Origin of the sequence: Pseudomonas sp. GL-RE-26 (assembly GCF_019956275.1) — a bacterium.
GTDB classification, from domain to species: domain Bacteria; phylum Pseudomonadota; class Gammaproteobacteria; order Pseudomonadales; family Pseudomonadaceae; genus Aquipseudomonas; species Aquipseudomonas grandcourensis.
In genome coordinates this window covers 1-50,394 of record NZ_JAHBDI010000032.1, presented here as the reverse complement: position 1 = coordinate 50,394, position 50,394 = coordinate 1, and the positions used below count along the sequence as shown (strand labels likewise).

Genomic DNA, 50,394 nt, shown 5'->3' with positions numbered 1-50,394 from the left:
CCACCACCACCATCCTTGGCATAGGCACTGGAGTCATGGGAAATGGAATCTGGTACCAGAACGATGGAAGCCGAAAGGACACCGCCAATTGCCAGCGCCAGCAATCCTCTCTTGAAAAGCAGGTAATTGTTCATCGTGCATTCTCCTGGTGATTTACCGCGAGCAGTGTCAACGCCATACGCGTTGCGATCCGGGAGCGGCATGGGAGCAAACCGTCAAACCTACATCTTCTTTTGAATTCTTGCGCGTGGGATTTTTTCCCACACACAGAAGTTAGCCCTTTCTGGCGCTGGGTCAACCCGCGCAGCAGAAAGCCGACCGACGGCCTGGGGACACAGATGGGGATGAGGGGGGATTGCCCATGCGGGAGTGGCATGGGCGGCGGTACTTTACGTTTTAAACCAGAGGTTTACAGGTACGAAACACGGTCTGTCGATCGCTAACCCGGTACCGAGTTTTTTTGCTCACCGACACTGCCCGCCCTGCCGGCGACTGCCAGTGCCACGCAACAGGCCAGTAACGAGAATCCGGCGAATGCGCCCATCACATGCAGGTAAGGCAACACGTGATTCCATGCTCGAGCCACCCCCAGGAAAGCGGCGAATAGCCAACCGCTCATGGAAAGCGCCCCCAACAAGGCGAGCCGCGTGCGGCCTGCACTGCGCAGTGCGACGAATGGAGCCTTTTGCAGCAGCGGGAAGCCGATTCGATGCAATAGTGCACCGTTGAGGCTCAGCAGCGCGACGACCGTCACCTTGGCCCAGAGTTTCTGATTGAGCAGATACACGTCGCCTTCATTGAGATAACCCTGAAGCACCAGCAACAGTCCGCTTGCCCAAAGGGCCAGCAGCGCAAGGCTGACAATCTTCTGGGTTTCATCGAGGTATTCAAGCCTCGCCTGGTCCAGTATTTCCTTGCGCCAACTCCAAAGCTTGTGATCCGCCTGCAACACCCTCCCCAAGGCAATACACGTAGCGAGCAGATGACCGTACACGAGAAGCATTTTGAGCATTGCCTTGACCTTATTATTGTTTTGGCGCTGCGTTCCCTGCTTCGCTGAATTGAAAGCAAATGATACAAATTAGCAATTGCGTTTTCAAGACAAAAACTACCTACCATTTGTCAGAACCAGCCGCCATACGACTTTCATCGAACATGAAGTCGGTCATTCCTGTGGTGGATAACGCTTAAACCAGGATCAATCAGGAGATCAGCATGCGCACATTGACCGTTGCTGCATTCGTGAGTCTGGATGGTGTCATGCAAGCGCCCGGCGGGCCTGAGGAGGATTCCAGTGGCGGATTCCGCTTCGGTGGCTGGATAGTGCCCTACGCCGACAAAACCACCGGCCAGGCCGTACAGGACCTGTTCTCACAGCCATTCGAGCTGCTGCTGGGGCGTCGTACCTACGACATCTTCGCCGCCTATTGGCCGCACATTCAGGCCGACGCAACCCATCACACCATCGCTGACCTGTTCAACGCCGCCCCCAAGCACGTGGCCACCCATCGCGCCGACTCGCTAGCCTGGCACAACAGTCATGCGCTGGAGGGCAACCTGGTCGATGCGATCGGCGCGCTCAAACGCCAGGACGGTCCTCAGCTACTGACCCAAGGCAGCGGTGACCTGGTGCGCCAACTGCTTGCCGCCGGCCTGGTGGACGAGTTGCGGCTGATGATTCATCCCATCCTGCTGGGGCGCGGCAAGCGCCTGTTCGACGACAACGCACAAGCATCGGCCTTCACCCTGGTGAATTCGATCAGCTCACCCGGAGGGGTACTGATCGCCCGCTACACCCGCAGCGGCGAGGTGCGCACAGGTTCGTTCGAGGACGTCAGGCAGCGATAGCCAGCGCCACCGCCCCGCGCCTCACGCCACCGGCATCAACTTCGCGTAATCCTGCAAGTGGTGATCGTCATCGCCGAACTGGCGCGCCACCATCAGCAGATGCTTGGCATGGTGCGACAGCATGTATTCCCAGGTCAGGCCGATACCGCCGTGCAACTGGATGCTTTGGTCCGCGACAAAACGGCTGGCGCGGCTGACGATGAACTTGGCAGCTGCCAGGACGCGGCTGCGCTCGTCACTGTCGGCCTGATCCGCCACGCAGGCGGCGAGCAGGGTCATCGAAGTGGCCTGGTCCAGCTCGATGCGCATATCCACCATGCGGTGTTGCAGCACCTGGAACTTGCCGATGGGCTGACCGAACTGCTGGCGCGTTTTCAGGTAATCGAGGGTCAACGCGCACGCCGTTTCCATGCTGCCGACAGCCTCAGCGCATTGCGCGGCGATGCAGCGGCCTTGCTGATAACGCAGCGCTGGCAAGGCCTGCCCCACTTCACCGAGTACCGCAGTGCTTTTGACGAACACGTCCTCAAGGTACAGCTCGCAGGCCATTCGCCCGTCCTGGGTATCGAAGGAGCGTCGACTGACGCCGTTGTCTTGCGGGTCGACCAGGAACAGCGTGATGCCCTTCTCGTCCCGAACACCGCCGCTGGTGCGCGCCGACACCAGAATCAGCCCGGCGCTCTGGCCACCGATAATCACCGACTTGCGGCCACTAAGTTTCCAGCCGCCGCTGACTGGCTCGGCGATGGTCTGAACGTCGTGCAACTGGTAGTGACTCTGCGGCTCATCGAGGGCCACGGCCAGTTGCAGGCTGGCGCTGCCGACTTGCGGCAACAGCGTGTCTTTCTGGGCTGCGCAGCCCAACTGCTCGACCAGGCCGCCGGCGAAAATCACCGAGTGCAGGTAAGGCTCCAGGCACAGCCCCCGGCCCAGTTCGGTCATGATCAGCATGTTCTCCACTCCGCTGCCACCATAGCCGCCATAGGCTTCGGCAAAGGGCACGGCGCACAGTCCGAGTTCACCCAGTTGCTGCATGAACGGGCCACTGAAACCCTGCCTGCTCCGGCGGTATTGCTCGCGATGCTCAAAACCGTAAACGTCACGCACCAGGCGCGCGGCGGTTTCCTGCAGCATCAGCTGCTCTTCTGTCAGTTTGAAATCCATGGTCGTGGCGCCTTAGAGTTCGAGGATCATTTTCGCGATGATGTTCTTCTGGATTTCATTGGCGCCGCCATAGATCGAGGCCTTGCGCGCATCCAGGTACTGGTAGGTGGCCGCGCTGCTGTAGTCGGTGTAGAGCAACGGTTCGCTGCCATAACCCAGTTCATCTTCAATGAACGGCAACGCGTACGGCCCCACGGCCTTACTGATCAGGTAGGTGATGGCCTGCCGAATCTCGGTGCCCCTGATCTTCAGGAACGAGCTTTCGGCACCGGGTACATCGCCGTTTTGTGTCGCCGCCAACGTGCGCAGGTTGCTCATTTCGGCCGCCATCAATTGCATGTCGACTTCGGCGATCTGCGCGCGGAACAACGGATCTTCGATCAGCGGCCGACCGTCACGGACTTCCTGGCTGGCAATGCGCTTGAGCCGGGTGAGCAATGCCTTGTTCTGCGCGATCCCGCCGATGCTGGTGCGCTCGTGGGTCAGCAAGTACTTGGCGCAGGTCCAGCCCTCATTCTCCTGCCCCACCAGATTCGCCACCGGCACCCGCACGTTGTCGAAGAACACCTCGTTGACTTCATGCTCGCCGTCGAGGGTGATGATCGGCCGCACCGTGATGCCCGGGGTTTTCATATCGATCAGCAGGAACGAAATGCCCCGTTGCTGACGGGCCTCGGGGTCGGTGCGTACCAGGCAGAACATCCAGTCGGCAAAGTGCGCCAAGGTGGTCCAGGTTTTCTGGCCGTTGACCACGTAGTGATCGCCCTCGCGCACTGCGCGGGTTTTCAACGACGACAAATCAGAACCGGCACCCGGCTCGGAGTAGCCCTGGCACCACCAGTCCTCACAGGAAAGAATCCGGGGAAGGAAATGTGCTTTCTGCTCGGCGGTGCCGAACTTGATGATCACTGGCGCGACCATTTTCAGGCCGAACGACACCACCTTCGGTGCGCCCGCGGCAAAGCATTCCTCGTCGAAAATATGCTTTTGCACGGCACTCCAGCCGGTACCGCCGAACTCGACCGGCCACCCCGGCGCGAGCCAGCCTTGCCGGTCGAGGATCTGCATCCATTGCACCTGATGCGTTTTGCTCAGGCGTTTGCCCAACGAAATCCGCTCGGACAGTTCGCCAGGCAAATTGTCGCGCAAGAAGGCCCGGACTTCCTGGCGAAAGGCCTGTTCCTGTGGGGAAAATTCAATGTCCATCCATCCACTCCAAAAGCATTGGGGCTTACCCGCTCCCACAGGGGAACTGCGGTGTTTATTCGAAAACGATCACCGAGCGCGCCAGCTCACCGCGACGCAGTTCATCGAACGCCTCGTTGATCTGGTCCAGGCGGATGCGCTGGGAAATCATCTCGTCGAGCTTGAGCTTGCCGGACATGTAGAAATCCACCAGGCGCGGCATGTCGACCGGGAAGCGGTTGGAGCCCATCAGCGAACCCTGAATGCGCCGTTCGTGGAGCAATTGCAGCGGGTCGAGTTCGATCTTCAGGCCCGGCTTGAGCATGCCGATCACCGTGGCGGTACCGCCACGGGCCAACATGGCGAACGCCTGCTCGGCGGTTTGCTTGAGGCCGATGCATTCGAACGCGTGGTGCACACCGCCACGGGTCAGCTCCATCACTTGCTTGGCGGCATCGCCATCGCGACCGTTGATCACATCGGTGGCGCCGAACTGCCTGGCCAGCTCCAGCTTCGAGTCGAGCATGTCGATGGCGATGATCCGCCCTGCCCCGGCCAGCGCCGCACCGTTGATCGCGGCCAGGCCGATACCGCCGCAACCGATCACGGCTACGGTTTCGCCCGGCCGCACCTTGGCGGTGTTGAACACCGCGCCGGTGCCGGTGGTGACCGCGCAACCGAGCAAGGCGGCGCGGTCCAGAGGCATGTCGCGGCGGATCGCCACGCAGGCGTTTTCGTGCACCAGCATCTGCTCGGCGAACCCGGACAGGTTGACGAATTGCGGCATCGGTTTGTGCACGTAGGTCAGGCGCGGCTCTTCGTCCTTGCCACGTTTGGTTTCCGGCGACACGCAGCGCGCCAGATGGCCGGTCACGCAGTGATCGCAGTGGCCACAGAACACCGTCAGGCAGGTGACCACATGATCGCCGGGCTTGACCGAACGCACTTCGGAGCCGACCTGCTCGACCACACCGGCAGCTTCATGACCCAACACCATCGGGCCGGGATAGGGAAACGAGCCGTCGATGACGTGCAAGTCGGAGTGGCACACACCCACCGCTTTAGTGCGGATCAACACTTCGCGCGGACCCGGTTTGCTGATGCCCACCTCTTCGATGACCAGCGGGGCTCCAACCTGATGGAATACGGCAGCTTTCATGGCAGTTCTCTCAACAATGATGTGGGGTTCAGACCGGGTTGGCCGCTGTACGCAAGACGGCCTTGGCGTGGCTGAAAGTGCGGAAACCGTCGATGCCGTGGTAGGCACCCATGCCGCTCTGGCCGACGCCGCCGAATGGCAAACCTTCGGTGCTGGCGTGGCTCATAACGCCGTTGAGGGTCACGCCACCGGAACAGGTGCGGCTGAGTACCTGGGCCTCTTCGGCGGCATCGTTACCGAAGTAGTACAAGGCCAGCGGACGCGGCCGCGCGTTGATCTGGGCGATGACCTCGCTGATGGTTTCGTAGGGTTTGATCGGCAGCAGCGGGCCGAAGATTTCGTCCTGCATCACCTGCAAATCGTCACCGGGGTTGCGCAGCAACGTCGGCACGATCTTGTTCAGTGTCGATTGGCTGAAATCTTCAGCACCGGCATTCAGTTCGATCAGCTCGACACCGGCGGCGCGGGCCTCGCTCAGGTAATCCTGCAAGCGCTCGAAATGCCGGGCGTTGATGATCGAGGTGTAGTCGGGGTTGTCCCTGAGCGTCGGGAAGAACTTCGCCACTACGGCTTTCGCCACGCCGATGAAGGCGTCCACCGACTCTTGCGGGACAAACACGTAGTCCGGTGCCACGCACAACTGGCCGGCGTTGAGCAGCTTGCCGATCACGACCTTGGCCACCGCGTCGTTGAAGTCCGCCGAGCGCGAGATAATCGTCGGCGACTTGCCGCCCAGCTCCAGGGTCACCGGCACCAGGTTCTCCGCCGCCGCCCGCAACACATGTTTGCCGATGCTGGTGGCGCCGGTGAACAGCAGATGGTCGAACGGCTGGCCACAGAACGCCTGGCCGACCTGCGCACCGCCCAGAACCACCGCTACCTCATCTTCGGCGTACACAGAGCGGATCAACCGAGCGATCAACTCAGAGGTATGCGGATTGAATTCCGACGGTTTGATCATCACCCGGTTGCCCGCTGCCAACGCGCCGGCAAGCCCGCTGAACACCATGTAGCCAGGCACGTTCCAGGCCGTGACGATGCCCACGACCCCCAGGGGCTGGTATTGCACCCAGGCTTCACCGGCCCGGGCCTGGCGCTGTTCCGGGCGCATCCATTGCGCCAGTTCGGCTTTGGTCTGCTTGAGCGTCGCCAGTGGCGACAGCACTTCACTGCCCTTGGAGAAACCGGGGCTGCGATGGCCGAAATCGGCGCTCAGGGCCTCGATGATTTCCTGCTCATGATTGACCAGCAAACCGATCGCCCGGTCGAGCAACTCGCAGCGCTCTTCAAGGGTATAGGGTTCGCGGGCCTGAAAGGCCGCGCGTTGTTTTTCCAGGATCGTGCGGATGTCACAGCTCGTCGAACTCTCGATGGCGCTCATCACTACCTCTCTTGTTTTTGTCAGGACGCGGCCACGGTCGGGCTGCAATGCACAGGGTCTGGCTGCATGGTTGATCATCGCTGGCGCGACGCCGCCACCCGGATCAGGTGGGTGGCGTCACGTCGATGGATTCAAGCGAGGATGCCCATGGCCTTGGCGCTGTTGATGGCCTGGGTGCGACGGCACGCGCCGAGCTTGACGTTGATGTTCTTGGCGTGGGTTTTCACGGTATTTTCCGAGATGAACAAGCGGCTGCCCACCTCCCGTACCGACATGCCTTCGGCCAGCAACTTGAGCACCGAGACCTCGCGGGGCGTCAGGTCATCCTGGTAATCCGCCACGCCGGTCAGGCGAACCGGCGAAACCTTGTCGTCGTTGGCCGGTTGCTCGCGGGCAGCGATCCGGGCGTTCTGCCGTGCGATCGGCCCTTGGTAACACGCCGCGTGGATCTTGCCCCAATGCATGCGCCGCTCGGCTTCGTGCAAATGCCAGCGGGCCTTTTCCGGGTCATGGCTGCGCGAAGCGATTTCCGACAACAGCAGGTAGGCGTTGAGCACAAAGGGGGCGCAGCAGTCGCGGACCTGCAACAGCCCTGCCTGCACCACCACTTCGGCTTCGTGGGTGTGGCCCTGTTGCAACAGCAACTCGCCTTGCATGAACAGCAGCCGCCCGAGCAACGGGTAAGGTTGCGCGCCCTTCACGGTCAGTCGGTTGAGCTCGCTTCGCACCAGCGATTGCGCCTGCCCCCATTGCCCCTGAAGCATCAGCAGGCGCGCCCGGTCGACGTTGACCAACACTTCCGACTCATGACTGCCCTGGCGCCGGGCCAGTTCCAGTGAGTGATCCAGCAGCGACTGGGCCTCGACAAAGTCGCCGCCCTCCATCGCGATCCGCGCCAGGATGCAATGACACAACAACACCGACAGCCAATCCTCCGCCGTCAGCTCGTCAAGGGCCGCCCGACAATGCAGGCGCGCCGAATCGGCATGGCCGCGCAATGCCTGCAAGGTGCCGTACAGCGCCTGCCAGTTCGCCAGCAGACGCTGATTGCGCCGGGCATCGGGCAACGGCAGAAAATGCCCGAGCCGCGCCAGGCACTCGGCGGCTTCGTCCAGTCGCCCGCTGAACAGCAAGGCCTTGGCGCACAGATAGATCAGGCGCGGGCTGCTGTGCAGCAACTGCGGTTCGATACGCTCACGCCAGTCCATCAGCTTGCTCAGATGACGTTCGCCGAGGATCCAGCTCAGCCACAAGCGCTCCATGTAATTGGCAGCCACCTCCGGCTGATCAGCGCACAACGCCTGCTCCACCGCCTCATCGACATGCCCCAGCACGCTGAGCAACTGACAGGCCCGCAGGCGCAACCGATTCAACGGTGCTGCGCTCAACTGGTTTTGCAGGGCCTGTGCCACGGCGGGCAGCAGGCGATACCAACCGGGCTGTTGCTCGACCGGGAACAGAAATGCCCGGCAGTCCAGCAGGCTGTGAAATACCCGACCACCCTGCTGGCCTTCCCATAACTGCTCGCAGAAGTCCGCGCTGAATCGGGACAAATGCGCGAGCCCACACAGGACCTCGCGCTGTTCCTGGCTCAGCCGCGACAACAGTTCGCGCTCAAGGTATTGGCCGAGCAAGGGTGAGGACCGTGCCTGCTCCAGAGAAAGCGACAGGCGAATACCGGCGCACCACCCGCCTGTCTCATGCCAGAGTTTTTCTCTGGCCGGTGCATCGGTGTGTGGCGCCAGGGCATCGATCAGCGATTCGAACTCATCGGGGCGCAGGGCCAGTTGCCCGGCGCCCAGCTCCTGCAACTGGCCGGTCAGCATCAAGCGCGGCAGATTCCAGTCCGGGCGCTGGCGGCAGGTGACCAACACTTGCAGTCGTGGTGTTTTGAGGGACAGGAGTTGGTCGAACCAGTGGTTCAGGTCTGCGGGCATATCGACGGGAAGATCGTCGAATACCAGGTGGATTGGGGCTACCTCAAGGGCCTCATCGCGAGCAGGCTCGCTCCTACAGTTAACCGCGTTCCCCTGTAGGAGCGAGCCTGCTCGCGATAGCAATAGCTCAGGCACCACAGCTCTTGAATCGAGAAACGCCAATACCGCATCCGGCGCAGTATCAGCCGCCAGCCCCAATTCACCCGCCAGTCCTGAAATGAAGTGCTCCAGCGTCTGCGGCTGTGCGCCCAAAGACATCCAGACCACTTGCCCCGGCGGCGCAATGCCTTGCAAATACTGCTGCAACAATGACGTCTTGCCATATCCGGCAGGCGCGCAAAGCAGTTGCAAGCGGCACTGCTTGCCCTCAAGTGCATCGATCAGATGCGGCCGTGGCACAAACATGGCGGACCTCGCTGATGGGAAGTGGACTCCATCATTGAGCCGGACACCGGTTTGCGCGCCACCCGCATCAGGTGGGTGCAAGGCTCGCCATGCATAACGCCCTGCGAACAGGGCGTTGCTTGCGGCGGGGGCGAACGGTCAGCGAATGCCGTCGTTGCGCAGCGCAGCCGGGGTGAAGTCGGTCATCTTCGCGGTCAAGCCATAGGTGGTGGCATGCCTGGACTGGTTGGTCATGGCCAGCACGTTGTAGCGGCCGGCGATCAGGTCGTAGATGCCAAGCATCGCGAAGTTCGGCGCGCCACGCTCGTAATCGTTGATCGCATAACCTTCCGCCACCCGCCACAGCTGGCCACGACCGTCGTAGTGATCGACCTCGGCCAGTTGCCAGGTGTCCTCGTCGAAGTACATGTCACGCTTGGCATACACGTGACGCTGACCGGGCTTGAGCGTGGCCTGCACGTGCCAGACGCGGTGCAGTTCATAGCGCGTCAGGTCCTGGTTGATATGCCCCGGCTTGATGATGTCGTCGTACTTGACCTTCGGCGACTGCAATTTGTAGTTGTTGTACGGGATGTACAGCTCCTGTTTGCCCACCAGCTTCCAGTCATAACGATCCGGAGCACCGTTCATCATGTCGGTGTTGTCGGCGGTGCGCATGCCGTCGGAACCGTTGCCCGGGCCATCGTAAGCCACTTGCGGTGCTCGCCGTACGCGACGCTGACCGGCGTTGTAGACCCACGCCAGGCGCGGTTCCTTGACCTGGTCGATGGTCTCGTGGATCAGGATCACGCTGCCGGCCATGCGCGACGGCGCGGTGATTTCCTGTTTGTAGTAGTACAGGACGTTATCGGCCTGCCCGGCATCGACACCTTCCATCAATTGCGGGAAGGCCAGCTTGTCTTCGTATTCGACGATGGAGTAAGAGCCGTTGGTTTGCGGAGCCGCCTGGGCCGCTATACGTTCCATGTTGCCACCGCGATAACGGTTGGTGTGGTTCCAATAGATCTCCACGCCGTTCTTCGGGATCGGGAACGGGTAGTAACGGGTCTGGGTGAAGTTCACCAGTCCGTTGCCATCGGGCGTCAGCTCGGTGGTCACCGCGCTCTTTTTCGCGATGTCATAGACGTTCTGCGGTGACGCCGCGGTGCGCTGGGTCTTGTACACCGGGATCTTGTAGCTGTCCGGATAGCGCTTGAACATCGCCAGCTGGCCTGGGGTCAGCTTGTCCTTGTACTGGTCGACGTTGGCTGCCGTGATCACGAACTGCGGTTTTTCACCGGCAAACGGATCGCCGAGAAAACCATTGTCGAGTGCCGCCGCACCGGGCTTGAGGCCCCCGGTCCAGGCCGGAATGCTGCCGTTGGCATTGCCCTCTTTCTGCGCCCCCAACGGCGTCAGCGTAGTCCCCAGTTGCGACGCCTCCTGCGGAGAAACCGCGGCCATCACACCGCTGGCCAGCAACGACAGACTCAGTGCGCCAGCGCGCAGAATTAAACGTGCGTTCATGTTCAGTTTCCTCTGGCAGGGTTGCATCAGAAATTCACGCCGAAGCTCAGCGCGGCGTAGTCGCGGTCGACGTTGGTGTTGAAATCGCCACCGAAGTAGTTGGTGTAACTCAGGCTGGCGGTGTAGGTGTTCTGGTAGTCGGCGTCGACACCGAGGCTCACGGCCTTGGAGCCTTCATCGAAGTTCGGGCCGAAACCCTGCACGTCGTGAGACCAGGCAAGGTTCGGCGACAGGTTGATACCGGCGATCACGTTCGGGTAATCGAGCTTGCCGCGCAGGCGATAACCCCAGCTGCTGCTGGTGTAGAAGCCATCGTTGTTGCACTCCTGCGCCGGGTTGCTGGCGTTGGGCAGGCCCGCTGCGGTCCCACGGCAAGTGGCCGCTCCCGCTGCGCCCGGCAGTTCGCCGGAACCGAAGGCCGGGCTGCGACCGAAGCGCAAGTCCGTACCGTCCGCCTTGCCCAGGCCGTTGATCTTGTTGTAACCCACCTCGCCCACCAGGGTCAGGCGACTGGCGCCGAAGACCTGATCGAAGAACTGCGTGGCAGTCACCTGCGCCTGGGTCACCGGCATGCGCTTGTAGCCGTTGACCTCGGCCCCCAGGGTGCGTCCGGCGAAACCGGTGGTGATCAGCGGTGACGTCGCGCCGAAGGTCGCGGCGGACAACAGGTCAGCGGTGTTCAGCTGCAGCGGCATGTTTGGCCGGTAGCTGAGTTCGCCACCGAGCGATACGCCGGCGACGTTGGTCTGGAAGCTCAAGCCATACAGACGAATGTCTTCCGGATAATCGATGAAGTAACGCGCACTGCGCGCCGAGGTCACGCCACCGGCCGGGTTGCTCATCTGAGTGATGCTCAGGAACGGGTTGCGGCTGTGGTAATTCATCGCGTAGGCACCGAACTCGGTGTCGTTGGCTTCCGGCACATACCAGCGCAGCGCCAGGCCATACTGGCCACCGTCGCGGGCATCGTTGTCCTTCAGGCGCGGGATGAACGCGTCGTCGGTGCCGGCAGCAATGGCAGCCAAACCGCCAGTGTTCTTCGCGACACCCGGTGGCAGGTCGAGACCGGCGATCACCAGGCGGTCATCACAGCCTTGCGGCACGCCGTCATTGCCGAAGAACGTGCCGCAGTTGTCGACCACCGACTTGTCCCATTGCAGCTGGTAAAACCCTTCGGCGGTGATGTTGTCGGCCAGGCCCTGGGACACATAGAGCAGGTTGACCGGGATCAGGCCCTCCTTCACTTCGGCACCGGGACGACGCAGCGCGGCGACGTCAATCGGGTTGATGCTGTTGATCGAGTTGCCGATGAAGGTACTCTCGCCCCAGCTCACCACTTGCTTGCCCAGGCGCACGTTGCCGACCTGATCGCCAATCGAGTAGTTGTGGTAGACGAAGCTGTCGAGGAACATCGCGCCGGACGACTTGGCCGCACGGTCACGCCCCGAGTCGTCGATGTCATAGAACGGACGGCTCTCGTCCATCAGCTCGAAGTCGTACCAGTATTTGCCGCGCACGAAGGCGCCGCTGTCGCCGTACTTGAGCTCCAGGTCATGCACGCCCTTGAAGATCTTCGAGAAGGTTTCACCCTTCTTGAAGTTCAGGCGGTTGTCGTCGGTGGTCCGGGACGCAGACTTGCCGCCGGTGACACCCTGGGAGTTGAAGTTGGAAATGAATTGCTTGTCTGGATCAGCTGCCGACCAGCTCGCGCCAATCGACAGCGACGAATCGAAACTGCCCTGAATTTCCCCGATATTGAAAGCCACAGCGTGAGCCTGATTGCTCGCGCAAGTGGCAACCATCACAGCGACGGCCAGCAGACTCGGCTGGAAGACTCCGCGCATTGTTTTTGTTGTCATGCGGTTTCTCCGGTTAAGGATTAAGTGTTGGAGCGCCCATGCTAGCGGCGCTCCGTTGGGGGTCTCACACCCGAACGGGTGATTTGAAACAGCGTTATTGATGGGGTTTTGTGCCGCGTAACAACCCGGTTTGAACAACTCTCACCGTGCGTTACGCTCGGTGACACTCACCCGGTAAAAGTCGGTGTTCGCTTGTCGATAAACGCCGCCACGGCTTCGCGGTGATCGGCGGTCTGGTGCGACAGCACCTGGAACGTCGCCGACATTTCCAGCAGCGTGTCGAGTCGGGTGTGCAACGCCTCGCGCAACAAACGCTTGGCCAGGCGCACGGCGTGAGGCGGGTTAGCGGCAATCGACGCGGCGATGTCCCGCGCCGCATCCAGCAACTGCTCGGCGGGAACAACCCGGGACACCAGGTTCCATTGCTCGGCCTGGCGAGCGTCGATCATTTGCCCGGTCAGGGTCAGTTCGGTAGCGCGGGACAAACCGATGATGCGTGGCAGCAACCAGGCACCGCCGTCGCCAGGGATGATCCCCAGCTTGACGAAGCTCTCGGCAAACTTCGCGTGCTCCGACGCCACGCGGATGTCGCACATGCACGCCAGATCCAGCCCCGCGCCGATGGCCGCGCCGTTGACTGCGGCAATCACCGGTACTTCCAGATTGAACAATGCCAAGGGCAAGCGCTGAATGCCGGTGCGATATTCCTGACGCAATTGCATGCCCGACATCTGCGCGTAGCGATCCATGTCGCGCACGTTGCCACCGGAGCAGAACGCCGTGCCGGCGCCGGTGATGATCACTGCACGCACACTGCTGTCGCGTTCGATTCGCTCAATGGCTTCGAGGAATTCCGGCACGGCGCTGTTGCCGGTCAGCGCGTTGCGTCGCTCGGGGTCATTCATCGTCAGGGTGACGACATGACCTTCCTGTTCGTATTTCAAAAACGCGCTCATGAATGATCCTCAGGCCGATGGGGACAGGGTGACGTGACGCACGAAATGGCTGGCGCAGGTATCCGGTTGTTCGAGAAAGGCCTGGCCGACGATGCCGTTCCACCAGGTTTCCGAGCCGTCGCTGATGCGCCACTCGTGCAAGCGCCGGGTGAACAGTTGCAAGTCCAGTTCTTCGGTCACGCCGATGGCGCCGAAGAGTGCGTGGGCGATGGCAGTGACTTGAGGCACGGCCATGCTGGTCCGCGCTTTGGCAATGGCCGTCGCCATCAGGTCCGGCACCTGCAAATCGCCGGCAAACGCCAGTTCAGCGGCGATGCGCGCGGCGGCCACTTGCTCGGCCATCACGCTGAGTTGATGCTGCACGGCCTGGAATTTGCCGATGGCCTTGCCGAACTGCACCCGGTCGTTGCAGTACTCCAGCGTCATGGCGAGAACCTGCTCCATGGCCCCGGCGATGGTGGCGGCGTGAATGGCGGCGTTGAACACTCGTACTTCTTCGCCGTTATGGCCGATTGCGCTGCCGAGTGAAGCCTGCGGCCAGTACAAGGTGGCGCATTGACTGCCGTGAACGCCCGTGGACTCGCGCCGGGCGAGGCTGCAATCGAGCAGCAGCAACTCGCCTTCCAGGTTGACCAGGGCGAAATCAGCCAACAAACCAAACGCCACACGCGGCACACACAACAGGCCATCGGGCTGGCGACAGGCTGTGCCGGCCAGGGTCACCATGCCGGTCGGAGGCGTGATCGGACCGTCACGCAGCAGAGCGCGGGCGGCAATGCTTTGCGCCGCCGGGACCGGCAGCGCGCAGCGACCGAAGGCGACAAAAATCGGCAGCAGTGCATTCAGCGCAAGTCCCGCGCCACCGGCGACTTCTGGCGTCAGCAATTCGAGAAAGCCGCTGTCTTCCAGGGCACTCCACAGCGTTGCGGCGCTGTCTCCGCCTTCCACAGCACGGACCAGTGCCGGCGTGCAAAAGTCGCTGAGGATCTTTTCAATGGCTTCAGTGAACATGAAGTTTTTCCTATTCGAAGTGCATCAGCGCAGGCCAAGGCCGCGGGCGATCATGCCGCGCAGGATTTCCCGGGTGCCGCCGCGCAACGAGAAAGTCGGCGCGACCTGGTTCAGGTAGGCGACCGTGCGGTACAGCTCCTCATCGACGGGTACATCCGGATGGGCGCTGATCGCCGAGGCAATCGCTGACGGGATCGCCTGTTCGAATTCAGTGCCGATGTCCTTGACCAACGCGGCTTCGACCACCGGGCTTTCGCCCCGGGCGAGCAACGCCGTCAGCGCCAGCGAGAGATTGCGCAGGCAGGTCAACTGCGTGAGGAAACTGCCGAGCAACGCGGATTCCTGTGCAGTGGCGCCGTGACGGCGCAAGGTGTCGGCCCACAGATCGAGCAACACCACGCTGGAGTAGAAACGTTCCGGCCCGCTGCGCTCGAACGCGAGTTCGGCATTCACCTGCTTCCAGCCGCTGCCCTCCTCGCCCACCAACGCGTCCTCACCAAGCAAGACGTCGTCGAAGGCCACTTCGGAGAAATGCGCGTCGCCCGCCAGGTCGACAATGGGACGCACGCTGATGCCCGGCTGCCTGAGGTCGATGATGAATTGCGACAGCCCGTTGTGACGGTCCTCGGGCGAACCACTGGTGCGCACAAGAGCGATCATGTAGTCGGCGTGATGGGCGTTGGTGGTCCAGATCTTGCGACCGCTCAGGCGCCAGCCTTCAGGGCAGCGGGTGGCGCGGCTGCGCACGCTGGCCAGGTCCGACCCCGAGTTCGGTTCGCTCATACCGATGCAGAAAAACGCCTTGCCGGCGCAGATGCGCGGCAGGAAAAAATCCTTCTGCGCGTCGTTGCCGAATTTCAGGATCAACGGCCCGCTCTGGCGGTCGGCGATCCAGTGTGCCGCCACCGGAGCACCGGCCGACAGCAGCTCCTCGACCAGCACAAAGCGACTGAATGCATCCAGCCCGGCACCGCCATAAGCGGCCGGCAAGGTCAGGCCGACCCAGCCACGTTGCGCCAGTTGGCGACTGAAACCGGCGTCGAAACCGGTCCAGCTGCGGGCCCGCACATCCGCCGGGACGCTCGGCAGATGCTCGGCCAGAAATCCTTTGACCTCGGCACGAAAGGCCTCGGCGTGTGGCGGTAGCGCGGTCAGGCGAAAGGCGTCGAGCAAGCTGCTCACTGGGCACCTCCACTGACTTTGCCGTACAGCGTCACCACGCATGCACCGCCCAGCCCGAGGTTATGGGCCATGGCCAGACGTGCACCGTCGACCTGACGCTGATCGGCGTTGCCGCGCAATTGTCGGGTCAGCTCGTAGCACTGCGCCAGACCGGTCGCGCCCAAGGGATGGCCCTTGGAAAGCAGGCCGCCGGACGGGTTGATGACGATCTGTCCGCCATAGGTGTTGTCGCCGTCCATGACGAACTTCTCGGCTCCGCCCTCGGGGCAGAAACCCAGGGATTCGTAGCAGATCACTTCGTTCTGGGCGAAGCAGTCATGCAGCTCGCAGATATCGATGTCCTGCGGGCCGACACCGGCCTTCTCGTAGACCTGGCTCACGGCGGCGTGGGTCATGTGGGTACCGACCCAGTCGAGCAGCGACGGCTTTTCGAAATTGAAGGACTCCGGGGTGTCGGTGGTCATCGCCTGGGCGACGATTTCCACATCGCGGCGCAGGCCATGCTTTTTCGCAAAACGCTCGGACACCAGGATCGCCGCGGCACCGCCGCAGGTTGGCGGGCAGGCCATCAGGCGCGTCAAGACGCCTGGCAGAATTACCGGGTCGTTCATCACGTCTTCGACGCTGAGCACCTTGCGAAACAATGCGAGCGGGTTGTTGGCGGCATGACGGCTGGCCTTGGCGCGCACGGCGGCGAAGGTTTCCATTTTGGTGCCGTATTTGTGCATGTACTCGCGCCCGGCACCACCGAAGGTACGGATGGCCTGGGGCATGCCATCCATATCGGCGGTGAGACCGCACAGGATCGGCAGGAAGCGCTCGCGGGTTGGTGGGCGGTCGTCCCAGTGGGATTTCAATGCGCCGGCCTGCATCTGCTCGAACCCCACCGCCAATACGCAATCGGCCGAACCGGACTCGATGGCCTTGCGCGCCAGGAACAGCGCGGTGGAACCGGTGGAGCAGTTGTTGTTGACGTTGACCACCGGAATCCCGGTCATGCCCACTTCGTACAGCACGGTCTGGCCGCAGGTGGAGTCGCCGTAGACATAACCGGCATAGGCTTCTTGCACCAGTTTGTAGTCGATGCCCGCATCAGCCAGGGCCAGGCGTATCGCTTCGGAGCCCATCTGCACATAGGTCGGGCTTTCGCTGGGCTTGCGGAACGGGATCATGCCGACGCCGGCAACCAGGACTTTTTCGCTCATGGTGTCACCTGAAAATGAGGGGGAAGGATCACAACTGGCGAGCGATCAGCTCACGCAGCACTTCACTGGTGCCACCAAAGATGCGCGTCACGCGCATGTCGACGAAGGCACGGGCAATCGGGTACTCGAGCATGTAGCCGTAGCCGCCGTGCAGCTGGACCATGTCGTCGATGCACTGCCAAAGCGTCTCGGTGGCGTACAGCTTGGCGATGGCCGACTCCTGCACGGTCAGGCGACGGCGCATGTGTTCGGCGATGTAGTGGTCGATGGTCAGGCGCACGGCGGTGGCCTTGGCCTTGATGTCGGCCAGCTTGAATTTGGTGTTCTGGAAGTCCCACACGGTCTGGTTGAAGGCCTTGCGGTCCTTGACGTACTCGACGGTCTGCTCCAGCAGGCGTTCGAGCTTGGCGGCGCAGTACAGGGCGATCACCAGACGTTCCTGCGGCAACTCTTCCATCAGGTGCATGAAGCCTTTGTTTTCTTCACCGAGCAGGTTGCCCACCGGCACGCGCACGTCGTCGAAGAACAACTCGGCGGTGTCGGCAGCGTGCTGGCCGACCTTCTCCAGCTTGCGGCCACGACGGAAACCCTCGCGATTGCACTCGACCATGATCAGGCTGCAACCCTTGGCGCCCGCACTCGGGTCGGTCTTGCACACCACCACGACCATGTCGCAAGTCAGGCCGTTGCTGATGAAGGTCTTGCTGCCGTTGATCACCCACTCGTCACCGTCACGCACGGCGGTGGTGCGAATGGCCTTGAGGTCGGAGCCGGTGCCCGGTTCGGTCATGGCCACCGCCAGCACGGTTTCGCCGGAGCAGATTTTCGGCAGCCATTGCTGCTTCTGCTCTTCAGTGCCCAGGCGCACGATGTAGGGCGCGACGATGTCGGAATGCACGCCCAGGCTCCAGCCCGAGACACCGGCACGGTACAGCTCTTCGATCAGTACCGCCGAGTGACCGAAGTCGCCACCGCCACCGCCGTATTCGGTGGGCACGGTGAGGCACAACAGGTTATGGCGGCCCGCCTTGAGCCAGGTTTCCCGGTCGACCTGCCCGGCCTCGTCCCACTGCGCCTGCTTGGGCAGGCATTCACGCTCGAAGAAACGCCGCGCGGTTTCACGCAGCATTTCGTGGTCTTCACGGTAGACGGTACGGTTGATGTGCATCGGGATCTCCAGTGGGTTGCCAGGCAGGCACGCGCCTGGTTCGTGGGTCCACTGTATTGGCGGGGGGTGGGTGATGAAGCCACCCGGATCGGGTAGCGGATTGCGGGGGATTTGAACAACGAAAATCAGGCAGGCAACACACCCCCCTGTAGGAGCGAGCCTGCTCGCGATGGCGGCGTCACATTCAACACATCCGTCGTCTGACACTCCGCTATCGCGAGCAGGCTCGCTCCTACAAAGTTTTGTGGTGTGGTTACTTGCGCAGTTCGCGCTTGAGGACTTTGCCCGCCGCCGACAGTGGCAGCTCGTCGCGGAACTCCACGCTCTTGGGGCACTTGTAGCCGGCGATGAATTCACGACAAAACAGCCGCAATTGCTCCTCATCGGCCTGGGCACCGGGCTTGCACACCACCACCGCGTGAACCGCCTCGCCCCACTGCTCATGGGGAACACCGATCACCGCGCACATCGCCACGGCCGGGTGTCGCGACAGTATGTTTTCGACTTCCGCCGAGTAAACGTTTTCCCCACCGCTGACGATCATGTCCTTCAAGCGGTCGACGATGAACAGGTAACCCTGCTCGTCCATCCACGCCGCGTCGCCGGTGTACAGCCACCCGTCGCGCAACGCCCTGGCGGTTTCCTCGGGCTTGTTCCAGTAGCCCTGCATGATGTTCGGTCCGCGCACAATGATCTCGCCCACCGTGCCGCGGGGCACCTCCTGGCCCTGCGGATCGACAATCTTCACGTTAACGCCCAGGCCGCCACGCCCTACCGAGCGTGAAAGGCCGCTGATGCGCGCCTCTGGCGTGTGATTGCACGGCAGATTGCTGGACACCACCGGGCAGGCCTCGGTCAGTCCGTAGGAATGTGAAAGTTCGATGTCCGGCAGTCTGGCCAGCACTTGCCCGACCATATCCCCGGCGCTGGGTGAAGCGCCGTAGGTCAGGCGTTTCAGGCTGCCCAGGTCATACTTGTCAAAGTCAGGATGAGCCAACAGCGCAAGGATCATGGTCGGCACCAGCAACGTCTCGGTGACCCGTTCGTGCTCAATCATCTGCAAGGCCTGCAAGGGGTCGAAACTCGACACCAGCACATGGCTTTCACCGGCCAGAAACTGAATCAGTGCACGGGCCATGCCGGCGACATGGAACAACGGCGCGACATGCATCAACAGGCCGCCGTGGATCGGCGGCATGTCCACCATGCGAGGCATGCACGCCGACCACAGGTTCAGGTGCGACTGCATGACACCCTTGGGAAACCCGGTGGTGCCGCCGGTGTACATGATGCAGGCAAGGTCTTCACCGCCCCGCCCGGCGTCTTGCACTGGCGCAGTCTGGGCAATCAATTGCTCGAAACCCGACATGCCGGCCGGCACGTCACCGTCACCCGCATAAATCAACAGCGGCGCACGACGGGCCCTGGCACAAATGCCTTCGGCCAGCGCTACGAAGTGCTCATCGACGATGAGGATGCCAGTACTGCAATCGTCCAGCGAATAGACGATCTCCGGCACGCTCCAGCGGATGTTCACCGGATTGAGCACCCCGCCGCCCCACCACACGCCCATGATGTATTCCAGGTAGCGGTCGGAGTTCAGCGCCAGCATGCCGACCCGGTCACCGGCCGCCATGCCGAGATTCTGCAAGGCGCCCGCCAGGCGAGCGACCCGTTCGCCAAATTCACGGTAGGTGTGGCGACGCTCGCCATGGATAGTCGCGATGTGGTCCGGGTTCTGTTGCAGCGTGCGTTGCAGGCATTGGGTCATGTACATGCTGTCAGCTCACGCCCCGATCCGTGCCGCGCCAGAACGGTTCACGCAGATCGCGCTTGAGCACCTTGCCCGCACCGGACAACGGCAGTGCAGCACGGAACTCCACGGATTTCGGGGTCTTGTAGCCGGCAATCTGCCGACGGCAGTGTTCAATGATCTGGGCGCTTGCAACCTCGTTGTCCGGCTTGAGCACCACCACCGCGTGCACCGCTTCGCCCCACTGCGCGCAGGGAATGCCGATCACTGCGCAGGCGGCGACGGCCGGGTGACTGGCGATGGCGCTTTCCACTTCGCCGGAATACACATTCTCGCCACCGCTGACGATCATGTCCTTGAAGCGGTCGACGATGTAGATGAAGCCATCGGCGTCCATGTAGGCACCGTCGCCGGTGTGCATCCAGCCGCCGCGCAAGGCCTTGGCGGTTTCCTCGGGGTTGTTCCAGTAGCCGAGCATGATGTTCGGGCCGCGCACCACCACTTCGCCGACGGTGCCGCAGGGCACTTCGTTGTCATTTTCGTCGACGATGCGCACCGTGACCCCCAGTCCCGGCCGCCCGGCCGAGCGCAGGCGACCATTCGCGATGCCTTCGGCGCTGTGGTTTTCCGGGCCGTTGGCAGAGATCGGCGGCGCCGCTTCGGTCATGCCGTAGCCTTGGGTGAACTCGACATTCGGCAAGGCCTTGAGCGCCATTTCCAGCAAGGGCACGGCAATCGGTGAAGCGCCGTAAGTGAGGCTGCGCAGGCAGCTCAGGTCATGCCTGGCGAAATCGGGGTGCATGATCAGCGCCTGAAGCATGGTCGGCACGATCAAAATATCGGTGATGCGCTCGCGCTCGATGGTGCGCATCACGTCCAGGGCATCGAAGGCCGGAACGAAAATGCTCGGCAGCCCCAGCAGCGAAATCAGGATCACCCGCGACAGCGCCGCCAGGTGGAACATCGGCGCGATGTGCAGGGTCAAGGCGTCCGCCGGCACCGGTACGTCGGCGGCGCGGGCCACGGCAGCGGTCCACAGGTTCATGTGCGACTGCATCACGCCTTTCGGTCGGCCGGTGGTGCCGCCGGTGTACATGATGCTCGCCAGGTCATCGCCGCCGCGAAACGCGTCGCCCACGGGCGTGGCTTCACGAATCAGTTGCTCGTAGGACAGCATGCCTTCTGGCAACGGCCCGTCGCCGATGTGGATCAGCAACGGCCGCACCCTGGCGCTGCCGGCAATGCCTTCGGCCAGGGGCAGGAAGGTGTCGTCGATCAGCAGGATGCGGGTGTCGCAGTCGTCCAGCGAATAGACGATTTCCGGCACGCTCCAGCGAATGTTCACCGGGTTGACCACGCCACCGCCCCACCAGGTCGCCAGGAAATACTCAAGGAACCGGTCGGAGTTCAGGCCCAGCAGACCGACGCGATCGCCGGTCTGCATCCCCAGTTGCTGCAAGGCCCCGGCCAGGCGAGCCACCCGGTCGGCCAGTTCGGCATAGGTGCGGCGGCGGTCGCGAAAGACCGTCGCCACGGCATGGGGACGTTGCTGCAGCACGCGGTGCAGGCCTTGGGTCAGATACATGAGGTTCTCCTGTGAATTATTGTTGTCAGGTAACGAACGCGACTCTGGGGATCAGGTACCGGTGTATTTCGGCGAACGCTGCTCGACCTGTGCCATGCGCCCTTCGGCGTGATCTTCGCTGTCGCGCAGCAAGCCCCAGTGCAGATGGGCCTGGGTGACGAAGTCCCGGGGTGCGAGATGGGCGCTCTGCAAGGCCAGGCGCTTGATCGACTGCACCGCGAGCGGGCCGTTGGCGGCAATGCGCTCGGCCAGGTCCAGCGCCGCTGGCAGCAGACGGTCCCTGGGCAACAGCTCGATGATCAAACCGATGTCCAAGGCCTGCCCGGCGTTGATCGATTCCCCGGTCAGCGCCATTTTCATGGCATGGGCCGCTGGAATTGCGCGCAGCAAGTACTGCACGCCACCGGCCGCCGGAATGGTCGCGTCGCACACCTCAGGCAAGCCGAACGTGGCGCTGGCCGAGGCAATGCGCAGATCGCATTGCAGCGCCAGCTCGAGACCGCCACCCAGGCAGGCACCATTGATGGCGGCAATCACCGGTTTCCAGATGTCCAGGTCACTGAGGTCGAACAGCCGGCTGTAGCCGCCCTCCTCGGCTTCGGTTTCGCGGCTTTTGAGGTTGCCGGCAACAAAACCGGATGCCGCCAGCAACGACTCCTTGTGGCTTGCTCCGCTGCAAAACGCGCGCTCGCCGGCACCGGTCAGGACGATCACCCGCACCTGCTCGTCATCCTGGCAGGCACCCAGGGTCTTGCGCAGGTGCATCAGGTCGCTGACGGTCAGCGCGTTGTTCGACTGTTGCGCATCGAGCGTGATGAGTGCCACGTGATCGATGATCTTGAACTGAATGGCCATGGTGTAACTCCTGCGCTGCGCGATTCTTCATGTTGTTTTTCAGGCGCCAAAACCCAGGCCCAGTTCACGCAAGCGCTCGATGGCCGCGGTGTCGAAGCCCCAGTCGCGCAGTGCTGCGCCGCCATGCTCTCCACGCTCGGGCGCCGGTTGCGGTTGCGCCGATGGCGTGCCGAGGAAACGCGGAGCCGGGACCGGTTGCACCACCCCGTCGACCTCGATGAAGCTGCCACGGGCAATGCCGTGTGGGTGCCTGGCCGCTTCGGCGAGCCCGAGCACCGGCGCAACGCAGGCGTCGCTGCCTTCGAAGGCCTCTTCCCACTGCTTGCGGGTACGGCCGAGGAACGCAGCGGTGAATGCCTCACGCAGCTGTGGCCAACCCGCCCGGTCGTGCTGGCTGGGCAGGTCTGCGTTGGAGAGTCCGAGAATGTCCAGCATCTGCCCATAGAAGCGCGATTCAATCGGCCCGATCGCCATGTACTGGCCGTCACCGGTTTCATAGGTGTCGTACCAGGGCGCACCGCCATCGAGCAGGTTGCTGCCGCGCTGTTCTTTCCAGTGACCACCGGCCAGCAGGCCCCAGATCACCGAGCCCAGCTGCGCCGCACCTTCGGTCATCGCCGCATCGACCACCTGCCCGGCGCCGCCGCGCTGCACATTGACCAGCGCCGCGAGCACGCCCAGCGCCAGCAACATGCCGCCACCGCCGTAGTCACCCACCAGGTTTAGCGGCGGCACCGGCCGACCGCCGGCGGCACCAATACTCGACAGCACACCCGACAAGGCGATGTAGTTCAGGTCATGGCCGGCGCGGTCGGCCATCGGGCCGGTCTGGCCCCAGCCGGTCATACGGGCGTAGACCAGGCGCGGATTGCTCTGTAGCGCGACTTCCGGGCCGAGGCCCAGGCGCTCCATCGTGCCGGGGCGAAACCCTTCGATCACCACGTCGGCGCGCTCAATCAATTCCAGCGCGACGGCGACACTGTCGGGGTGCTTCAGGTCGAGGGTGACCGAACGGCGGTTGCGCCCGGTGATGTCCGCGCGCTTGCCCTCAAGCTTCGGCCCCAGGTCACTGGCCTTCTGCGGCCGGTCGATACGCACCACGTCGGCGCCCATGTCGGCCAACAGCATGGTGCCAAACGGCGCCGGCCCGATTGCCTCAAACTCCACCACCCGAATGCCGCTCAGTACGCCCATCGCCAACGCTCCGTGATTCTTCTGGAGCGCCAGCAGCACTCCTATTGTTGTGCCATCCAGTAGATCAATCCCGGCCCCACCGACCACCACCCGCATCGGGTGGTGGCCGCCAAAGACAGGGTCATCCCGCCCATGGTCTGGGTTACACTCGATGAGATTCGGCGCACTCACAAAACAAAAAAGAATCGGACAGCCCCATGGATAAACACCGCAAGTCCAATGCATCGGACACCCATGCCAGCCAGGTCTTCAATCCGGTTCAGTCCCCGATCGTCAGTACCAAACTGACTCCGCCGCGCAGCGCGGGGCGCCTGATTTCCCGCGAGCGCCTGCAGGAGCAAATGCTCAAGGCCCGCCGCCTGCGTTGCATCGTGCTCAAGGGGCCGGCCGGGTGTGGCAAGACTTCGACCCTGATTGCCTGGCGCCAGGCGCTGTTGCCGCTGGGGTTCGATGTGGCGTGGCTGACGCTGTCGGCCGATGACAACGAACTGGCGCGCTTTCTTGACTATCTGTTGGCGAGCCTCGGCCAGATCGACCCGACGCTCGTGCGCGAAGCGACTCAACTGGAAGGTCGCGGCATCGACAGCGAAGCCGTGGAACGCACTGTCATCACTCTGGTGCGCAGCATTGCCAGCCGTGGCCGTGAGCTGGTGCTGGTACTCGACGACCTGCACCACCTGACAGACGTGGGCATTCATCAGGCCCTGCAATGGCTGATCGACTACGCCCCGGCCAACCTGCACCTGGCGCTGGTATCGCGCAGCGTCGTGCCGCTGTCCCTGGCGCGGTTGCGCAGCCAGGAACTGGTGCTGGAGCTGAACCTGCGGGACTTGCGTTTCACCGCCGCCGAATCCGAACAGTTCCTAAAGGCGCAGTTGGGCGAGATCAGCGCCCGGGACGCCCGGATGATGCATGACCTGACCGATGGCTGGGTCGCCGGCCTGCAACTGCTTGCCGTCAGCCGCAAAAAGAATCGCCCGCCTGCCGCCACAGAGGCAACGTCGGTGCAAGCGCAGCTACGGGACGATCAAGCCTTCGCCAGGTTTTTCGAAGTCGAAGTGTTGTCCCACCTGTCACCGACCGACCTGGACCTGTTGCTGCTCATGGCCGTGTGCAACCGTTTCTGCGCCTCGTTGTGCGCGGCCTTGAGCGGTCACCCGCAGGTGGTTGCCGAGGCGAACGCGCTGCTGACGCGGCTGGAGCGGGACAACCTGTTCCTGATTCCGGTGGACAGCACCGAGCGCGAAACCTGGTATCGCCTGCACCCATTGCTGCGCGAAACCCTGCTCAAGTATTTCGACTCGCGAAGCCACGCCGAGCAGCAAGCGGTGCACGTTCGCGCATGGAACTGGTTCCGCGAGCACAATCACCTGGATGAAGCGGTGCACCATGCGGTCATGGGCGGCGACCCGTCGGCCGCCGCCGATCTGGTGGAACAACACTGCGAGGCGCTGTACGCCCATGGCGACCTGCGCATGTTGATCGAGTTGGTGCGGCTGTTGCCGGTCGAACAGGTACAGGCCCGAGTCAAGCTGCGCATTCTCAAGACGCGGATGCAGCTGTATGCCAGGGACTTCGTGGCCTGCACCGCCAGCCTCGAACAACTGTTTCGCGACGTTCCCGAGAGCGAAGTCCATGACCGCTTCATGATCTCGCTGCTGCGCGCCTCTTTGGCCCTGCAGCGGGATGACACCGATGCGGCCATGACGGTCCTGCCGCAATTGCTCAACCCGCCTGCGGGCAGCAACAGCGTGGCCATCGGCTCCTGTGCCAACATCCTGTCCTGGCTGTACATGCACCGCGGTGAATACGAAAAGGCCCGGCAGGTGCAACTCGACCGGCCGAACCTGCTGATCAATGGCCAGCCTCTGTTGGGGACCACGGCGGGCAGCCTTCAGGGTCGTTGCCTGATCGGCTTGAGCCTGGCCCTTGAAGGCCAGATGACCCAGGCGGAACGGGTTTACCGCGATGTGTTGCATGAAGCCGGCCAATGCGGCAAGGGCGGTGCCGACGCGACTTATCTCTCCGCTGCGCTGCTTGGCGAAGTGCTGTACGAAACCAACGACCTCGACGCCGCGTTCAAGATGCTCTCGGGCTGGATCGACATTCTCGAACGGATCTCGATTCCCGATTCCGTGCTGCGTGTGCTGCAAGTGCTGTGGAATGTGCAATGGCTGGCGGGTAACCATCAGGAGGCCCTGGCGTTCGTCGAGCGCCTTGATGAGTACGCGATCAAACTCGGCCTGGAGCGCCTGCAAGCCTACTGCCTGACCTGGCAGGTGCGCTGGTTGCTGACACTCGGGGAAACCGCACAAGCCCAGGCCAAGCTGGCGCGCCTGGATGCCATCGACGCGCGCCACCCGGACGCCGGGCACACGGCACTCAAGGAAATCCACATCCTGGCCGAGAACGCCCGCGCTCGCTGGCAACTGGCGCAGGGCGACCTGGACGGCGCCTTCGCACGCATAGAGCAGCTGATCCAAACCTGTGAAAGGCACCGCCGCCAACTTGGAGCGGTACGCCTGATGGTGCTCAGTGCCGTGATCGAGTCCGAACGGGGTCACCATGAGCAGGCGCGGGACAAGGTCATGGAGGCGCTGCGCCGAGGGCAACGCTTCGGCCTGGTGCGCAGCCTCATCGACGCCCATCCGGACGGGTTGAAACTGATCTGCGATATCACCAGCCGGGAAGTCCTGGACCCGGTGCTGGCGTTTTATGTCGAACGCTTGCAGGCCGCCGGGGCCACAGCGCCTGCGGTCTCGAAAACCAAGCCCGCCACGGCGGCAACCAGCAAACCGCTGGCGGCCGGGATCGAGCCCTTGAGCGAACGGGAGATCGAAGTGGTTCGACTGCTGGCCCAGGCCCTGCCCAACAAGAAAATCGCCCGCGCCCTGGGGCTGTCCCCGGAAACCGTGAAATGGCACCTGAGCCATATCTACAGCAAGCTCGGCGTCAGCAGCCGCGATGAAGCGGTGGCGCGGGTGCGGGATCTGGAATCGCAGGGTGATCCAGGCACTGGTACTCACTAACTGCCAATAGAGAAACCTGTGGGAGCGGGCTTGCCCGCGAAGGCGGTGTGTCAGTCAACACAGATGTTGAATTTGCTGGCCTCTTCGCGGGCAAGCCCGCTCCCACAGGGATTGTGTTGTCTTCAGTGATTTTTTAACCGCCACCCACCTCGGGTGGCGTTCACTCGCGCCCCCCCACCTATCGTAACCCTCAGATCACAGGCGCAGTTCGCGCCTTGCGTAAGCGCTCGGCCTATGGCCGGCCTGGCATTTTTGAGGAGTCTTGCGTGCACATCGCCCGAACCGTTTTCCGCGACGACCATGAGATGTTCCGCACCACCGTGCGCCGTTTTTTCGAGCGTGAATGCCTGCCGCGCCAGGCCGCCTGGGACAAGGCCGGTCAGGTCGACCGGGAAACCTGGCTCAAGGCCGGCCGCGAAGGCCTGCTCGGCATCACCCTGCCCACTGAATACGGTGGTGGCGGCGGCGATTTCGGCCACTGCGCGGTGTTCAACGAAGAGTTCGCCCGGGCTGGCGTGAGCGGCGCCTACTTCGGCATGCACTCCGACGTGATCGCCCCCTACATCAACCGTTGCGGCAACGAAGAACAGAAACAGAAATGGCTGCCGGGCATCTGCGCAGGCGAAATCATCCTCGCCATCGCCATGACCGAACCCGGTACCGGCAGCGACCTCAAGGCCGTGCGCACCACCGCCGTGCGCGATGGCGACGAGTACGTGATCAATGGCAGCAAGACCTTCATCAGCAACGGCCTGACCGCCGACCTGGTGATCGTCGTGTGCAAAACCGACCCGGCCGCTGGCGCCAAGGGCATCAGCCTGATTGCCGTGGAAACCGGCCGCGCCGGTTTCAAGCATGGCCGCAAGCTGGAAAAGGTCGGCCAGCACGCCCAGGACACCGCCGAACTGTTCTTCGACAACGTCCGCGTGCCGGTGGGCAACCGTCTGGGCGAGGAAGGCCTGGGCTTCAGCTACCTGATGGGTGAGCTGCCGCAAGAGCGTTTCTCCATCGCCGTGTCCGCCGCCGCCAAGCTTGAGCGCCTGCTGGAGCAGACCATCGAGTATGTGAAAGACCGCAAGGCCTTCAACCAGACCGTGTGGGACTTCCAGAACAGCAAATTCAAACTCGCCGACATCAAGGCCCAGGCCACCGCCCTGCGGGTGATGGTCGACTACTACCTGGGCGAACACATGCGCCGCCGGCTGACCCTCGAAGAAGCCGCCATCGCCAAGCTCCACACCACCGAAACCCTGTGGAAATGCATCGACGACATGGTCCAGCTGCACGGCGGCTACGGCTACATGATGGAGTACCCGATTGCCCGCGCGTTCGTCGACATGCGCGTCAACCGCATCTACGGCGGTACCAGTGAAGTCATGCGCGAAATGATCGCGCGCAAGCTCTGAACCTCTCAAACAACAAGGAAAACAACGATGAGCAATAAAGTGTTCGTTGCTGGCGTCGGCATGATCCAGTTCAAGAAACCGGGGACCAACGAGCCCTACGACATCATGGGTGAACAGGCGATTCGCCTGGCCCTGGCCGATTGCGGGCTGGACTTCAGTGACATCCAGCAGGCCTACGCCGGCTACGTCTACGGCGACTCCACCTGCGGCCAGAAAGCCCTGTACCGCGTGGGCATGACCGGCATCCCTCTGATCAACGTCAACAACAACTGCGCCACCGGCTCCAGCGCGCTGTTCCTGGCCCGGCAGGCCGTGGCCAGCGGTGCGGTGGACTGCGCCCTGGCATTCGGCTTCGAACAGATGAATCCGGGCGCATTGAAGTCCGCCTGGACCGACCGCGCCCCGGCCACTGAGCGCGCCCTCAAGCTGACCAACGAACTGGTGGGCATGCCCGACCTGCCGACCGCCATCCGCCAGTTCGCCGGTGCCGGTCACGCGCACATGCAGAAGTACGGCACCCGGCTGGAAACCTTCGCCAAAATCCGCGCCAAGGCCAGCCGCCATGCCGCCAACAACCCGCTGGCCGTATTCCGCAACGTAGTCACCCCGCAAGAAGTCCTGGCTGCGCCAATGTTGTGGGAAGGCGTGCTGACCCGCCTGATGGCCTGCCCGCCAACCTGTGGCGCCGCTGCGAGCATCGTGGTGTCGGAGGCTTTCGCGAAAAAGCATGGCCTGCGCACCGACGTGCTGATGGCCGGCCAGGCCCTGACCACCGACCTGCCGAGCACCTACGACGCCAAGGACATGATCCGCGTGGTTGGTTTCGACATGACGCGCATGGCAGCGGACATCGCCTACAACCAGGCGGGCATCGGTCCACAAGACATCGACGTGATCGAGCTGCACGACTGCTTCGCACAGAACGAGCTGCTGACCTACGAAGGCCTCGGCTTGTGCGCTGAAGGCGGCGCCGAGCAACTGGTCAACGACGGCGACAACACCTACGGCGGCAAGTGGGTAACCAACCCCTCCGGCGGCCTGCTCTCCAAGGGTCACCCGCTGGGCGCCACCGGCCTGGCCCAGTGCTACGAGCTGACCCACCAACTGCGCGGCACCGCCGAACAGCGCCAGGTGCCGAACGCGCGCATCGCCGTGCAGCACAACCTCGGTCTTGGCGGTGCCTGCGTCGTCACCGTGTACCAGAAAAACTGAAGCGACCGGGTAATCAAGGAGTCACTCAGATGATCGACAAAAAACACATCGGCAGACAACTGCCCACCTTCCTCGCCACCGCCGAAGCCGGGCAACTGCGCTTCTTCGCCAAGGCCACCGGGGAAACCAACCCGGTCTACTTCGACGAGCAGGCCGCTCGCGATGCGGGGCATCCGAACCTGCCGTTGCCACCGACCTTTCTGTTCTCGCTGGAATTCCAGATCCCGTCCAACGCCTGGCGCTTTGAGCTGGGCATCGTCACCGCACGCATCCTGCACGGTGAGGAGTCGTTCCGTTATCACCGCATGGCCTATGCCGGCGACACCCTGCGCTTCGACGTGCGCATCGCCGACATCTACGACAAAAAAGGCGGCGCACTGGAATTCGTGGTGCGCGAGACCCGAGTCACCAACCAGCACGGTGAGCACGTCGCGGACCTGCGCAGCGTGCTCGTGCAGCGCAACAGCTGAAGCGGAGAATCCTGATGAACGCGATTAGCCTGGAAAAAATCAACATCGGCGACACCCTGCCACCGCTGGCGCTGCCGCCGATAAACCGCACCACCCTGGCGCTGTTTGCCGGTGCGTCGGGCGACCACAACGCCATTCACATCGACACCGATTACGCGCGCAAAGCCGGCATGGCCGACGTGTTCGCCCACGGCATGTTGTCGATGGCCTACCTCGGTCGCCTGCTGACCCAGTGGGTCGATCAGCGTCAGTTGCGCGAGTTCGGCGTGCGCTTTCTCGGCATCACCCACCTGGGTCATCAGATCACCTGCACCGGCACCGTCGTCGAGCGCTTTGAAGTCGACGGCGAGCAACGCATCAAGGTCGAAGTGCGCACCACCAACCAATACGGCGACACCAAAATTGTTGGTGACGCTGTGATCGCTCTGTAAACAAACCCAAGAATTGAGGAGCAACACCCCATGGCAAAACTCGAAGGCAAAGTCGCACTGGTCACCGGTTCCGGTCGTGGCATCGGCCAGCAGATCGCCCTGAAACTGGCAAGCGAAGGCGCGCGCATCGTGATCAACGACCTGGACGCCGATCCGGCCCATGAAACCGCAGAACTGATCCGCAAGATGGGTGGCGAAGCCGCGGTGTGCCACGGCAACGTCAGCGCCCCGGATTTCGCCGAGCGCTACATCAAGACCGCGATGGACAACTTCAACGGCATCGACATCGTCGTCAACAACGCCGGCTACACCTGGGACGACGTGATCCAGAAGATGACCGACGAGCAGTGGTACGCGATTCTCGACTGCCACATGACCGCACCGTTCCGCATCCTGCGTGCCGCCTACCCGATCATCAAGGCGCAGGCCCAGGCGGACGCCGCAGCAGAGCGCGAAGTGTTCCGCAAAGTGGTGAACATCTCGTCAGTGTCGGCGCTCAACGGCAATGCCGGGCAGATGAACTACTCCTCGGCCAAGGCCGGTGTACTGGGCATGACCCGCGCGCTGGCCCGGGAATGGGGCCGCTTCAAGGTCAACGTCAACGCCGTGGCCTTCGGTTTCATCGAAACCCGCATGACCAGCGCCGACGCCCATGCCGGCGCCACGGTGAACATCGAAGGCCGCGACATCCGCGTCGGCATCAGCCCGGAAGCGGCCAAATCGTTTGCCCAGCGCAACCCGCTGGGCCGCCCGGGCACCACGAAGGAAGCGGCCGACGCCGTGTACCTGTTCTGCTCGCCGGAGTCGAACTACATCACGGCCCAGACCATCGCGGTGGCCGGGAATCTGCAGTAACCGACAAGCACCAAGCAAAACCACTGTGGCGAGGGAGCTTGCTCCCGCTGGGCTGCGAAGCGGCCCCCGACAATCTGTCAGTTGCTGCGTATCGGCAGAGATACGACTGCTTCGCAGCCGAACGGGAGCAAGCTCCCTCGCCACAACTGCCCCCTCGCCACATTGGCTCTGCTGACTTTGAGATCGATGACCGCAGGATCACACCATGAACATGACTGAAACCAATATCCGCCAGGCTGCCATCAAACTGATCTCGCGCAATGGCTACGGCTCGATGAGCCTTCGGCAGCTGGCGGCTGAATCGGGGATCAACCCCTCGACGCTGTACCTCTATTACCAAGGCAAAGGCGAGTTGCTGCTGGAGCTGGTTCTGGAATATTTCCAGGGGATTTCCCAGGCATGGGCACGCAGCCGCCCCGCCGTTGCGCGGGCCGATACGAAACTGCGCACGTTCATCGCCTGCCATGTGCGTTATCACCTGGAACATCAGGATCAGGCCATTCTCGGCAACCTGGAATTGCGCAGCCTGGATGAACAATCCCTGACCCAGGTCCGCCAGGCGCGACGGGTTTACCTCAAGGGTCTGCAAGATCTGCTGGAGCAAGGCGTGCGTGAAGGCTCGCTCAGCTGCGCCGAACCAAAACTGATGGCGCGCACCCTGTTCAACATGCTGACGCATGCCTGTGTCTGGTATCAAGCCGATGGCCGCTGGAGCGTCGACGACGTGATCCGCCATTACTCGGAACTGGTGCTGAAAATGCTCGGTGCCGTGCCCATCGCATCACCTCGCCCACCTCTGCGCCGTGCGGCCATTACACGCCGCACTATGCCGATGGAGGCAGTTTCATGAGCGACCTCATGCAGCCCTTTTCCATGGCCGGCAAAACCGTATTGGTAGCCGATGCCACCACCCGGCTCGGCGCCCATTTCGCCCGGCTGATCAGCCTCGCCGGCGCCCGTGTGGCCCTCGGCGCGCAATACCCTGCGCAACTTGAGCAGCTGGTAGCCGACCTGCGCTGGGAGGGTGGTGAAGTGCTGATCGTCAGCCTCGACAGCGCCCGCCGTCCCAGCATCGAAGCGGCGCTTGAGGCCGTCGAGGAACGCTTCGGCAGCATCGATGTACTGATCAACAACAGCGCCGAGCGTGAGCATGTGGTGCTGAACAATCACCTGGTCCATTGCACCAGCCTGCACATGATCAAGGCCGAACGTGGCGGCAGCATCGTCAACATCGAACCGCCGCCCCGACCGATCAGTGAGCCCAACCCTTGTTTGCGCTCCAACAGCAGCCTGATCCGCATGAGCCGGGCCATGGCCCAGTCACTGACGCCGCACCGGATCCGGGTCAATGTGATTGCCGCCGGACGCGGCAACGACGCGGGTCTGCAGGAACTCAACGGTCCCTTGCTGTTGCTGGCCAGTGGCGCGGGTGCCAGCGTCACCGGTGCGGTGTTGCATATCGACAACCACGCCACCTGATATGGGTGGCGTTTAGTTTCTGACGCCCCTTGAACATCGGAACCGGTCGCCCTGCGCGACGCCCGTCAACAAGGAGCCAGTCAGATGACTCGCATAAAAAAGTGGCTGCCGAAACTCGCCTTGGTGGCGACAACGGTCATGGCAATGGCGGCGAATGCCGCTGACAAACCCAACATCCTGGTGATCTTCGGCGATGACATCGGCCAGACCAACATCAGCGCCTATTCCATGGGTGTGGTCGGCTACAAGACACCGAACATTGATCGCATCGCTCACGAAGGCATGCTGTTCACCGACTACTACGCGGAGAACAGCTGCACCGCCGGGCGCTCTTCGTTCATCACCGGCCAGTCACCGCTGCGCACCGGCCTGACCAAGGTCGGCGTGCCAGGGGCGCCGATCGGTATCCAGAAGCGCGACATCACCCTCGCCCAGGCCCTCAAGTCCCAGGGTTACGCCACCGGCCAGTTCGGCAAGAATCACCTCGGCGACCGCGACGAATACCTGCCGACCAACCACGGTTTCGATGAGTTCTTCGGCAACCTGTACCACCTCAACGCCGAAGAAGAACCCGAGCGCCCGTACTGGCCCAAGGACGACCCGGACTTCGTCAAATCCCGGACTCCCCGTGGCGTGATCCACAGCTACGCCGACGGCAAGATCGAAGACACCGGCGCACTGACCACCAAGCGCATGGAAACCATCGACGACGAAACCACCGCCGCCGCGCAGGCGTTCATCGAGAAACAGGCCAAGGCGGACAAACCGTTCTTCGTCTGGATGAACACCACCCGCATGCACGTGTTCACCCACGTGCGCGAGTCGATGAAGGGCCAGAGCGGCATGCCCGGCAACGATTACGCCGATGGCATGATCGAGCACGACGGTGACGTCGGCAAACTGCTGAAAACCCTCGACGACCTGAAAATTACCGACAACACCATCGTCGTCTACACCACCGACAACGGCCCGAACCAGTTCTCCTGGCCGGACGCGGCGACCACGCCGTTCCGTAACGAGAAGAACTCCAACTGGGAGGGTGCCTATCGCGTACCGGCGATTGTGCGTTGGCCGGGCAAGATCAAGGCCGGTGAAGTGTCCAACGAGATGTTTTCGGGCATGGACTGGTTCCCTACCCTGCTCGCGGCGGCTGGCGATACCGAGGTGAAGGACAAGCTGTTGAAAGGCTGGTCACCTATCTCGGGCGGCACCAGTTTCAAGGTGCACCTGGACGGCTACAACCAGTTGCCCTACCTGACTGGCCAACAGCCTAAAGGGCAACGCCGCGAGTTCTACTACTTCAACGACGACGGCGTGCTGGTGTCCATGCGCTTCGACAACTGGAAAGTGGTCTTCGCCGAACAGCGCGAACCGGGTGGTTTTGCGGTATGGAGCAGCCCGTTCGTGCCGCTGCGGGTGCCCAAGCTGTTCAACCTGCGCATGGACCCGTATGAGCGGGCTGACCTGGTCTCGGACCAGTACAACGACTGGCTCGTGAAGAACTCCTACCTGCTGGCCGCAGGTGTGGCCAAGGCTGCGCGCTTCCTGCAGACCTTCATCGAGTACCCGCCGAGCCAGAAACCCGCCAGTTTCAGCGTTGATCAGATTCGCGCGGCGGTCGATGCGAAAATCGAAGAGAGGCAGAAAAACCAGGCCAAACCCTAAGCGCCTCTCCAAGCCGACGCCGACTGAATGCCAACGGCCAACCCGCCCAGGTGAAATTAAGCTTGGGCTAAGGTTGTTCCTTTAATCTTCGACACTTTCGGGTCGTCGAGCATTTCGAAGATGGGTAGTGTCGATACAAACGCCAAACCTCCGTTCAGCATCGTTCTGGTTAATTACAAAACCCCGGAGCTCACCAGGATCTGCCTGGAGCTGTTGCAGGAGCATGTCCAAAAAGCCGGCATTGCGGTCTGGGTGGTCGACAACGGTTCGGCGGACGCCAGCGTCGAATATTTGCGCTCGCTCGACTGGATCAACCTGATCGAGCGCGATGCCCCTACCAAAGAGCCGGGGCACATCGCCCACGGCAAAGCGCTGGACATGGCGCTGGCCAGGGTCAGCACCGACTATCTGTTCCTCATGCACACCGACACGTTCGTCTTCGATGCAAACGTCTTTGCGATGATGATGGAGCACTGCACCAAGGATCAAAACGTCATCGCGGTCGGTTGCACCGAGCAACTCAACCGCGGACTGCCAAGGACCGTTTGGCGCTTCACCTCACGCCTGATCAAGCACCACTACCGACGCTTGAAGCAATCGCTGGGCCTGCGATCAAAGGAGCCGAAACCCTACCGGGAAACCTACGTGAAAAGCTTTTGCACGCTGTGGAATGGCAGACTGATGAAGCAGCAGGGATTGCATTTTCAGATCGATGACCGTGTGCCCGGTTATGAGCTGCAAGACCGCGTGATCGGGCTTGGCTACAAAGTCGTGTTTCTTTCTCCCGGCAAAATCTTCAAGTACCTGGATCACGTCCAGTCCGGCACCGTCGCTGCTGCGGGCGGCTATGGCCAAGATCACCGGCGGACCAAAATGTACCAGGACATTCTCAAGCGCTTCGGCGCGACCAACTCCTCGATGTCTTGAATAAACCCGCACCACAAAAAAGCCCACTGATCGTTGCCGGTTCAGTGGGCTTTTGTGCATCAGGCTAACGCTGATTCACTGCTTCATGATGAACGTCGCCAGGCTTTTCAGGTCGTCCGAGCTCAACTGCGCGAACGGTGGCATGGGCACATCCCCCCACTTTCCGCTACCGCCGTGCTGAATGCTCGACATTACCCGGGCCAGCCCCTGCGGGTCATTGGCATACTTGGCCGCCACATCGTGATAGGCCGGGCCGACGACCTTATGATCGACCGCGTGACAGGACAGGCAGGCGTTGTCCTGGAGCAAGGCCGAGGCAACTTTCGCTACCGACACCGTGGGTGGCTGATCCGCCGGCGGGTTGGAGACCGCCTGAACATCGGCATCGCTCGCCTTCGCACTGCCGTAAGTCACCGCCAGGTAAGCACCGATAACACTCACATCCTGGTCGCTGATCGGAGCGCCGTACACGTGCTGCATCTTGCCCGCTTCGGCGGTCCACTGCGCCAGGCTCATGCCCGGCGGCTGGAAGTTGATGTAATCGGCCGAATGGCAGACAGAACACTTCTGCTGCGCCAAAGCGTAGCCAGGCATCGTGCTGGGCTTGAACACCGCCGTTTCAGGCGGCAGCGTAATGGACAGCGGCGCGGCGCCAGCCAGGGTGGTGAGAAAAACCGGAGCCGCGCAGAGCAAGGCGGTCATGCATTTCACAAGTTTCATGCGGCCCTCCTCAGGCGACGGTCACGTGGGTGGTTTCGACGACGTGGCGGCGGTAGCCAGCGGGGTTCCAGTCGGCTTGCAGCGGCTGCGTCTCGCCGGCACTGTTGCTGGCTCGCACCATCAACAGAGTGGCGCCCTTGCTGGTAAAGGTGATCGGCAGTGTCCACTCACGAAAGGAGAAACGGCCAAGGTCCTGCCCGACTTGGGTCTCGCGCCAGGTTTTTCCACCGTCGATCGACACCTCAACCTTGTTGACCCCAACGCCCCCGTCGAAAGCGATGCCCTTGAGCAGCACGCTTTTGTTCAGCGGCATTACATCGCCGTGTTTAACGCTGGTGATGAAACTGCGCACCGGCAATTTGGAAATCGGCAGGGTTTTCGCCGCCGTGGTGCCGGGGGCAATGCAGAAGCAATCGTTATCTGGAACCCGGTAACCCTTGGCCATGAAGAAACCGTCGAAGGTATGGTCGACGACTTCGATCTCACTCAGGTGCTTGACCCAGTACGTGCCAAAATAGCCTGGCACCACCAGACGAATCGGGTAACCGTTGAGAAATGGCAGGTCGGTGCCATTCATCGACCAGGCGATCATCGGCTCGCCGTCCATGGCATGGCTGATGTCCAGCGCCTTGATGTACTCCGGCGTGCTTGGCAGCACGGGTTTATCGAGCCCACGGAAGGTCACTTGTTTGGCCTCGGCTTTTACCCCCGCCTTTTCCAGCACAGCCTTGAGCGGTACCCCCACCCACCGCGCATTGCCCATTGAGCCATTGCCCAACTGAGCACCGAACACCCGAGGCATCGAGAAGCCACGGCTGTTGCCCGAACACTGATTGACGGCCACCACTTCCACCGGTTCGGCGAGGGCCTTGAGCTCAGCGAGGGACAATGACAGCGGCGTGTCGACCGAGCCCTTGATCGTCAGGCGGTAGCTGTCCGGATCGATGCTGGTCGGGAAATTGGCCAAGTGGTAACGCACGAAAAAGGCGTCATTAGGCGTGATCGGCCCTTCGTTGAAGACGGGGAATGGCGTCTCCAGATGCGGCGGCCGCGTGGTCACCAGGGTCAACGGGCGTTTTTGCGGGTATTGCACCAGCGGTCGTGGGCCGGCGGCAAAGGTCACTTCCTCCGCGGATTCGCTGGCCGCTGCGGATTCGTCGGCTGCCCTGGCCAGGCTTGCCAACGGCGAGGCCGCCAAAGCCAGAGTGAAAGCATCGCGTAAAACCCGCCGACGGGTCGGTTTGCTGTTGTCTACAAAGCTGAACTTCATTCTGCGCTCTCTATGATTTGTTTTATTGAGATGCAACTGACTGTGGGAGCGAGCTTGCTCGCGATGTCGTTAACGATAGCGCGTGCTTACTGACTAACCGTAGCGCACTTGAGTCAATCGTCGGAACGCCGCCCGGAGCAAGCTCGCTCCTACAAATTCCCGCCAGGGCGGAGAGGTATCAGGCTTACGGTTTCGCCTTACCGTGGTCGGTAAACAAATCAGTATCGTCAGGGCCAAACTGTCTGCTTCTCATTGAGCGTCAGTGACTTGACAATTGATGACAGGCCCCCCCGTTATGGACGGCGTAGACACTCCGGGTTCAAAGCGCTGCCTGTGCCATCGCCCACAAAAAAGCCCACTGACCGTCGCCGGTTCAGTGGGCTTTTTTTGATCCAGCAGTCTAATTAGAGAGCCATATCACTCGCAGCATTAGCCTTCGGTGCCTTAACAGCAGTGTCGACAGTCACTGGTGTCACGGCCGGTGCGATCACCGCGGGTGGCGGAGTCAGTTCCAGCACCTTGGCGGTGTAGGCCCACTCTTCAGCGACTTTCTCAGGGCTGGCGTTCAGCTGAGTGCCGTAGCTCGGTACGATCTGGTGCAGTTTTGCCTGCCAGTCAGGGGTCGCGACCTTGTCCTTGAAGACTTTCTGCAGCACGGTCAGCATGATCGGTGCAGCGGTCGATGCGCCTGGGGAGGCGCCCAGCAGGCCGGCGATGCTGCCGTCTTGGGAAGCGACGATTTCGGTGCCCAGTTTCAGCACGCCACCGGCGGCTTCGTCACGCTTGATGATCTGCACGCGCTGGCCGGCTTGCCACAGGCGCCAGTCTTCAGCCTTGGCGTTCGGGAAGTACTCTTTCAGAGCGTTCATGCGGTCTTCGTCAGACAGCATCAGCTGGCCTGCAAGGTACTCGACCAGCGGGTATTCCTTGATGCCGACCTTGGTCATTGGCCACACGTTGTGCGTGGTCGTGGTGGTCAGCAGGTCCAGGTACGAACCTTCTTTCAGGAACTTGGTGCTGAAGGTCGCGAACGGGCCAAACAGGATCACGCGCTTGCCGTCCAGCACGCGGGTGTCCAGGTGCGGAACCGACATCGGCGGAGCGCCAACGGAGGCTTTGCCGTAGGCCTTGGCCAGGTGTTGCTCGGCGATGGTCGGGTTCTCGGTCACCAGGAACGAGCCTCCTACCGGGAAGCCTGCGTATTCCTTGGCTTCAGGAATGCCGGACTTCTGCAGCAGGTGCAGGGCACCGCCGCCGGCGCCGATGAACACGAACTTGGCGTCGGTTTCGGTCTTGCTACCGTCTTTGAGGTTCTTGTAGCTGACGCGCCAGCTGCCGTCTTCGTTCTTGGTGATGTCCTGCACTTCGCTGGACAGCTTCAAGTCGAACTTCGGTGTGGTTTGCAGGTGTGCAACGAACTGGCGGGTGATTTCGCCGAAGTTCACGTCAGTACCCAGCGGACTCCAGGTGGCCGCGATCTTCTGGCTCGGGTCACGCCCTTCCATCATCAGCGGCACCCACTGCTTGATCACAGCCGGGTCTTCGGAGTACTGCATGCCAGCGAACAGCGGGCTCGCTTGCAGGGCTTCGTAGCGTTTTTTCAGGAACTTGATGTTGTCATCACCCCACACGAAGCTCATGTGCGGCGTGGAGTTGATGAACGAACGCGGGTTCTTCAGCACGCCTTGCTGAACCTGCCAGGCCCAGAACTGACGGGAGATCTGGAACGCTTCGTTGATTTCAACGGCCTTCGGGATCGAAACCTTGCCGTTCTCGTCTTCCGGGGTGTAGTTCAGCTCGGCCAGGGCGGAGTGACCGGTACCGGCGTTGTTCCAGCCGTTGGAGCTTTCCTGGGCGACGCCGTCGAGGCGCTCGACCATTTCCATCGACATGCCAGGTTCCAGCTCATTGAGCCACACACCCAGGGTCGCGCTCATGATGCCGCCGCCGATCAGCAGCACATCGACTTTCTTTGCCTCTTCCGCGTGGACGGAAGACATCCCCATGGACAAAGCCAGCCCCAGCAGGGCCGTGTTCACTTTCTTAAACATCTGTAGCACCTATGATAAAACGCCATCCGCCCTTCCATCCTCACGCGCACAGCCCCATGTTTCACGGCAGTCACGGGTGCGGCACTCAAGGATTGCAGGGTGGGCACACAAGGCCGATGAACCGCATCGGCCCCACTTTAATGTCCCTTCTGAACTGACTTTTTATCTTTATTGGCTTCAGCTACTTGAGCGACAGTGATTCCGTCGGCACGTCTCAAGGACATGCAAACTGAACAGGTCAAACCAAGTTGGCGCGAAGAATATCACGACAAGGCTCACCCGCGCGTCTGTTCCAGACCGGTTAGTCCGGGCCCGGGCGCCCGGCCTTCTATACTCATCCTGTTTTTCACCATGAGTGTGTGAGGAACAGCCTTGAGCGAAAGTAACAGCCATGAGCGATAGGAGCAGTCATGAGCGACAAAGACGATCTGCGCAAGTACTCCTCTCAAGTGATCGACGGCGTGGAGGCCGCTCCGGCACGCGCTATGTTGCGGGCCGTGGGCTTTACCGATGCAGACTTCACCAAGCCGCAGATCGGCATCGCCTCCACCTGGGCCATGGTCACGCCCTGCAACATGCACATCGACAAGCTGGCGCTCGAAGCTGAAAAAGGCGCGAATGCCGCCGGTGCCAAGGGCGTGATCTTCAACACCATCACCATTTCCGACGGCATCGCCAACGGCACCGAAGGCATGAAGTATTCGCTGGTGTCCCGCGAGGTGATCGCTGACTCTATCGAAGTGGTCACCGGTTGCGAGGGTTTCGACGGCCTGGTGGCCATCGGCGGCTGCGACAAGAACATGCCGGGCTGCCTGATCGGCATGGCACGGCTGAATCGCCCGTCGATCTTTGTCTATGGCGGCACCATCCAGCCGGGCGCCGGCCACACCGACATCATTTCCGTGTTCGAGGCCGTGGGCCAGCACGCGCGGGGCGATATCAGCGAGATTCAGGTCAAGCAGATCGAGGAAGTGGCGATTCCCGGCCCCGGTTCCTGTGGCGGCATGTACACCGCCAACACCATGGCCTCGGCCATTGAAGCACTGGGCATGAGCCTGCCCGGCTCCAGCTCCCAGGACGCCATTGGCGGCGACAAGGCCTCGGACAGTTTCCGCGCCGGCCAGCAGGTGATGGAGTTGCTCAAGCTCGACCTCAAGCCTCGCGACATCATGACCCGCAAAGCCTTCGAGAACGCCATTCGCGTGGTGATCGCCCTCGCCGGCTCGACCAACGCTGTGCTGCACCTGCTGGCCATGGCCAACGCGGTGGATGTCGAACTGACCCTGGATGACTTCGTCGAGTTGGGCAAGGTTTCCCCGGTGGTCGCCGACCTGCGCCCCAGCGGTAAATACATGATGAGCGAACTGGTGGCCATCGGCGGCATTCAACCGCTGATGAAGCGCATGCTCGAGGCCGGCATGCTGCACGGCGATGTGCTGACCGTCACCGGCCAGACCCTGGCGGACAACCTGGCCAGCGTGCCCGACTACCCGGCCGGCCAGGACGTGATCCGGCCTTTCGACCAGCCAATCAAAAAGGACTCCCACCTGGTCATTCTGCGCGGCAATCTCTCGCCCACCGGCGCCGTGGCCAAGATCACCGGCAAGGAAGGCCTGCGCTTCGAAGGCACGGCCCGGGTCTATCACGGCGAGGAAGGTGCGCTGGCCGGCATTCTCAATGGCGAAGTGCAGCCCGGCGACGTGATCGTGATCCGCTATGAAGGCCCTAAGGGCGGCCCGGGCATGCGCGAAATGCTGTCGCCGACGTCGGCGGTCATGGGCAAAGGCCTCGGCAAGGAGGTGGCACTGATCACCGACGGACGTTTCTCCGGTGGGTCCCACGGTTTCGTGGTCGGTCACATCACGCCGGAAGCCTTTGAAGGCGGGCCGATTGCGCTGGTCGAGAATGGCGACAGGATCATCATCGATGCAGAGACCCGGCAGATCACGGTGGATGTCTCCGATGCGGTGCTGGCCGAGCGCAAGTCGCGCTGGGTGCGGCCGGAATCGAAATACAAGCGCGGGGTGTTGGCCAAATATGCGAAGACGGTGTCCAGTGCATCGGAGGGCGCTGTGACCGATAAATATCTTTAATCCCCGACCTGTAGGAGCTGGCTTGCCAGCGAAGGCGGCCTTGAATTGTGCATCGATCTTTCGGACCTCTTCGCCGGCAAGCCAGCTCCTACAATGCTCTGCAACCTCAAAGCCCGCGACAGCTGCCCCGGCCAAAGCGGTCTGCCCGATCACCTTGCTGTGGTCATCGAGTGTTCTTGCGCCATGCCGCGCAAAGACACCAGCAACAGACTGACAAACGCACCGGCGACCGCGATGGCCATGTCCTTTTGCGAATCCCACGGGTCGTTTTGCGCGCCGACGAAGGCGGTCGCCGTGTCATTGCCCAGGAAGGCCCCGCCGATCCATTCCACCAACTCATACACGGCGGAGGTCGACAGCATGATGTTCAGGGTCACGAAAAACAGCCAGAACCCGCGCAGCGGCGTCAGTCGCCGCAGGACTTCACGCACCGGATAAGCCAGCAGCAGCCCGTAGCTCAGATGCACCAGTCGGTCGTAGTGATTGCGGTGAACACCAGGCGCCCGGTCGAAACTGAAGCCCAACCACGCCGAAGACCAATGATCGTAAGGCACCAGAGAATAGGTGTAGTGGGCGCCCAGTTCATGCACGCACAGAAACGCAAACACCAGCGTGATGGACATCGCCGACAAGCGGAATCGCCGAGAAACCGCGACCAAGGTCCCCACCAGCAACAGCACCAGCAGGTTTTCCAGCGCCCAGTCCACCCGGCTGCGGGGAGAAAACCCCGACACTCCGACAATCAGCACAAACACCATGAGCAACGTCAGGTCGAGCCGTAAACGCGGGTCAAGCTGCATGGCGCAATACCTCAAAGTCAGGACATCGCCCTTTTAACTTCGAGGCAAGGGTGCCAGGCAAGTTCGCTTTTTTCCTTCACCTCATGATAGGTTGTACGATGACTGACGAATGTTCTTCCAATCATCGCGCTATCCCTACAACAACAAGGAAACACCCATGAAAAAAGCAAAAGTGCTGATCGGTTTTCTGTGCCTGTTCAGCGGCTACGTCGCCGCCACCCCGGCTGTCGCAGACAAGGACGTGGCCCAGGCGGTCGACCACCTGACCCAGGCCATGCTGCACAAAGACATCCCGGAGCTGAACGCCTTGACCGCCGAAAACCTGACCTACGGGCACTCCAGCGGCAAGATTCAGGACAAGCAGGCCTTCATCGCCGACATCGAAACCGGCAAAAGCGCCTTCAAGACCCTTGAAATGCAGAACCAGACCATTACCGTCTCCGGCGATGTCGCACTGGTCCGTCATCACTTCTCGGCGCAAGCGCTCAAAGGCACTGAAGTGGTGCCAACGGAAATCGAAAACTTCCAGATCTGGCAAAAGCAGGACGGTAAATGGCTGTTGGTAGGACGTCAGGCGTTCAAGTTCTGATGTACGCGTAAAGAAGCCGCACCGCTAGACCTGTGGGAGCGAGCTTGCTCGCGATGACGGAACGTCAGTCGACAGCATAGGTGTCTGACACACCGCTATCGCGAGCAAGCTCGCTCCCACAGGGGAATATGCAAGGTCAGTTGCCCTTCCACTCCCGCGGGCTCATCCCGGTCTTGCGCCGAAACGCCCGGGCCAGCGCCGAGGGACTTTCGTAGCCGACCTCCTCGGCGATCAACGCAATCGGTCGACCTTCGCGCAGGCGTTTCTGCGCCAGGCTGATGCGCCAGCTCACCAGGTAATCCACCGGCGTCTGCCCGACCACCCGGCGAAAGTGCTCGGCGAAACTGGCCCGCGACATGTTGGCGGCGACCGAGAGCTCGGCCACGCTCCAGGCCTTGGCCGGGTTTTCGTGCATCAGGCTCAGGGGCCGCGCCAGGCGCGCATCGGCGAGGCCGGCCATCATGCCCGGTTGCTGGCCAGTGGTGCTCAAGATGTGCCGCAGTAACAGAATCACCAGCAGCTCGAACAGGCGATCCATCACCGCTTCGCGTCCGCACGTACCGTCAAACGCCTCGTTGAACAGCCATTCCAGGGTCCCGGCCAGGGTCGGGATTTCATCGAGCTTGAGCACCAGATAATCCGGCAGCGCCGCCGCCAGGGCATTGCCCGCTCCGCCGTCGAAATCCAGGGTCGCGCACACCAGTTGCGTGCCGGACGCTTCAGACGCGAACAGGCGATGTCGATAGGGCCGGGGGAAAAAGATCAGGCTCGGTTCGGTCAGTTGCAGGTCCGGCTGGTCGCCCATCTTGAGCAGCAACTCGCCCGCTTGAAGCAGGTGCAAATGACCGCTGGTCTGTTGGCCGTCGTAGGCGGCGGTGCCGCAGAACGTACCGCTATGGAAGGTGCCGGCATTGACGCCGAAGTGTGTGAGCAACGTGGACAAGCGATCCATGACAGGCTCCCGGAAGCAGTTCTGGACGATCTGTCGCATATCCTCGACGATTTGCACCCAATACGCCAGACCTTCTCCCTAACATGAGCTCCGTACCCAGCGCATTCCGCGCCTTACACCACGGAGTATCACCATGACCCGCATTGCCCCGATCAGTCTGGAACACGCCACCGACGCCACCCGCCCGCTGCTGGAAGGCGTGCAGAAGAAAATCGGCTTTCTGCCCAACCTGTTCAAGGTACTGGCCCACGCCCCGGCGGTGCTGGCCTCGTATCTGCAAAACTCGGCCGCACTGGGCAAGACGTCCTTGAGCGCCACGGAAAAAGAAGCGGTGTTCCTTGCCACCTCGCAGGTCAACGGCTGCGACTACTGCCTGGCCGCTCACACGCTGTTCGCCAGTAAGGCCGGGCTGTCGGGCCAGGACATTCTCAGCGCACGTCAGGGTGAGCTCAACGCCTATGCCACCCTCGCCCGCCAAGTCACCGAAAGCCGTGGTCACCTGACGGTCGAACAGATCGCCACAGCCCGTGCTGCCGGCATCGATGACGGCAAGATCATCGAAGTGATCGCCCATGTGGCCTCGCAGACATTGACCAACTACCTGAACAACGCAGCGTTGACCGACATCGACTTCCCGGCTATCGACGCCTGAATGAATCGTTGACTCAGGCAAACGAGTAACCGTGGCGAGGGAGCTTGCTCCCGTTGGACTGCGCAGCAGTCCCAGCTTCTCGTATGAAGAGCCGGGGCCGCTTCGCTGCCCAACGGGAGCAAGCTCCCTCGCCACAGGTGCAGTGTCACATCTGATTGACCGGAATCACCAGTCGGTCAGGTATTGGTTTTCAACTTGGTCCACAGCCGCGTGCTCAACCGTGCGATAGCCGCGGGCAAGTCCTCGACGGTAAACAGCTTGTCCATCACGCTCTTCGGCGGATAGATTGCCAGGTCCTGCTTCACCGCCGGGTCGACGAAGGCATCCGCCGCACTGTTGGGATTGGCGTAATGGATGCTGTTGCTGATGTTGGCAATCACCTTCGGCTCCAGCAGGTAGTTCATGTAGGCGTAACCGTTCTTCTCATGCGGCGCGCTCTTGGGCATGACCACCATGTCCAGCCACAACGTGGAACCTTCGTCCGGGATCGAGTAGGCAATATCGATCCCGTTTTTCGCCTCCCTGGCGCTGGCGGCGGCCTGCACGATGTCACCGTTGAATCCGATCACCGCGCAGACGTTGCCGTTGGCCAGGTCGCTGATGTACTTGGAGGCATGGAAGTACTGGACGTAAGGCCGGATCTTCAGCAGCGCCTGCTCGGCTTTCTTGTAGTCGGCCGGCTCATGGCTATGGGGCGGCAGGCCCAGGTAATTGAGGGTGATCGGCAGGATCTGCGTCGGGTTGTCGATGATCGCCACCCCACACTCGCTGAGCTTCTTGATGTTGTTCTCGTCGAAGAACAGGCTCCAGGAATGGGTGACGTCGGTATTGCCGAAGATCGCCTTGATCTTCTCGACGTTGTAACCGATGCCCGCCGTGCCCCACATATACGGATAGCCGTACTGGTTGCCCGGGTCGTTGACCTCAAGCTTTTTCATCAGCGCCGGGTCGAGGTTTTTCCAGTTGGGCAACTGGCTCCTGTCGAGTTTCTGGATGGCGCCGGCCTTGATCAGGCGCGACAGGAAGTGGTTCGACGGGCTGACCACGTCATACCCGGTGTTGCCGGTCATCAGCTTCGATTCCAGCACTTCGTTGCTGTCGTGGATGTCGTAGGTCGCCTTGATCCCGGTTGCCTGGGTGAAGCTGGGCAAGGTGTCGTCGGCGATGTAGCCGTTCCAGTTGGAAATATTGACGGTTTCGTCGGCATACGTGGCGGCGGAAAAGGTCGAGATCAGGGCCACAAGGGAAAGCGTATTGACGCGCATGTTGAATCACCTTCGATGGGAAGTGCTTTTGTTCTTGTTGTGAAATGGGTGTTTTCAGATTTCGCTTCTGGCCCGGACCGTTTCCACGCGCATACGCAGCATGGCACCGATGTCGAGCAACGGCTTGGGCGGCAGCCAGCCGGGCTGCGCCCGTTGAATGACCGACTGCGTCAGCGGCGAATCACGACCCGAGGCCCACTCCGCCAGCAAGCGGCCCCACAACGTGCCCCGCGCCACGCCGGAACCATTGCACCCGGCCACGGCGAAAACGCCCTCCTCGACTTTGCCGAAATACGGCTGCCCGGAACGCGAAGCGCTGAGATGGCCGGTCCAGGTGTATTCGATGTCCTGCTCGCCAAGCATCGGGAAACGCCGTTGCAACCCCAGCACATGGTGTTGGCGGCGGGTCGACAATTCGCTCAATGACAGATCCCGGGAGCGGTATTCCGCGGTGTTGCGGATCATCACCCGGCGATCCGGGGTCAGGCGCACCGTGGCCCCGAGCGGACGGGTCGACAGCACGCCCCAGGACGCTGGCGCACCGAGGGCTTCAAACTCTTGATCGCTGAGGGGCCGCGTGAGGCTGGCGCTGAGTTCCATCGCGAATGTACCGCTGTCATCGATGCCCGCGCGGGGGATGAAGGCGTTCAGGCAGACCAATACCTGTTTGGCCTCGACACAACCGTTTTGGCCCCGGGCGCGAATTTGGCCGTTGCCCTGGCGCTCAAGGCCTGTGATATCGGTGTTCTCGTAGACCGTCACTTTCGGCGGCAGGGCATCGAGCAAGCCCCGAGCGTACTTCGCCGGTTGCAGCAGCGCATTGCCGTTGCCGCACCAGATCGCGGCGCGGTAGTGCCGGCTGCCGAGTTTTTCGAGCAACGACTCGCCTTGCAGAAACTGCGCGCTGGCGCCCACGGCACGCAAGGTCTGCAGCTTGGCATCGACCTGGGTCAGCTTGCGCGGATCGCTGACGGCAAAGAAATAACCCGACTCCCTGAAATCGCATTCGATGCCATGGCGGGCAATCTGCTTACGGACCTCGTCGGCGGCTGCGCGGCCGATGGACGTATCCACTTGATACCCGGCAAACCCGTCGCTACCCAGTAGCTCCCCAGCGGCAGGATGCTCATGGGCCACCACAAAACCGGAGTTGCGCGCCGAAGCGCCTTGCGCAGCCCGCTGCCGGTCAACGACCACGATGCGTGCCTGGGGGTGCAATTGCGCCAGGGCATGCGCCGCACTGAGGCCGGTGATGCCGGCACCGATCACCAGCCAATCGGCCTGTTGCGTGCCCTTGAGCGGCTCACGCAGGGGTGAACTCCCCGCTTGCGCAATCCAGCCACAGATATTTTCCATGTGTCACCTCAGGTTCTTGTTCTGCGTTCCGTCTCGACCCACTGCATGCAGGATTTGCATAAATGGTTTTCGAAGACGGTGGCGATGACTAGAATCTAAAGGCTCCAAACGCGGGCAACCAACGTTATTAAATCATCGAGGTATTCTGAAAACGCATGGACAAGATTCGCCACGTGCCCTCGCTGCAGGGCTTGCAGGCCCTGGTCGAAGTTGCCGGGTCGGGCAGCTTCACCCAGGCGGCGCAAAAGCTCTGCCTGACCCAAAGCGCCGTGAGCCGACAGATCCAGCAACTGGAGAGCCACTTTGGCGTGGCGCTGTTTGTCAGGAGCAGCCGCAGCCTTCAACTGACTGCCGAGGGCGAACAGGTGCTGACCAGCGCCCGCAGCATCCTCGAACAGCTGCGCACCCTCGAAGACCGGCTCGCGCCGAAAAAGCGCCCGTTCCGCATTCGCATGCACGTGTCACTGGCGGTGCGCTGGTTGCTGCCCAGGCTGAGCGAGTTCTACCGGCATCACCCGGACGTATCCCTGGCAATCGAAACCGTGGCCACCGAAGTGGTCGAGCCGGCCAGTGACAGCGATGCCTATATCCTTTACCTGCCCGAGCCGTCCGGAGCGCCGGATTGCCTGACCTTGTTCGAGGAGGCGTTGGTGCCCGTGTGTGCACCAGGGTTTGGCACCCCGACCCGGCCATTGGCTTCGCTGGAGGACCTGTCGGGGTTCGCGTTGCTGCACCGCTCCTCCGATCAACATGACTGGCAGGTCTGGCTGTCAGCCCATGGCGGCAAGTCGTTGCATGACTATCGGCACATCCCCTTCAACCTCGACGAACTGGCGCTCGATGCCGCCGCCCGGGGCCTGGGCGTGGCGATGACCGACATGACCCTGGCCGGTGAGTCGATTCAACGGGGCGAACTGGTGATCCCGTTTGGTGAGCCGTTGAAGACCGGGGGGATTTACTCGCTGTGCCTGCAACCTTCGGCCGCCGCGCATCCGGCCTGCGCACCGGTCATGCAATGGTTCACCGCGCAAACCACTGCATGACCCTGTGGGATTGCTCAATCATCCTCATGCAACTTGATGCCGCGTTTATGCAACACATGGGGCACAACCAGCACCAGCAGCGTCAGGGCGAGGAAGAACGCCGAGATCGGTTGCGTGAGGAACACCGTCCAGTCGCCCTGGCTGATGGACAAGGCGTTGCGCAGTTGTTTCTCGGCCATCGGCCCCAGCAGCATGCCGACGATCACCGGGGCGACGGGGAAGTCGAAACGGCGCATCAGCACCCCGCCCCAGCCAATGCCCAACATCAGGATCAGGTCGAAGGAGGAATGGCGCATGCCATACACGCCGATGGTGGCGAAGACCAGGATGCCGGCGTTCAGGTACGGCCGGGGGATTTGCAGCAGTTTGACCCACAGCCCCACCAGCGGCAGGTTCAACACCAGCAGGATCACGTTGCCGATGTACAGCGAGGCCACCAGCGTCCAGACCAGCTCCGCGGAGGTTTCGAACAGCATCGGCCCCGGTTGCAGGTTGTAGTTCTGGAACGCCGCCAGCAGGATCGCCGCGGTGGCGGACGTCGGGATGCCCAGGGTCAGCAACGGCACCAAAGACCCGGTCGCGCTGGCGTTGTTGGCCGCTTCCGGGCCGGCCACGCCTTCGATGGCACCCTCACCCTTGTTGGCGGAAAACTCCTTGGGGTACTTGCTGAGTTTGCGTTCGGTGGAATAGGACAGAAAGGTCGGAATCTCCGCGCCACCGGCCGGAATCGAGCCAAACGGAAAACCGATCAGCGTGCCCCGAAGCCACGCGGGCACCGAGCGTTTCCAGTCGGCGCGGGTCATCCACAACGAGGTCAGGCGATGCCGTCCTTCGTTTGATTCGGTTTGATAGAGCAGGCTGTACAAGGCCTCGCCCACCGCGAACAAGCCGACCGCCACCAGCACCACCTCGATGCCGTCCACCAGTTCCGGCACGCCGAGGGTGTAGCGGGCAATGCCCGAGGTCGAGTCCAGACCGATCAAACCGATGGTCAACCCGACACCCAGCGAGGCAAACCCGCGCAGCATCGAAGCGCCGAGCACCGCCGACACGGTGGTGAACGACAGCACCAGGATCGCGAAGTATTCGGTCGGGCCGAAATTCAGGGCCAGCCTGGCCACGATGGGCGCAAACAGCGTCAACAAAATCGTGGCGATGGTGCCGGCGACGAATGAGCCGATCGCCGCCGTCGCCAGCGCAGGTCCGGCCCGGCCGTTGCGTGCCATGAGGTTGCCTTCCAGGGCGGTGACCATGGAAGACGACTCTCCGGGCGTGTTGAGCAGGATCGAAGTGGTGGAGCCACCGAACTGCGCGCCGTAATAAATACCGGCGAACATGATTAGCGCGCCGGTGGGGTCGACCTTGGCGGTGATCGGCAACAGCAAGGCCACCGTCAGCGCCGGCCCGATCCCCGGCAACACGCCGATGGCGGTACCGAGCAGGCAGCCGATGAACCCCCACATCAGATTGATCGGCGTCAGCGCCGAGGAAAACCCCATCGCCAGGCTTGAAAGAATGTCCACGGTGTCGATCTCCTTTCAAAGCCAGATGTTGATCAGCGACGGCAGGGAAACCCCAAGCCCGGCGTTGAACAGCCAGTAGATCGGCAGGGTCAAGGCAATGCCGATGGCCAGGTCCCGCAGGGGATGACGGCTGCCGAACCCCCGCGCCGCACAGGCAAACAGCAACCCGGCGGCCAGCACGAAACCGATCAGGTTGATCAGCACCGCCACCCCGACAAGCCCCGCTGTCACCCATGCAGCACCGGTTTTGCCACCCGGCACCGTGGTGGCGTCGTTATCCAGCTCGCGAAAACCGCCACTGACGGCCTGATACCCCAGCAGCAGGCCCACGGCACCCAGAAAGGCTGCCACGACATAGGGGTAAACGTACGCCGGGAGGATGACGAAACCCATTTCGGGCGGAAACCGGTAGGCGCCCATCGCCAGCACGACACTGATGGCGATCAGGCCGATGCCGACCGCCAATTGCGTCGGCACCACTGCGCGCTGTGTGGCCATCTCAGAGCAGCCCGACCTTGACCAGCATGGCGTGCAACCGTACGTGTTCTTCTTCGACGAATTTGCCGAACTCATCGCCGGTCAGCACGCTGGGCGTCCAGGCGTTGGTCTGGAGATTGTCTTGCCAGACCTTGCTGTTGGTGGCGGCCATGACCGCGTCGATCACCTCTTTACGCTGCTGCGGGGTGAGGCCCGCTGCACCGTAAACGCCACGCCAGTTGCCGATCGTCACGTCATAACCGCTCTCCTTGAGGGTCGGTGCATCAATGCCGGGAACCCGCTCCGGCGCGCCGATGGCCAGGACGCGGAACTGACCGGTCTTGATGTATTGGCCCAGCTCGGCGTAACCGCCGGTGATCACCTTGAGCTGGCCGCCCAGCGCCTGGGCAACCACCTCGCCACCGCCACCAAAGGCCACGTAGTTGACCTTGTTGACCGGCACATCCAGCTTGCCCGCCAGCTCGGCGATGCCGATGTGATCCACCGAGCCCTTGGAGCCGCCGCCCCAGGTGATGCTCGTCGGGTTGGCCTTGAAGGCCTTGATCAGGTCATCGAGGGTCTTGTATTCAGACTCCTTGCGCACGGCGATCACGTTGTACTCGGTGAACAGCCGGGCAATGGGCGTCACATCCTTCAGGCTGATCTGCGGTTTGTTCTGTTCGATGCCCGCGACCATGATCGCGCCGACCACCAGCAATGCATTCGGGTCACCCTTGGTGCTGTTGGCAAATTGCGCCAGCCCCAGGGTCCCGCCC

The 50,394-nt window shown here is 62.1% G+C and carries 42 protein-coding genes; 15 read left to right on the top strand and 27 right to left on the bottom strand.

The window, feature by feature from the left end:
• Positions 1-439 precede the first annotated feature (439 nt).
• A complete protein-coding gene (locus tag KGB07_RS19305; RefSeq protein WP_046040428.1) occupies positions 440-1,012 on the bottom strand; it encodes a DUF2214 family protein in 573 nt (190 codons plus the stop codon).
• Between the two features lie 203 nt (positions 1,013-1,215).
• Between KGB07_RS19305 and KGB07_RS19300 the strand changes: the two genes are divergently transcribed.
• Complete coding sequence (locus tag KGB07_RS19300) at positions 1,216-1,848, top strand: dihydrofolate reductase family protein (RefSeq protein WP_223466282.1); 633 nt, start codon at positions 1,216-1,218, stop codon at positions 1,846-1,848.
• Between the two features lie 21 nt (positions 1,849-1,869).
• Here KGB07_RS19300 and KGB07_RS19295 read toward each other — a convergent pair whose 3' ends face one another.
• The 16 genes from KGB07_RS19295 to KGB07_RS19220 form a co-directional block, all read right to left on the bottom strand.
• Positions 1,870-3,012 (bottom strand): acyl-CoA dehydrogenase family protein, encoded by a 1,143-nt coding sequence (locus tag KGB07_RS19295; RefSeq protein WP_223466281.1) that lies wholly within the window; start codon positions 3,010-3,012, stop codon positions 1,870-1,872.
• A gap of 12 nt (positions 3,013-3,024) precedes the next feature.
• Complete coding sequence (locus tag KGB07_RS19290) at positions 3,025-4,218, bottom strand: acyl-CoA dehydrogenase family protein (protein WP_223466280.1); 1,194 nt, start codon at positions 4,216-4,218, stop codon at positions 3,025-3,027.
• A 55-nt stretch (positions 4,219-4,273) separates the two neighbouring features.
• A complete protein-coding gene (locus KGB07_RS19285) occupies positions 4,274-5,356 on the bottom strand; it encodes a Zn-dependent alcohol dehydrogenase (protein ID WP_046040422.1) in 1,083 nt (360 codons plus the stop codon).
• A gap of 28 nt (positions 5,357-5,384) precedes the next feature.
• Complete coding sequence (locus KGB07_RS19280) at positions 5,385-6,815, bottom strand: coniferyl aldehyde dehydrogenase (protein WP_223466278.1); 1,431 nt, start codon at positions 6,813-6,815, stop codon at positions 5,385-5,387.
• A 53-nt stretch (positions 6,816-6,868) separates the two neighbouring features.
• Positions 6,869-9,079, bottom strand: a complete 2,211-nt coding sequence (locus KGB07_RS19275) for a helix-turn-helix transcriptional regulator (protein WP_223466277.1) — start codon at positions 9,077-9,079, stop codon at positions 6,869-6,871.
• A 138-nt stretch (positions 9,080-9,217) separates the two neighbouring features.
• On the bottom strand, positions 9,218-10,585 hold the full coding sequence (locus KGB07_RS19270) for a DUF1329 domain-containing protein (protein ID WP_046040417.1): 1,368 nt from the start codon (positions 10,583-10,585) through the stop codon (positions 9,218-9,220).
• A 26-nt stretch (positions 10,586-10,611) separates the two neighbouring features.
• Positions 10,612-12,444, bottom strand: coding sequence for a DUF1302 domain-containing protein (locus KGB07_RS19265; RefSeq protein ID WP_046040416.1), 1,833 nt, complete (start codon positions 12,442-12,444; stop codon positions 10,612-10,614).
• A 167-nt stretch (positions 12,445-12,611) separates the two neighbouring features.
• Positions 12,612-13,400: a crotonase/enoyl-CoA hydratase family protein gene (locus tag KGB07_RS19260; protein ID WP_223466276.1), complete on the bottom strand. Its 789-nt coding sequence runs from the start codon at positions 13,398-13,400 to the stop codon at positions 12,612-12,614.
• 9 nt (positions 13,401-13,409) lie between these two features.
• Positions 13,410-14,411, bottom strand: a complete 1,002-nt coding sequence (locus tag KGB07_RS19255; RefSeq protein WP_223466275.1) for an acyl-CoA dehydrogenase family protein — start codon at positions 14,409-14,411, stop codon at positions 13,410-13,412.
• 24 nt (positions 14,412-14,435) lie between these two features.
• Positions 14,436-15,593 carry an acyl-CoA dehydrogenase family protein gene (locus KGB07_RS19250; RefSeq protein ID WP_046040413.1) on the bottom strand — a complete coding sequence of 386 codons (1,158 nt, stop codon included), beginning with the start codon at positions 15,591-15,593 and terminating at the stop codon, positions 14,436-14,438.
• A complete protein-coding gene (locus KGB07_RS19245; protein ID WP_223466274.1) occupies positions 15,590-16,798 on the bottom strand; it encodes a lipid-transfer protein in 1,209 nt (402 codons plus the stop codon). Before KGB07_RS19245 ends, KGB07_RS19250 begins: the two co-directional genes overlap by 4 nt.
• 28 nt (positions 16,799-16,826) lie before the next feature.
• A complete protein-coding gene (locus KGB07_RS19240; protein ID WP_046040411.1) occupies positions 16,827-17,966 on the bottom strand; it encodes an acyl-CoA dehydrogenase family protein in 1,140 nt (379 codons plus the stop codon).
• Between the two features lie 253 nt (positions 17,967-18,219).
• Complete coding sequence (locus tag KGB07_RS19235; RefSeq protein WP_223466273.1) at positions 18,220-19,743, bottom strand: long-chain-fatty-acid--CoA ligase; 1,524 nt, start codon at positions 19,741-19,743, stop codon at positions 18,220-18,222.
• 4 nt (positions 19,744-19,747) lie between these two features.
• Positions 19,748-21,304, bottom strand: coding sequence for an acyl-CoA synthetase (locus KGB07_RS19230; RefSeq protein ID WP_223466272.1), 1,557 nt, complete (start codon positions 21,302-21,304; stop codon positions 19,748-19,750).
• Positions 21,305-21,355: 51 nt separating this feature from the next.
• Positions 21,356-22,159 carry an enoyl-CoA hydratase/isomerase family protein gene (locus tag KGB07_RS19225; protein ID WP_223466271.1) on the bottom strand — a complete coding sequence of 268 codons (804 nt, stop codon included), beginning with the start codon at positions 22,157-22,159 and terminating at the stop codon, positions 21,356-21,358.
• Between the two features lie 39 nt (positions 22,160-22,198).
• Positions 22,199-23,353, bottom strand: coding sequence for a CaiB/BaiF CoA transferase family protein (locus tag KGB07_RS19220; RefSeq protein ID WP_223466269.1), 1,155 nt, complete (start codon positions 23,351-23,353; stop codon positions 22,199-22,201).
• A gap of 197 nt (positions 23,354-23,550) precedes the next feature.
• Here KGB07_RS19220 and KGB07_RS19215 point away from each other — a divergent pair, with 197 nt between their 5' ends.
• From KGB07_RS19215 to KGB07_RS19170, 10 genes are all read left to right on the top strand, one after another.
• Positions 23,551-26,382, top strand: a complete 2,832-nt coding sequence (locus tag KGB07_RS19215; RefSeq protein WP_223466268.1) for a LuxR C-terminal-related transcriptional regulator — start codon at positions 23,551-23,553, stop codon at positions 26,380-26,382.
• Between the two features lie 305 nt (positions 26,383-26,687).
• A complete protein-coding gene (locus KGB07_RS19210; RefSeq protein ID WP_223466283.1) occupies positions 26,688-27,788 on the top strand; it encodes an acyl-CoA dehydrogenase family protein in 1,101 nt (366 codons plus the stop codon).
• 27 nt (positions 27,789-27,815) lie between these two features.
• Positions 27,816-29,000, top strand: a complete 1,185-nt coding sequence (locus KGB07_RS19205; RefSeq protein WP_223466267.1) for a lipid-transfer protein — start codon at positions 27,816-27,818, stop codon at positions 28,998-29,000.
• Positions 29,001-29,029: 29 nt separating this feature from the next.
• Positions 29,030-29,470 (top strand): MaoC family dehydratase N-terminal domain-containing protein, encoded by a 441-nt coding sequence (locus tag KGB07_RS19200; RefSeq protein ID WP_046040403.1) that lies wholly within the window; start codon positions 29,030-29,032, stop codon positions 29,468-29,470.
• A 14-nt stretch (positions 29,471-29,484) separates the two neighbouring features.
• On the top strand, positions 29,485-29,901 hold the full coding sequence (locus tag KGB07_RS19195) for a MaoC family dehydratase (protein WP_046040402.1): 417 nt from the start codon (positions 29,485-29,487) through the stop codon (positions 29,899-29,901).
• Positions 29,902-29,931: 30 nt separating this feature from the next.
• The gene (locus KGB07_RS19190) at positions 29,932-30,756 is read left to right on the top strand and encodes an SDR family NAD(P)-dependent oxidoreductase (RefSeq protein WP_223466264.1); all 825 of its coding nucleotides are present in this window, start codon (positions 29,932-29,934) and stop codon (positions 30,754-30,756) included.
• 205 nt (positions 30,757-30,961) lie between these two features.
• Positions 30,962-31,606, top strand: coding sequence for a TetR/AcrR family transcriptional regulator (locus tag KGB07_RS19185; protein ID WP_223466263.1), 645 nt, complete (start codon positions 30,962-30,964; stop codon positions 31,604-31,606).
• The gene (locus KGB07_RS19180) at positions 31,603-32,235 is read left to right on the top strand and encodes an SDR family NAD(P)-dependent oxidoreductase (protein WP_046040399.1); all 633 of its coding nucleotides are present in this window, start codon (positions 31,603-31,605) and stop codon (positions 32,233-32,235) included. The genes KGB07_RS19185 and KGB07_RS19180 overlap by 4 nt, the downstream gene beginning before the upstream one ends.
• An 84-nt stretch (positions 32,236-32,319) precedes the next feature.
• Positions 32,320-33,900, top strand: coding sequence for an arylsulfatase (locus KGB07_RS19175; RefSeq protein ID WP_223466262.1), 1,581 nt, complete (start codon positions 32,320-32,322; stop codon positions 33,898-33,900).
• Positions 33,901-34,020: 120 nt separating this feature from the next.
• Positions 34,021-34,827, top strand: a complete 807-nt coding sequence (locus tag KGB07_RS19170; protein WP_223466261.1) for a glycosyltransferase family 2 protein — start codon at positions 34,021-34,023, stop codon at positions 34,825-34,827.
• Positions 34,828-34,902: 75 nt separating this feature from the next.
• Here the strand turns inward: KGB07_RS19170 and KGB07_RS19165 are convergent, their stop codons facing one another.
• The 3 genes from KGB07_RS19165 to mqo form a co-directional block, all read right to left on the bottom strand.
• Positions 34,903-35,547 carry a c-type cytochrome gene (locus KGB07_RS19165; protein ID WP_046040396.1) on the bottom strand — a complete coding sequence of 215 codons (645 nt, stop codon included), beginning with the start codon at positions 35,545-35,547 and terminating at the stop codon, positions 34,903-34,905.
• Positions 35,548-35,557: 10 nt separating this feature from the next.
• A complete protein-coding gene (locus KGB07_RS19160) occupies positions 35,558-36,817 on the bottom strand; it encodes a molybdopterin-dependent oxidoreductase (protein ID WP_223466260.1) in 1,260 nt (419 codons plus the stop codon).
• Positions 36,818-37,221: 404 nt separating this feature from the next.
• Complete coding sequence (gene mqo, locus KGB07_RS19155; RefSeq protein ID WP_046040394.1) at positions 37,222-38,868, bottom strand: malate dehydrogenase (quinone); 1,647 nt, start codon at positions 38,866-38,868, stop codon at positions 37,222-37,224.
• A 410-nt stretch (positions 38,869-39,278) separates the two neighbouring features.
• On the opposite strand from mqo, the gene ilvD reads away from it, so the two are divergent.
• On the top strand, positions 39,279-40,961 hold the full coding sequence (gene ilvD, locus KGB07_RS19150; protein ID WP_223466259.1) for a dihydroxy-acid dehydratase: 1,683 nt from the start codon (positions 39,279-39,281) through the stop codon (positions 40,959-40,961).
• A gap of 149 nt (positions 40,962-41,110) precedes the next feature.
• Here the strand turns inward: ilvD and KGB07_RS19145 are convergent, their stop codons facing one another.
• Positions 41,111-41,761: a DUF2238 domain-containing protein gene (locus KGB07_RS19145; RefSeq protein ID WP_223466258.1), complete on the bottom strand. Its 651-nt coding sequence runs from the start codon at positions 41,759-41,761 to the stop codon at positions 41,111-41,113.
• Between the two features lie 157 nt (positions 41,762-41,918).
• On the opposite strand from KGB07_RS19145, the gene KGB07_RS19140 reads away from it, so the two are divergent.
• Positions 41,919-42,350 (top strand): nuclear transport factor 2 family protein, encoded by a 432-nt coding sequence (locus KGB07_RS19140; RefSeq protein WP_046040391.1) that lies wholly within the window; start codon positions 41,919-41,921, stop codon positions 42,348-42,350.
• A 136-nt stretch (positions 42,351-42,486) separates the two neighbouring features.
• On the opposite strand, the gene KGB07_RS19135 is transcribed toward KGB07_RS19140, so the two are convergent.
• The gene (locus KGB07_RS19135) at positions 42,487-43,302 is read right to left on the bottom strand and encodes an AraC family transcriptional regulator (protein WP_046040390.1); all 816 of its coding nucleotides are present in this window, start codon (positions 43,300-43,302) and stop codon (positions 42,487-42,489) included.
• Between the two features lie 133 nt (positions 43,303-43,435).
• On the opposite strand from KGB07_RS19135, the gene KGB07_RS19130 reads away from it, so the two are divergent.
• A complete protein-coding gene (locus KGB07_RS19130; RefSeq protein WP_046040389.1) occupies positions 43,436-43,954 on the top strand; it encodes a carboxymuconolactone decarboxylase family protein in 519 nt (172 codons plus the stop codon).
• Positions 43,955-44,130: 176 nt separating this feature from the next.
• On the opposite strand, the gene KGB07_RS19125 is transcribed toward KGB07_RS19130, so the two are convergent.
• Together KGB07_RS19125 and KGB07_RS19120 are read right to left on the bottom strand one after the other, a co-directional pair.
• Entirely contained in the window at positions 44,131-45,219 is a 1,089-nt protein-coding gene (locus tag KGB07_RS19125; RefSeq protein ID WP_046040388.1) for a polyamine ABC transporter substrate-binding protein, read from the bottom strand.
• 54 nt (positions 45,220-45,273) lie between these two features.
• On the bottom strand, positions 45,274-46,575 hold the full coding sequence (locus KGB07_RS19120) for an NAD(P)/FAD-dependent oxidoreductase (RefSeq protein ID WP_046040387.1): 1,302 nt from the start codon (positions 46,573-46,575) through the stop codon (positions 45,274-45,276).
• A 155-nt stretch (positions 46,576-46,730) separates the two neighbouring features.
• On the opposite strand from KGB07_RS19120, the gene KGB07_RS19115 reads away from it, so the two are divergent.
• Positions 46,731-47,618, top strand: a complete 888-nt coding sequence (locus KGB07_RS19115; protein WP_223466256.1) for a LysR substrate-binding domain-containing protein — start codon at positions 46,731-46,733, stop codon at positions 47,616-47,618.
• Positions 47,619-47,632: 14 nt separating this feature from the next.
• On the opposite strand, the gene KGB07_RS19110 is transcribed toward KGB07_RS19115, so the two are convergent.
• From KGB07_RS19110 to KGB07_RS19100, 3 genes are all read right to left on the bottom strand, one after another.
• Positions 47,633-49,141, bottom strand: a complete 1,509-nt coding sequence (locus KGB07_RS19110; RefSeq protein ID WP_046040385.1) for a tripartite tricarboxylate transporter permease — start codon at positions 49,139-49,141, stop codon at positions 47,633-47,635.
• A gap of 15 nt (positions 49,142-49,156) precedes the next feature.
• Entirely contained in the window at positions 49,157-49,639 is a 483-nt protein-coding gene (locus tag KGB07_RS19105; protein WP_046040384.1) for a tripartite tricarboxylate transporter TctB family protein, read from the bottom strand.
• A 1-nt stretch (position 49,640) separates the two neighbouring features.
• Positions 49,641-50,394 (bottom strand): tripartite tricarboxylate transporter substrate binding protein (locus KGB07_RS19100; protein ID WP_223466254.1); only part of this gene is annotated, 754 nt, incomplete at its 5' end.

What these genes read in the sequence shown, in the direction of transcription:
- KGB07_RS19185 (WP_223466263.1), top strand. Translation starts at nt 30,962, where the DNA reads ATGAACATGACTGAAACCAATATCCGCCAGGCTGCCATCAAACTGATC.
- KGB07_RS19290 (WP_223466280.1), bottom strand. Translation starts at nt 4,218, where the DNA reads ATGGACATTGAATTTTCCCCACAGGAACAGGCCTTTCGCCAGGAAGTC.
- KGB07_RS19210 (WP_223466283.1), top strand. Translation starts at nt 26,688, where the DNA reads ATGTTCCGCACCACCGTGCGCCGTTTTTTCGAGCGTGAATGCCTGCCG.
- KGB07_RS19260 (WP_223466276.1), bottom strand. Translation starts at nt 13,400, where the DNA reads ATGAGCGCGTTTTTGAAATACGAACAGGAAGGTCATGTCGTCACCCTG.
- KGB07_RS19275 (WP_223466277.1), bottom strand. Translation starts at nt 9,079, where the DNA reads ATGTTTGTGCCACGGCCGCATCTGATCGATGCACTTGAGGGCAAGCAG.
- KGB07_RS19190 (WP_223466264.1), top strand. Translation starts at nt 29,932, where the DNA reads ATGGCAAAACTCGAAGGCAAAGTCGCACTGGTCACCGGTTCCGGTCGT.
- KGB07_RS19295 (WP_223466281.1), bottom strand. Translation starts at nt 3,012, where the DNA reads ATGGATTTCAAACTGACAGAAGAGCAGCTGATGCTGCAGGAAACCGCC.
- KGB07_RS19135 (WP_046040390.1), bottom strand. Translation starts at nt 43,302, where the DNA reads ATGGATCGCTTGTCCACGTTGCTCACACACTTCGGCGTCAATGCCGGC.
- KGB07_RS19120 (WP_046040387.1), bottom strand. Translation starts at nt 46,575, where the DNA reads ATGGAAAATATCTGTGGCTGGATTGCGCAAGCGGGGAGTTCACCCCTG.
- KGB07_RS19145 (WP_223466258.1), bottom strand. Translation starts at nt 41,761, where the DNA reads ATGCAGCTTGACCCGCGTTTACGGCTCGACCTGACGTTGCTCATGGTG.
- KGB07_RS19130 (WP_046040389.1), top strand. Translation starts at nt 43,436, where the DNA reads ATGACCCGCATTGCCCCGATCAGTCTGGAACACGCCACCGACGCCACC.
- mqo (WP_046040394.1), bottom strand. Translation starts at nt 38,868, where the DNA reads ATGTTTAAGAAAGTGAACACGGCCCTGCTGGGGCTGGCTTTGTCCATG.
- ilvD (WP_223466259.1), top strand. Translation starts at nt 39,279, where the DNA reads ATGAGCGACAAAGACGATCTGCGCAAGTACTCCTCTCAAGTGATCGAC.
- KGB07_RS19220 (WP_223466269.1), bottom strand. Translation starts at nt 23,353, where the DNA reads ATGGGCGTACTGAGCGGCATTCGGGTGGTGGAGTTTGAGGCAATCGGG.
- KGB07_RS19225 (WP_223466271.1), bottom strand. Translation starts at nt 22,159, where the DNA reads ATGGCCATTCAGTTCAAGATCATCGATCACGTGGCACTCATCACGCTC.
- KGB07_RS19300 (WP_223466282.1), top strand. Translation starts at nt 1,216, where the DNA reads ATGCGCACATTGACCGTTGCTGCATTCGTGAGTCTGGATGGTGTCATG.
- KGB07_RS19160 (WP_223466260.1), bottom strand. Translation starts at nt 36,817, where the DNA reads ATGAAGTTCAGCTTTGTAGACAACAGCAAACCGACCCGTCGGCGGGTT.
- KGB07_RS19175 (WP_223466262.1), top strand. Translation starts at nt 32,320, where the DNA reads ATGACTCGCATAAAAAAGTGGCTGCCGAAACTCGCCTTGGTGGCGACA.
- KGB07_RS19265 (WP_046040416.1), bottom strand. Translation starts at nt 12,444, where the DNA reads ATGACAACAAAAACAATGCGCGGAGTCTTCCAGCCGAGTCTGCTGGCC.
- KGB07_RS19255 (WP_223466275.1), bottom strand. Translation starts at nt 14,411, where the DNA reads ATGTTCACTGAAGCCATTGAAAAGATCCTCAGCGACTTTTGCACGCCG.
- KGB07_RS19230 (WP_223466272.1), bottom strand. Translation starts at nt 21,304, where the DNA reads ATGTATCTGACCCAAGGCCTGCACCGCGTGCTGCAGCAACGTCCCCAT.
- KGB07_RS19115 (WP_223466256.1), top strand. Translation starts at nt 46,731, where the DNA reads ATGGACAAGATTCGCCACGTGCCCTCGCTGCAGGGCTTGCAGGCCCTG.
- KGB07_RS19245 (WP_223466274.1), bottom strand. Translation starts at nt 16,798, where the DNA reads ATGAGCGAAAAAGTCCTGGTTGCCGGCGTCGGCATGATCCCGTTCCGC.
- KGB07_RS19270 (WP_046040417.1), bottom strand. Translation starts at nt 10,585, where the DNA reads ATGAACGCACGTTTAATTCTGCGCGCTGGCGCACTGAGTCTGTCGTTG.
- KGB07_RS19280 (WP_223466278.1), bottom strand. Translation starts at nt 6,815, where the DNA reads ATGATCAACCATGCAGCCAGACCCTGTGCATTGCAGCCCGACCGTGGC.
- KGB07_RS19180 (WP_046040399.1), top strand. Translation starts at nt 31,603, where the DNA reads ATGAGCGACCTCATGCAGCCCTTTTCCATGGCCGGCAAAACCGTATTG.
- KGB07_RS19305 (WP_046040428.1), bottom strand. Translation starts at nt 1,012, where the DNA reads ATGCTCAAAATGCTTCTCGTGTACGGTCATCTGCTCGCTACGTGTATT.
- KGB07_RS19240 (WP_046040411.1), bottom strand. Translation starts at nt 17,966, where the DNA reads ATGCACATCAACCGTACCGTCTACCGTGAAGACCACGAAATGCTGCGT.
- KGB07_RS19140 (WP_046040391.1), top strand. Translation starts at nt 41,919, where the DNA reads ATGAAAAAAGCAAAAGTGCTGATCGGTTTTCTGTGCCTGTTCAGCGGC.
- KGB07_RS19215 (WP_223466268.1), top strand. Translation starts at nt 23,551, where the DNA reads ATGGATAAACACCGCAAGTCCAATGCATCGGACACCCATGCCAGCCAG.
- KGB07_RS19285 (WP_046040422.1), bottom strand. Translation starts at nt 5,356, where the DNA reads ATGAAAGCTGCCGTATTCCATCAGGTTGGAGCCCCGCTGGTCATCGAA.
- KGB07_RS19170 (WP_223466261.1), top strand. Translation starts at nt 34,021, where the DNA reads ATGGGTAGTGTCGATACAAACGCCAAACCTCCGTTCAGCATCGTTCTG.
- KGB07_RS19235 (WP_223466273.1), bottom strand. Translation starts at nt 19,743, where the DNA reads ATGTACATGACCCAATGCCTGCAACGCACGCTGCAACAGAACCCGGAC.
- KGB07_RS19165 (WP_046040396.1), bottom strand. Translation starts at nt 35,547, where the DNA reads ATGAAACTTGTGAAATGCATGACCGCCTTGCTCTGCGCGGCTCCGGTT.
- KGB07_RS19195 (WP_046040402.1), top strand. Translation starts at nt 29,485, where the DNA reads ATGAACGCGATTAGCCTGGAAAAAATCAACATCGGCGACACCCTGCCA.
- KGB07_RS19125 (WP_046040388.1), bottom strand. Translation starts at nt 45,219, where the DNA reads ATGCGCGTCAATACGCTTTCCCTTGTGGCCCTGATCTCGACCTTTTCC.
- KGB07_RS19200 (WP_046040403.1), top strand. Translation starts at nt 29,030, where the DNA reads ATGATCGACAAAAAACACATCGGCAGACAACTGCCCACCTTCCTCGCC.
- KGB07_RS19105 (WP_046040384.1), bottom strand. Translation starts at nt 49,639, where the DNA reads ATGGCCACACAGCGCGCAGTGGTGCCGACGCAATTGGCGGTCGGCATC.
- KGB07_RS19205 (WP_223466267.1), top strand. Translation starts at nt 27,816, where the DNA reads ATGAGCAATAAAGTGTTCGTTGCTGGCGTCGGCATGATCCAGTTCAAG.